This window comes from Azospirillum sp. RU38E (genome assembly GCF_900188385.1).
GTDB lineage: Bacteria > Pseudomonadota > Alphaproteobacteria > Azospirillales > Azospirillaceae > Niveispirillum.
In genome coordinates this window covers 55,604-113,274 of the sequence record NZ_FZOI01000005.1, presented here as the reverse complement: position 1 = coordinate 113,274, position 57,671 = coordinate 55,604, and the positions used below count along the sequence as shown (strand labels likewise).

Below are 57,671 nucleotides of genomic sequence, written 5' to 3'. Positions count from 1 at the left end.
CTGGTGCCCGATGCCGCGCATGAGGTGGAGGCATCAGGCTTTTTCGCCTGGATGCGCCAGCGGGAGATCATGCTGCAAATAATCCTTTATTCCCCGGACGATCTGGCCCGTTACCACGACCTGAAGGCCCGCGGCGTGCTGGGGGAGGGAGTGGATTTCCTGCTGTTCGTGCTGGGCCGCTATAGTGCGGGCCAGCAGAGCCGGGCGGCCGACCTGCTGCCCTTCCTGGAGGGGCTGGACGGGTTGCCGCCCTGGGCCGTCTGTGCCTTCGGCGCGCAGGAGGCCGCCTGCGCCCAGGCGGCCCTGTCGCTGGGCGGGCACGCGCGGGTGGGGTTTGAAAATAACCTGCACCTGCCCGATGGCAGCCTAGCCCCCGGCAATGCCGCCCTGGTCGCCAATGCAGCCCAGGCCGTGGCCTTGACCGGGCGACGGCTGGCCAATGGCGACGATGTGCGGGCGATGCATCGAGGATAGGGCTGTTTCCGGTCAACCGGAAACAGCCCCGGCGGCGACTGCCGCCGCGCGGCACGTGCCGCGTAGCCAAGCTGCGTATGCAGCCCCGGCGGCGATTGAGGAGCACGCTCTAAGGCTCTACCCTCACCCCAAATCGCGGCAGATGGCGGCGGCCACCTGCTGGGCCTGCACCCGGATATCGGGGATGGCCGTCACCTCCCAGAAGGCCCCGCGCGACGCGGGGCCCAGGGCATAAAAACGCCCAGAACAGCCATCGGCGGCGATCAGCCGACCATCGCCATCCAGATCAAGCCCCAGCCCCAGCGCATCGGGCAGCGCCAGCCCTGCCGCCAGCAGCGACCGGATGATCGGCGGCCCATTGCGTGACAGGTCACCCCCTGAACCGGTGCAATTCACCACATGGGCGACATCCAACCGCTCGTCGGCATTTCCCCGCCGGGGTCGCCATTGCACGGCCACCTGCTGGCGGGCGCCGGTTCCTTCCAGGGCGAAGGCGCGCAGCCGCCCGGCCTTCAGGGTGATTTCCCCGCTTTCCAGCATCGCCGTCAGCCGGTCGGCCACCACAGGGGCCAGCCGGTGGCGGTGCACATCCCACCAGGGGCGCAGATGGCGCATAAAGCGCCGCCGCGTCGGCGTATCCAGCGCCTGCCAGAAACCACGCGTGACCGGTCGCAGCGCATCAATCACCGCCCGCCAGTCCGCCGCGTCGCCTTGTGCTTCGTGATAGCGTTTCACATGGCGCCGCACGATGCGCAGGGCTGCGGAGAGAACCGGCGGCAGGGGCGGCAGCGGGTCGGGCGGCACCGCCACCGGGGCGGCATGGCGGCGCGGCAGCAGCCCGCGCCGCGACATGGCGATCTTCGGCCCTTCATGCCCGATGCTTTTCAGGGTCAGGGCCACATCCACCATGGTCAGCCCGGTACCCAGCAGCAGCACCGCGTCTTCCGGGGCGACATGGCGGAAGGCATCGGCGGCCCAGGGGTCGGCAATATAGCGCGGGGAGGCGCCCAGCCCGCCATCAGGCACATAGGGCGGCTCCGGCGCGCCATTGCCGGTGGCCAGCACCAGCGCATCGATCAGCAATTCCCGCCCCACCGCCAGCCGCAGCCGGGGCCGCCCCTCACCGATGATCAGGCTGGTCGCCTCATCATTCACCAGCATCAGCCGCCCGGCGGCCCGGTCGCTCATCGCCGCTGCCCGCAGCAGGCCGGAGAGATAGGCGCCATAGGTGCGGCGGGGCACGAAGCCGGCTGCCAGCAGGTCCGGGTCGCGGTCGCGCAGCCAGTCGGTGAAATGGGCCGGCTGGTCGGGAAAGGCGCTCATATTCCCCGCGCGAACATTCAGCAGATGGTCGGCATTGCCGGTGCTGTAGGCGACACCAACGCCAAAGCCCTGGCGCTTTTCAATCAGGAAAATGCGCGGCCCCTGGGGGTTGGAGAGGATATGCAGGGCCGTCAGCGCCCCACTGGCCCCGGCGCCGATAATGGCAACGGTGGGCCGGCTCAAGCGATCACCCGCAGGCAGAAGGGCGGCAAGGGCAGCATGGGGGCTCCTGTCGTCTCGGGGGCGGGGTAATTTCCTACTGACAGTATAGAATTAAACGGGAGCGGCGGGGGCCTTGTCAATGGGACAAGGAGGGGCTGTCGGGTGAGCGGTTGCGGGGCGGCGCGGTTGGCAGGATCATCGGCGAAGGCAACGCAGATGCAAAGGGGATCAGGTGATGCGGCTGATTGGCATGTTGGATTCACCCTATGTCCGTCGGGTGGCGATTTCGCTGCGGCTGATGGGCCTGCCCTTTGCCCATGAATCCCTGTCGGTGTTCCGCACCTATGACCAGTTTGCGGCCATCAACCCGGTGGTCAAGGCGCCCACCCTGGTGACGGGGGAGGGGATGGTGTTGATGGATTCCAGCCTGATCCTGGACCATGCCGAACGACTGGCCGCCGCAGAACGGCGGCTGATGCCGGTGGATATGGCCACCCATACGCGCTGCCTGCGCCTGATCGGGCTGGCCCTGGCCGGCACGGAAAAGGCGGTGCAGCGGGTTTATGAGGAGATGCTGCGCCCGGCGGAAAAGCGCCACCAGCCCTGGATGGAGCGTACCGGGGCGCAGATGCTGGCCGCCTTCGATCTGCTGGAAGCGGAAATCGGTGATGGGACGGGCTGGCTGCTGGCCGAACGCCCGCTGCAGGCCGATGTGACGGCGGCGGTGGCCTTCTATTTCAGCCGCACCATGCGGGGCGATGATGTGGATTGGAACAGCCGTTTCCCCCGGCTGGCCGCCCTGTCGGCGCGGGCAGAGGCTTTGCCGGTGTTTCGTGAACTGCCGCACGATTGAGCTGTTTTACAAGGAATGTTTCCCGTGAAACTTTATGTCCCGCCCCCCTGGTCCAGCCCGTCCAGGATGGCGCAATCGGGGCTGTCATTACCCTGGCAGTGACGGGCCAGCCCCTCCAGCGTCTGTTTCATTACCTGCAATTCGTCGATCCGTTCCTGCAGATGCGCGATATGGGAAAGCGCCAGCGCCTTCACATCGGCGCTGGCGCGGTCGCGGTCATGCCACAGGCGCAGCAGCCCGCCCAGATCGGCCAGCGGAAAGCCAAGCGCACGGGCCTGACGGATGAAACGCAGGGTGCGGATATTCGCCTCCCCATAGAGCCGATAGCCGGCGGCGGAACGGTCTGCTGCCGGCAACAGGCCCGTCGCCTCATAATGGCGGATCATCTTGGGCGTGACGCCGGCTGCCTTGGCGGCCTGTCCGATATTCATCGCCCTGCCCCCGCGCGGGGCCGCCAGCGGCGCAGCAACAGGGCATTGCCCACCACGCTGACGCTGGAAAAGGCCATGGCGGCCCCGGCAATCATCGGGTTCAACAGGCCCAAGGCGGCCAGCGGAATGCCCACCACATTATAGGCGAAGGCCCAGAACAGGTTCTGGCGGATCTTGGCCCAGGTCTGCCTGGAAATGGCGATGCTGTCGGCCACCAGCAGCGGATCACCGCGCATCAGGGTGATGCCCGCCGTCTCCATGGCCACCTGTGTGCCGGTGGCCATGGCAAAGCCGATATCGGCGGCGGCCAGGGCCGGCGCATCATTGATGCCGTCACCCACCATGGCGACGGTGCCGCTGCTCCCGCGCAGCCGGGCCACCGCTGCCGCCTTCTGGTCGGGCAGCAGGCGGGCCACCACCTCATCCAGACCCAGCCTGTCCCCCACGGCACGGGCCGCCGCCTCATGATCGCCGGTCAGCATCACACAGCGCAGGCCCTGCGCCTTCAGCGCGGCGATGGCGGCGGCGGCGGTGGGTTTGGGTTCATCGGCAAAGCTCAACAGGGCCAACAGTTGCCATTGTGCCCCCTGCCCCGCCTGCACGGCCAGCCAGGATTGGCTGTGCCCCTGCTGGCGGGCCGTGGCGGCGGCATCGGCCAGCGGGGTGATATCCACCCCCAGTGCCGCCATCAGCCCTTCATGGCCCAGGCGCAACGCCTGCCCCTCCACCATGCCCGCCATGCCCTGGCCGGGCAGGGCGCGGCTATTCTGGGCGGTGGGGAGGCGCAGGGATTGGGCACGGGCGGCATCCAGCACGGCACGGGCCAGCGGATGCTCACTGCAGGCCTGCAGGCCGGCGGCCAGCCGCAACGCCTCGGTGGCGTCGATACTGGGGGCCGGCGTCAGGCCGGTCAGCACCGGTTTGCCTTCCGTCAGAGTGCCGGTCTTGTCAAAGACGATGATGGTGGCGGCATGGGCGCGTTCCAGGGCGCCGGCATCCTTGATCAGGATGCCGCTGCGCGCCGCCACGCCGGTGCCTGCCATCAACGCCGTGGGCGTGGCCAGCCCCAGGGCGCAGGGGCAGGCGATCACCAGCACGGAAACCGCATTGATCAGGGCGGTTTCAGCCCCCGACCCCGCCAGAACCCAGCCGGCGAAGGTGATCAGCGCGATGACCAGCACGAAGGGCACGAAAACGGCGCTCACCCGGTCGGCCAGCCGCTGGATGGGGGCCTTGGCGGCCTGCGCCCCTTCCACCATGGCGATGATGCGGGCCAGCATCGTATCCCGCCCCACGGCCCCGGTACGCACCAGCAGGGTGCCGGGGCCATTCAGGGCGCCACCGGTCACGGTACTGCCGGCCTGTTTGGCCACGGGCAGGGACTCCCCCGTGATCAGGGATTCATCCAGGTCGGACGCGCCTTCCACCACCGTGCCATCCACCGGCACGGCAGCACCCGGCAGCACGACAACCAGATCGCCGACGCGCAATTGCGCCACCGGCACTTCCACATCACCCGATGGCAGCCGCAGCCGCGCCAGCCGGGGCCGCAGCGCCATCAGCGCCTGAATGGCTTCCATGGTGCGGCCCATGGCTCGGGCTTCCAGCCAGCGGCCCAGCAGCAGCAGGGTGATGACCACCGCCGCCGCCTCAAAATAAAGATGCGGGGCGTGATCTGCGTGGGCGGTGAGCCAGAGGAAGACGGACAGGCCCCAGGCGGCCAGCGTGCCCAGGGAAACCAGACTGTCCATGCTGCCGTGAAGGGTGCGGGCGGCCCGGAACGCGCCCTTATGGAACTGCCAGCCCAACCAGAAGGTAACCGGCGTGGCGAGGGTGAGTTGCAGCCAGCCCGGCAGGCTGGGCACAAGCCCCAGCATGGGGGCCAGCAGCGGCAGGCTGAGCATGGCCGCCAGCACGACGCGCCAGCCGGCATTCTCCCCCCCTGCCCCATGGGCGGCATGGTCATGACCGGGGGCGCTGTCAGCCCCCTGCCCTGCCCCCGTCCCTTCCGGTGCAATCAGGTCCGCCCCATAGCCGGCACCGGCCACGGCATCGGTGAGTGCTGCGCCATCGGCCCCGATGGCGCGCACATGGGCGCGTTTGCTGGCCAGATTGATATCGGCCGTCACCACGCCCGGCACCTGCCGCAGCGCCTTTTCCACCCGCGAGACGCAGCCAGCGCAGCGCACCCCCGTCAGCGACAGATCAAATTCGGCGATCTGGGCGCCGGTTTCGGCCCCCCTTATCCCGCTTCCATCCATGGCCCGGTCCCCTTGGAAGTAACACCTGCCCCATCATGTGGGGCTTGCCACCATGTCAAGGTCAAGGGGTCTGCGACGAAAAACTCAGGCGGTGCGGATATTGGCCAGGAAGCTCTCAATATCCCGGCGCAGAATCTCCGACTGCTGGGCCAGCTCACCAGCGGCGGCCAGCACTTCGCCAGAGGCTTCGCCCGTCTGGTCGGCGGCTTCGGCCACCCGGCCCAGATTGGCCGACACCTCCTGGGAGCCCCGGGCGGCCTGCTGCACATTGCGGGCGATTTCCGCCGTGGCAGCCCCCTGTTCCTCCACAGCGGCGGCGATGGCGGCGGCAATCTCGCTGACCCGGCGGATGGTCTGGCCGATGCCGCTGATCGCTTCCACCGAACTGCTGGTGGCCGATTGCATACTGGCGATCTGGGCGGAAATCTCCTCCGTGGCGCGGGCGGTCTGGGTGGCGAGGCTTTTCACCTCGCTGGCGACGACGGCAAAGCCCTTGCCCGCCTCCCCGGCCCGCGCCGCCTCGATGGTGGCATTCAGGGCCAGCAGGTTGGTCTGGGCGGCAATGTCTTGGATCATCTGCACGACATTGCCGATCTTCTCCGCCGCTTCGGCCAGTCCGCGCATGATGCGGTCGGTCTCCGTCGCCTGATTGACGGCGGAAAGGGCGATGGTGGCGGATTCCGACACCTGACGACCGATTTCCAGGCTGGAGGAGGCCAGTTCCTCGCTGGCGGCGGCCACCGTCTGCACATTGCTGGATGTCTGTTCGGAGACGGTGGCGCAGTTGGTCACCTGCTGTGTCGTCTCCTGGGCAATGCCGCTCATGGAATGGGCCGTCCCCTCCAGCTCCGTCGCCGACGCGGCGACGGCGTGCAGCACCTCGGCAATCGCCCCTTCGAACTGGTGGATCAGCGCTTCAACCCGCTTCACCCGTTCTTCGCGCGCCTGGCGCTCAGTCGCGGCCAGCTGTTCCAGCCGCTGGCGTTCCTGGGCATTGCGGTTGAAGACCACCAGACCACGGGCAATATCCCCTACCTCGTCCGGGCGCGCCTCACCAGCAATGCTGGTTTGCAGCTCCCCATCCGCCATCCGGCCGATCACCTGGGTCAGCCCGTTCAATGGCGTGATGACGCGGCGATTGAAGACATAGCCCAGGGCGACGATGGCAATGGCAATGCCCAGAGTCAGCAAACCCACTAGGATCAGCCCGATGGTGGCGGTGCGGGCGCGATCATCCAGATAATCCGCCCCGGTGGCCAGGGCAGCATCGCGGATGGACATGATCGGTTTGACGAAATTGGCCTGAACGGTGCGGAATTCCAGCGGGGTTATGCCCGGATCGGCATTGGCCCGCACGGCGGTGACGATGCGGTTGTAGTAATCGCCCCCTTCCTTGAAATAGGTTTTCTCCACACTCGCCAGGGCCTCGGCCACCTTCGGCGGCTCCCCGGCCAGTTTGAACTGTGCCTGAATCTGGGCCCACCGCTCCTCGATCCGGGCCATCATCTCCCCATGCTTCTCGTGATTTGCCGGGGTGCGCGTCTCCGGACTGGAGAGGTAGAGGCCGATATGGGAGGAGCGGGCACCGGCGGCGGAACGGAAATCATTGGTCAGCCGGGCCAGGGCGATATAGTCGGACACACCGGTATTCAGGCGGGAGACCGCCACCTCCATCGTCTGCAATGGCCGTGTCGCCTCATCCATATTGCGGTTGACGGCCGCGGGGTAGCCCTTCAGGAAACTGGCATCGCGGGCGGACAGGGGCTTTGCCGCCTCACCCAGGGCGCGGGTACGCAGCTCCTGAATATGGGTTTTCAGGCTGCTCAGCGCCGTCTTCATGGCCGGGTCGCCAATCTCCCGCTCGGCGGCATTCAGGCTTTGGGCCAGCGCCTCATCCGTCTTGGCCGTCACGGCGGCGACCCGGTCCCGCCCCGCCTGATCCAGCACGCTGTCCGCCTGCAGCACCGTGTTTAAAGCCGACCGTTCCAGCGGCAATTGCTCCACAATCCGGGAAACGGCCTGGAAGGTCCGCAGATAGCGCGCGGTCTGGTTGATGCTCCAGAGTGAACTGACCTGTTGGGCCACCAGCATCATGGCCACACCGACAGCGATGACGCCGGCGCCGGAGATACAAAGGGTGAACAGGGTCTTGACGCGCATCGGGGGAACTCCGCAGGGCAGGCCTGGATAGGGAAAAAGTCATCATTGAATATTTGCACGGATTGCAATGAAAGGTCGCGTGCTTTCAAATGTATTTTCTATGAAAACGCGCCGCGTAGCTATCTAACCCGATGATTATAATTTTCTGTCAGTATGGGCGGCGGCCAGGGTTATGCTGGCCGCCCGTTCATCGCCCCCTTCAGCCCTGACCCACATGGGTTTTCAGATAATCCACCAGCCGCGCCACCTTGGGCGACAGGTGGCGGCGATGGGGATAGACGGCCCAGATCCCCTCAGCCGGCGGGCGGTGGGGTTCCAGCAGGCTGACCAGGGCGCCGCTGGCCAGATCGGGTTCCACATAGAAATCCGGCAATTGGCAGAGCCCCAGCCCCTGGCGGGCCGCATCCAGCACGGCAAAGCCGCTGTTGCAGCGCCAGGAACCGCGCGGCTTGAATTCCACCAGCCGCCCGCCGGTCTGGAACTGCCAGAATTCGGCCGTGCCGATCAGGCAGGCATGGCGGGCCAGATCGTCCAGCCCGGTGGGGGCGCTCTGGGCCGCCAGATAGGCCGGAGCGGCGCAGAGATAGCGCTCCCGCTGTGCCAGCCGCACGGCGATCAGCCGGCTGTCGCCCAGGCTGGCCCCGATGCGCACGGCCAGATCAAACCCCTCCCCCACCAGATCGACCACCCGGTTGGTCAGGTCGATGGAAACGCTCATCTGCGGGTGATCGGCCAGGAAGCGGTTCACCAGCGGCACGATGAACCGTTCGCCATAGGCAATGGAACAGGTCAGCCGCAGATGCCCACGCGCCGCGCCATCCTGTTCACTGACGGCGGCGAACATCTCCTCCCGCTCCTCCACCAGCCGGCGGCAGCGTTCCAGGAACAGCCGCCCGGCATCGGTCAGGCTGACCCGGCGGGTGGTGCGGTAGAGCAGGCGGACGGAGAGCCGATCCTCCAGCCGCGCCACCTCCCGGCTGATATGGGAGGTGGAAACCCCCAGCCGGGTGGCGGCGTGGGAAAAACTCTCCGTCTCCGCCGTGGCGATAAATTCCTCAATCCCATCCCAGGGCTGCATTGGGGGTGGTTTCCTGACCTTTGATGGGGACCGGTGTGCATTCTTGATTATTGCTATACAGCAATAATTTTTTGCCATAAAGCCGGGATTGTTGCCAGGGAAGGCCCCGGCTATAGTCACGCAACGCCCGCTGACCGAACCGGCCAGCGGGATTTTCCCATGTCCACAAGCCGGAAGAAGCCCCCATGAAGACCCGCGCCGCCGTTGCCTTTGAAGCCAAGAAGCCCCTGGAAATCGTTGAAGTCGATCTGGAAGGCCCGAAGCTGGGCGAGGTGCTGATTGAGATCATGGCCACCGGCATCTGCCATACCGATGCCTATACGCTGGACGGGTTTGACAGCGAGGGCATCTTCCCCTCCATCCTGGGCCATGAAGGGGCCGGCATTGTGCGGGAGGTGGGGCCGGGCGTCACCAGCCTGAAGCCGGGCGATCATGTCATCCCGCTCTACACCCCGGAATGCCGCCAGTGCAAAAGCTGCCTGTCGCGCAAGACCAACCTCTGCACCTCCATCCGCGCCACCCAGGGCAAGGGCCTGATGCCCGATGGCACCAGCCGCTTCAGCTATAAGGGCCAGCCGATCTATCACTATATGGGCTGCTCCACCTTCTCCAACTTCACCGTTCTGCCGGAAATCGCGGTGGCGAAAATCCGGGAAGACGCGCCGTTCCAGTCCACCTGCTATATCGGCTGCGGTGTTACCACCGGGGTGGGTGCGGTGATCAATACGGCCAAGGTGGAACCGGGTTCCAATGTGGTGATCTTTGGCCTGGGCGGCATCGGCCTGAATGTCATCCAGGCCGCCCGCATGGTGGGGGCCGACAAGATCATCGGTGTGGATATTAATGACCGCAAGGAAGAATGGGGCCGCCGTTTCGGCATGACCCATTTCGTCAACCCCACCAAGATCGACGGCGATATCGTGCAGCATCTGGTCGGCCTGACGGAAGGCGGGGCCGATTACACCTTCGACTGCACCGGCAACACCAATGTGATGCGGCAGGCGTTGGAAGCCTGCCATCGCGGCTGGGGTGTTTCCGTCGTCATCGGCGTGGCCGAAGCCGGCAAGGAAATCTCCACCCGTCCGTTCCAACTGGTGACCGGTCGCGTGTGGAAGGGTTCCGCTTTCGGTGGTGCGCGCGGTCGTACCGACGTGCCGAAGATCGTCGACTGGTACATGCAGGGCAAGATCGAGATCGACCCGATGATCACCCATGTGCTGAGCCTGGAGGAGATCAACAAGGCCTTCGACCTGATGCACGCCGGTGAGAGCATCCGCAGCGTCGTGGTGTTTTAAGGGGTAGGACAGGGGGCAGGTCACTTGGTCTGCCCCCTTACTGTGTGACGTCACACATCAATGCCGGGATCGATGATGAGCCTTGAAACCGTCTCCACCACCCGCAGCCATGGCGGCATTCAGGGTGTCTATCGCCACCAATCCAGTGCCACCGGCACGCCTATGCAGTTCAGCGTCTTCACCCCGCCGCAGGCCGCTGGCGGGGGCAAGCTGCCGGTGCTGTGGTTCCTGTCCGGCCTGACCTGCACCCATGCCAATGTGACGGAGAAGGGGGAGTTCCGGCGGCTGGCGGCGGAACTGGGTCTGGTCATCGTCTGCCCGGATACCAGCCCGCGCGGCGACGGCGTGGCCGATGATGCCGGCTGGGATCTGGGGCAGGGGGCCGGCTTTTATGTCGACGCCACAGAGGCCCCCTGGGCACCGCATTTCCGCATGTGGACCTATGTGACAGAGGAACTGCCCGCGCTGGTGACCCGGCATTTCCCGGTGGATACAGACCGGCAGGGCATTACCGGCCATTCCATGGGCGGCCATGGGGCGCTGACCGTGGCGCTGCGCCATCCGGGGCGGTTCAAATCCGTTTCCGCCTTCGCCCCCATCGTGGCCCCGACGCAGGTGCCTTGGGGCCAGAAGGCATTTCCCGCCTATCTGGGGTCGGACAAGGCGGCATGGCTGCGCCATGATGCGGTGGCCTTGATCGAACATGGGGCGCTGGTGCCGGAAATCCTGGTGGACCAGGGCACGGCCGATGGCTTTCTGGAAGGCCAGCTCCGCCCGCAGCTGCTGGCGGACGCCTGCCAGAAGGCAGGGATTGCCCTGACCCTGCGGATGCAGGAAGGGTATGATCACTCCTACTATTTCATTTCCAGCTTCATGGATGATCACCTGCGCTGGCATGGGGAGAGGTTGTAAGGGGGGCACCGGTTGCCCCCCCCTCCACCGTCACCCCGGCGAAGGCCGGGGTTCAGTTTCGTAGAGCAATGCGCCTTTGGTCCGCTGTGCGGCCTGAAAGAGCTTTGAGCGAAAATGGGGGGGCGATCTCTGGACAGATCGCCTGCCCGACGATCGTCCATAGGCGTCCAGGCCGGCCGATGTCTGCCCGCCGAGGGTATCGGCATCGCTAGGGGTGCGCAAGCGACCTGGACCCCGGCCTTCGCCGGGGTGACGGAGAGATGAGGCGTGGCCCCTACATCCCCTCCGCCGCCGCCTGCAGCGCCACCCGGTCGCAGATCACCAGATTATGCGCCACCTCCCGAATGGCGCCGCTGCGCTTCAGGTCGCTGACCGTGCGGCTGGCGGTCTCCAGGGTGACGGCCAGGATGGCGCCGAAATCTTCCCGCGTGAACAGGCGTACCGGCTGATCGGGGGCTTCCTCCGATAGGGTCAACAACAGGCGCGCCAGCCGCTGCCGGGCGCTGCCGGTGGAAAGCCCGGTCAGGAAATCATCGGCCACGCTCAACGCCTCGTGCCATTTCTCCATCAGTTTCTGATGCAGACGGGGCGTGTTGGTTTGCAACTGGCGCACCACGCTGACGGGGATGCGGCAGAGTTCCACCGGCAGCAGCGCCACGGCCAGATGTTCATAATGGGGTCTTACCAGCGCTTCCAGCCCCACCACCCCGCCGGGGCGGATCAGCCGGACGATGCGCTGTGACCCGTCCGGCTGGATATGCACCAGCTTCACCAAACCGGCGCGCAGGGTGAAGATGGCCGTCGCCGCCTGATCCAGATGGTAAATCTGCTCCATCGGCTCGACGCCGATTTCCTCAATGGGCAGATGGATCAGATCGAAATCGCTGTCGTGCAGATCGGCAAACAGGGCCAGATGGCGGATGCCGCAATGCTGACAGGCCATCAGCCCCTGACGCGCCGCAATGATCCGTGCCGCCTTCACGCCAATCCTCCATGCTCCCCCGTCCCATCTAATAGGCCGATCCGGCCGGGGGCGGCAAGCGATGCAGCGGTCGGGATTCCGTTGGCTGGGTGAATATTTGTCGCAACCGGCGTAACGGTCTGGCCGGTCGCTGCCTTTTGCGCCAAACTGCTGACTGTGGCTGTTGAGCGGAAATCCGGGCCCCCGTCACCCCAGCGCCTTTGACAATCCGCAAAGCAGCGGCAGGGCAGGGGGCGCATCATCCGGTCCTTGATCCCGGTGGGGCGGGGGCCGGCTCATAAGCAATTGATCGGCAGTTCGTTTGAACGATTGCGGCCCGGCTCCGTTCCCTCACCAGCACAGCAGGCGGCCCCATCCCGGTGGCTGCCGACCATTCCGGGGGGCCGGTTCGCCGGCAGGCAGGTATGGAACTCGACATTGTGGAACTGTCACGGCTGCAATTCGCCCTGACAGCGCTTTACCACTTCCTTTTTGTGCCGCTGACACTCGGCCTGTCCATCATCCTGGCCATCATGGAGACGGTCTATGTGATGACAGGGCGGGACATCTGGCGGCAGATGACCAAGTTCTGGGGCACCCTGTTCGGCATCAATTTCGTGCTGGGGGTGGCCACCGGCCTTACCATGGAATTCCAGTTCGGCATGAACTGGTCCTATTACAGCCACTATGTCGGCGACATTTTCGGGGCCCCGCTGGCCATCGAAGGGCTGATGGCGTTTTTCCTGGAAGCGACCTTTGTCGGCCTGTTCTTCTTCGGCTGGGAGAAGATGACCAGGGTGCAGCATCTGGTGGCCACCTGGGCGGTGGCCATTGGCTCCAACCTCTCGGCCCTGTGGATTCTGATCGCCAATGGCTGGATGCAGAACCCGGTCGGGTCCGTCTTCAACCCCGCCACCATGCGGATGGAGATTGAGGATTTCGGTGCCGTGCTGTTCAACCCGGTGGCCCAGGCCAAGTTCGTGCATACGGTCTCTGCCGGCTATGTCACGGCCTCGGTCTTTGTGCTGGGCGTGTCGGCCTGGTACATGCTGAAGGGGCGGCATCTGCACCTGGCCAAACGCTCCATGGCGGTGGCCTGCTCCTTCGGCCTGCTGTCATCGCTCTCCGTCGTCGTGCTGGGGGATGAGAGCGGCTATCTGGCGACCGAACATCAAAAGATGAAACTGGCCGCGATTGAGGGCATGTGGGAGACGGAGCCGGCACCCGCCAGCTTCACCGCCATCGGCTTCCCCGATCAGGCGGCGCGCAAGACCCATCATGTGCTGACCATCCCCTGGGCCTTGGGCCTGATCTCCACCCGCTCCCTGGACACAGAGGTGCCCGGCATCAATGCGCTGGTGGAACGCGGGCGGCAGCGGATTGAAAGCGGCATCGTCGCCTATGGCGCGCTGGCGGAAATCCGTGCCGCCCGCAGCCTGGAAAAGGCCCCGGCCAAAGCCCGCGAACTGTTCGAAGCCCATGGCGGCAATCTGGGCTATGCCTATCTGCTGAAACGCTATGTCGATAATCCGGCCGATGCCACACCGGATCAGATTCAGGCGGCGGCCTGGGATCTGGTGCCGCACGTCGCCCCGCTTTTCTGGTCCTTCCGGCTCATGGTGGGGTTGGGCTTCTTCTTCATCGCCCTGATGGCGGCCTTCTTCTGGCAGTCGGCGCGGCAGAGGCTGGGTCAGCCGCGCTGGCTGCTCTGGGTGGCGGTCTGGTCCATCCCGCTGCCCTGGATCGCGGCTGAACTGGGCTGGGTGGTGGCCGAATATGGCCGCCAGCCCTGGATCATCGAAGGGGTGTTGCCCACGGCGGTGGCTGTCTCCAGCCTGGGCGTCAGCGACCTGCTGATCACGCTTGCCGGCTTCGTGCTGTTCTACAGCACCTTGTTCGTGGTGGAGGTCTCCCTGATGTTGCGGGCCATCCGCAAGGGGCCGGCCCAAGACCCCGTGCATCACGCCATCGCTGCGGAGTGACGATCATGATCCTGCATGAATTGATCGATTATGAAACGCTGCGCCTGATCTGGTGGGTGCTGCTGGGCGTGCTGCTGATCGGCTTTGCCGTCACCGATGGCTATGACATGGGGGTGGGCATGTTGCTGCCCTTCCTGGGCCGGGATGATGTGGAACGGCGCGTCATGATCAACAGCGTCGGCCCGGTCTGGGAGGGTAACCAGGTCTGGTTCATCCTGGGCGGTGGGGCGATCTTCGCCGCCTGGCCGCCGCTCTATGCCGTCTCCTTCTCCGGTTTCTATCTCGCCATGTTCGTGGTACTGGCGGCCCTGATCCTGCGGCCGGTGGCGTTCAAATATCGCTCCAAGCGGGAAGAGCCGGGTTGGCGGGCGCTGTGGGATTGGGCGCTGTTCATCGGCGGCTTTGTCCCGGCGCTGATTTTCGGGGTGGCCGTGGGCAATGTGCTGCAGGGCGTGCCCTTCCATCTGGATGATGATCTGCGGCCCTTCTATACCGGCAGCTTCTTTGGCTTGCTGAACCCGTTCGCCCTGTTATGCGGCCTGTTGTCGGTGGCGATGCTGGCCATGCATGGGGCCGGCTGGCTGGTGCTGAAGACGCAAGGGGCCGTGGCCGCACGGGCGCGCGCCGTGGGATCGCTGGCGGCGCTGCTGACCATCGCCCTGTTCGTGCTGGGCGGCATGGTACTGTATCTGTGGGTGGATGGTTATCGCGTGCTGGGTGCGCAGGATATGGCCGGCCCTTCCAACCCGCTTTACAAGCAGGTGGCGGTCCAGGCGGGCGCCTGGTTCGATAATTACCGGGCCTATCCGCTGCTGCTGCTGGCCCCGCTGTTGGGCGTGGTGGGGGCGGGGCTGGCCTTTATCGGGTTGCGGGGGCGGTGGGAAGGGCTGGCGCTGCTGGCCTCTGGTGCCTCCATCGTCGGCGTGATCGGCACGGTGGGGGTATCCATGTTCCCCTTCATCCTGCCCAGTTCCATCGACCCGCGTTCCAGCCTGACCGTGTGGGACAGTTCCTCCTCCCACCAGACCCTGTTCATCATGCTGGTGGTGACGCTGATCCTGCTGCCCATCGTGCTGGCCTATACCGCCTGGGTTCACCGCATCCTGTGGGGCAAGGTGGATGAGGCGGCCTTGCGGCGCGAGGATGGACATTTCTACTGATCTGAAAGGGGACACATATCATGTGGTACTTCGCCTGGATGCTGGGCCTGCCCCTGGCGGCGGCCTTTGCGGTGCTGAACGCGATGTGGTTCGAAATGCGTGAAGATGCCAAGGAGCGTGGGGAAGGGTAGGGGGCTTTTTAAGTGTCTGTCCGGAAAATTTTGTTATTTCTCAACATGTTAATGTTCTAATCCCGTCACCCATGCTGCGGCCGGGGTCCAGAATCAAGGGGCGCTTTGCTCTACGAACTGGACCCCGGCCGCAGCATGGGTGACGGTAGCGCTTAAAGATAAGACGTGTAAGACGTTGAGATAACGTGGAACTTTCCGGACGGGCACTAACGCCACACCTTTCCCCGTCATCCCGATGTCGCGGGATGACGGGGAGCAGCCCGCCCAGATCACCAGCAATGATTTGCAATTGCGACCAATTCGCATTATCTATGTTTCCAACGAAATCGGCACCGTTGGAAACATCACCATGAAGCGTGGAACGATCAGAACCGCCGTGGCGGCCCTGGCCCTGTTGGCCGCCCTGCCAGCGGTGGCGCATACGCAATATCTGAAGCCCAATGTCTTCACCACGCCGCAGCGTGACCATGTGACGATCGAAGGTTCCTTCACCGAGGAGCTGTTCACCCCGGATATCGCCATGAAGGCGGATGATTATCACGTCATCAATCCGGCGGGCGTGAAGCAGAAGATCGAGAATATCGTTTATCTGAAGGATTTGGCGGTGTTTGAGGCGGCCTTGCCGGAAAACGGCACCTATCGCTTCTCCACCGGTGAACGGCCCGGGGCCACGCGGAAGATGGCGCTGGTCAATGGCAAGTGGGAGGCGTTGCGCGACCCGAAGGACACGCCCGCCGGTGCCCGCGTGGCCGACGCGCAGAGCTTCACCCGTGCGGATGTGTATGTCAGCAAGGGGCCCGCCAGCGATGCCGCCCTGAAGCCCAATGGCAGCGGCCTGGAAATCCTGCCGCTCGCCCATCCATCCAAACTGGATGAGGGCGGCAGCTTCCCGGTGCAGCTTCTGTTCCAGGGCAAGCCGCTGGCCGGGGTGGATATCACCCTGCAGGGCGGCGAGGCTGCGCATGAGCATGATGAAAAGGGCGAAGACAAGCATGAAGGGGTCGCCAAGGCCGTGACCGACAAGGACGGCAAGGCCAGCTTCGCCCTGAAGGAACATGGGCCCCATCTGCTGCTGGCCCGCTACCGCGTGGAAGCCCCCGACGGGCCGGTGGCGGTGAAAAGCTACAGCGTCACCCTGACATTTGAGGTTCAGGGTTAAAAGAAAACCGCCGCAGCCCCGGAAGCCTGCGGCGGTCCAGTGGTGGCGGTGGCCGGAAATCAGTCCCCGGTCGCCGCCATCATGCTTTCCGGCGTGCCGTGTGCTGCCTCCTGCCGCCGCGCCCCCGCCATGTACCGCAGCAGCACATAGAAGACCGGGGTCAGCAGCAGGCCGAACAGGGTGACGCCCAGCATCCCGGCAAACACGGCAACACCCATGGCCTGGCGCATTTCCGCCCCGGCCCCGCTGCTGGTGATCAGCGGCACCACGCCCATGATGAAGGCGATGGAGGTCATCAGGATGGGGCGCAGCCGCAGCCGGCTGGCCTCAATCGCCGCCTGCACCACGGTGTGACCATGGGCCTCCAGCTCACGGGCGAATTCCACGATCAGGATGGCGTTCTTCGCTGATAGCCCCACCAGCACCATGAAGCCGATCTGGGTGAAGATGTTATTATCCCCGCCGGTCAGCCAGACGCCGGCCAGGGCGGACATCAGGCTCATCGGCACGATCATCAGGATGGCCAGCGGCAGGGTCAGGCTTTCATACTGGGCGGCCAGCACCAGGAAGACCAGCAGCACGGAAATGGGGAAGACCCACAGCGCCGCATTGCCGACCAGGATCTGCTGATAGGTCAGATCCGTCCATTCAAAGCGCATCCCGCGCGGCAGCACCTCTGCCGCGATCCGCTCAGCCGCGGCCTGTGCTTGGCCGGAGGAGAAACCGGGCGCCGGGCCGCCATTGATATCGGCGGCGGTGTAGCCGTTATAGCGCACCACCATTTCCGGGCCGTAGCTCTGCACCACCTGCACCAGGGATGACAGCGGCACCATCAGGCCCTGGTCATTGCGGGTCTTCAGCAGGCCGATATCATCGGCATGGGCACGAAACGGCGCATCGGCCTGCACATGCACCTGATAGACGCGACCGAACAGGTTGAAATCATTGACATAGAGCGAGCCGAGATAGGCCTGCATGGTAGAGAATACTTCCGTCACCGGCACGCCCAGCTGGCGGGCCTTCACCCGGTCCAGCTGCACATCCAGCTGCGGCACATTGATTTCGTAAGAGCTGAAGGTCGGCCCCAGTTCCGGGGTCTGCCGCGCCTTGGCAACGAAATCATTGGCGGCCTTGGCCAGTGCCTCGTACCCCAGCGCGCCGCGATCTTCCACCTGCAGCTTGAAGCCGCCAAGCGTGCCCAGCCCCATTACCGGCGGCGGCGGGAAGACGGCGACGAAGGCTTCCTTCAGCCCGGCATATTTCTGTTGAAGCTGCTGGGTGATGATGGCTGCCGACAGGCCCTGTTTTGCCCGTTCCTCATAGGGTTCCAGGGTGGCAAAGACGATGCCGGCGGAAGATGAATTGGTGAAGCCATTGACCGACAGGCCGGGAAAGGCGATGGCAGACTTCACGCCCGGCTGTTTCAGGGCAATGTCGCTCATCGCGCGGATGACCTCTTCCGTGCGGTCCAGGGAGGCCCCGGTAGGAAGCTGGGCAAAACCGATCAGATATTCCTTATCCTGCGCCGGCACGAAGCCGCCCGGCACCGCATTGCCCAGCAGGAAAGTCAGCCCCAGCAACGCACCATAGACGGCCATCATCGCGCCCTTGCGGCGGATGACGCCGGACACGCCGGCCCCATAGGCCTCCGACCCGCGCTGAAAGGCCCGGTTGAACAGGCGGAAAAAGCCCCCCAGTACCTTGTTCATGCCGCGCGTCAGCCAATCCGGCCTGTCATGATGCCCCTTCAGCAGCAGGGCCGACAGGGCAGGGGAGAGGGTCAGGGAGTTGAAGGCGGAAATCACCGTGGAAATCGCGATGGTCATCGCGAACTGCTTATAGAACTCCCCCGTCAGGCCGGACATGGCGGCCAGCGGCACGAACACGGCCACCAGGGTCAGGGCGATGGCGATGATCGGGCCGCTCACCTCCTGCATCGCCTTGTAGGTTGCCTGTTTGGGTGACAGGCCCTCCGCGATGTTACGCTCCACATTCTCCACCACCACGATGGCGTCATCCACCACGATGCCGATGGCCAGCACCATGCCGAACAGCGACAGGGCATTGATGGAAAAGCCAAAGGCCAGCATCAGGGAGAAGGTACCGACGATGGAGACCGGCACCGCCAGCAGCGGGATGATAGACGCGCGCCAGGTCTGCAGGAAGATGATCACCACCAGCACCACCAGGGCGATGGCTTCCAGCAGCGTGTGGATCACCGCATCGATGCTGGCCTGCACGAAACGGGTGGGATCATATTCGATGGCGTAATCCACGCCCTCGGGCATGTCCTGCTTCAATTCGGCCATTACTGTGCGCACTTGCTCGGAAATGGCCAGGGCATTGGCGCCGGGGGCCTGATTGATGGCCATGGCGATGGCCGGCTTGTTATCCAGCAGGGAGCGCAGGCCATACTGGGCGGCGGCCAGTTCCACCCGCGCCACATCGCGCAGATAGGTCACGGCCCCGCCAGAGGTCTTCAGGACGATATCCTGAAACTCTTCCACCGTTTTCAGCCGGCCCTGGGCATTAACGGAAAGCTGCAGGGGCGCATCCGGCACCGACGGGCTGGCCCCGATGACACCGGCCGCCACCTGCACATTCTGGTCACGGATGGCGGCCACCACATCGCTGGCGGTCAGGCCGCGTTCGGCCACCTTGTTGGGGTCCAGCCAGACGCGCATGGCATAATCGCCGGCCCCCCATAACAACACCTCGCCCACGCCCTGGATGCGGGCCAGCCGGTCGCGGATATTCAGCACCGCGTAATTGCGCAGGTAGGTGATGTCATACCGGTCATTGGGGGAGTGCAGATGCACCACCATGGTCAGCGTGGGGGAGGATTTCACCGTGGTGACGCCCAGCCGCTGCACATCCTGCGGCAGCCGGGGCAGCGCCTGGGACACCCGGTTCTGCACCAGCTGGGTGGCCTGATCCGGGTCAGTGCCCAGCTTGAAGGTGACGGTCAGCGCCATATTGCCGTCGCTGTTCGCCTGCGACTGCATATAGAGCATGTTTTCCACGCCGTTGATCTGTTCCTCCAGCGGGGAGGCAACAGTCTCGGCGATGACCTTGGGGTTGGCACCGGGGTACTGCGCGCGCACCACGACAGAGGGCGGCACCACCTCGGGATATTCGGCGACGGGTAACCGGAACAGGGCAATGAACCCCGCCAGAAAAACCACCACCGACAACACGCCCGCGAAGATCGGGCGGTCGATGAAGAATCGGGAAATATTCATGGGAATTAGCCTCGGCAGGGCGGGCGGGGGTAGATAGTAAGAATGTTGTTGCCCCATGCACTTCAGTGCTTTCCCCGCGAAAGCGGGGATCCAGGGGGGGCGTAGGGGACGGCAGTGTGTTGCTCGTGGCCCCTGGACCCCCGCTTTCGCGGGGGAGGCAATCAGTGGATAAGGCGAGGAAGGTTTGATGTTGGAGGGAGCTTAACGGCCCCCCCCTCACAAATCCCCCCGCTTGCCCGCTTCTCCCCGCCCGGCATCGGCCGCCTGGGTGGCGGGTTTTTCCATCGCCACCATATTGGGCTGCACCATATCCCCCGGCCGGGCGCGCTGGATGCCGTTGACGACGATCCGCTCACCCGGTGCCAAGCCCTTGGTGACGATGCGCAGACCCTCCTGGCGGCTGCCCAGGCTGATCGGGCGGTATTCGACCTTGTTGTCCGTTCCCACCACCAGCACGAATTTCTTGTCCTGATCGGTGCCGATGGCGCGTTCATCCACCATCACCGCCGGTTCCGGCTCTGATCCGCCCACCTGGATGCGGGCGAACAGGCCGGGCACCAGCAGGCCATCCTTGTTATCAAAGGAAGCCCGCACCCGGATGGTGCCGGAAACGGCATCCAGCCGGTTATCGACATGTTCGATTACGCCGTCGCGGGAATACTCGGCCTCGTTGGCCAGACCCAGCCGCACCGGCACGCCCCTGTCATCCTTCACCGAGGCGAGGTGGCGCAGATAGGTCTGCTCATCCACGTCAAAGGCGGCATAGATCGGGGAAACCGACACGATGCTGGTCAGCGCCACCCCACCGGCCCCGGCCGCCACCACATTGCCGGCGGTGATTTCCGCGCGGGAAACACGGCCGGCAATCGGGGCCGTCACCTGGGTATAGGATAGGTTCAGGCGTGCGGTGCGAACATCCGCTTCCGCTGCGCGGACGCTGGCCGCGGCCTCGCGGGCGTTATTTTCCCGCTCATCCAGGCTGCGGCGGGTGATGGTGCTGTCGGCCACCAGCTTGGCGGCGCGGGCCATTTCCGCGTCGGCATAGCGCAGCCTGGCCTGGGCGGCGGCCAGCTGGGCTTCCGCCCGCGCCACCTCCGCTTTGTAGGGCTCCGGATCGATGGTGAACAGCACGTCGCCCTGGGCCACCAGGGCGCCATTCCTGAAATGCACCTGGGTGATGGTACCGGTCACGCGGGGGCGGATATCCACCCGCTCCACCGCTTCCAGCCGGCCGGAATAGCTTTGCCAGTCCACCACCTTGCGGGACACCACGGGGGCGACATCCACCTCCACCGCCGCCGGGGCGGCGGCGCTGGCGGCCTGGGCTTTGGGCATATGGGGTCCACCCTGGAAGACGGCGACTCCACCAAGAACGGTGAAAGTGGCACCCGCTGCCAGAAGATAGGCCAGCTTGTTGCGCTTGCTCGTCATGTCTTGGCTCCTGCGATAGGCCGCACAAGGGCGGTTTCCGCCACGGCACCGCGACGGAATTGAAAGAAGTATCGGTCGTTCGGGCAGCAGGGTCGGTTGACGGACCGGCCTTCATCTGCCGAATCCGCCGCTGATCATGCTGTTTGGGGGTGGTCGGTCCGGGGCTTTGTGGACCGCGCCACCATCACCTTATTCCGCGTTGCCGTTATGGCGCTGTGATGGCCGTCGCAGGGGGAACGATTTTTCAGCAAAACCCTGCGATTTGATGCGAAATCCGGCGATTCTCCCCCGTCAAAGGCTGAAAGCAGCGCTGGGAACCCATTTCCCGGCACTGTGCGCTGCAACATGGGCCGGCAAGGGCGGTGAATAAATGGGGTATTTACGATAAGACAATTCGGATTATACGAATAATAACCACCTTCACGCCCCTGGATATCTGGCACAGCAAGCAGCTGATGACCACCCCAGAAAGCGCCAGACGGCACCTTGATGCATGTCAATGCGGGTTACCCCGGATCAGCGCATGAAGGCGATATTGCGGGCGGTGTCAACGTCCGCGCCCGAGCAATCATTACGTCGATACCGGGGGTCGTCATGGGTGTAGCAAGCGCCATCGGGGCGCAGGGGATGGTGGGCGTGAGGCCCGTGGTCACAGAATCCTATCACGAGGATGTGGTCCGGGCCTTCATGGTCGCCGCCATGTTCTGGGGCATCGCGGCTTTCGCCGCTGGTGTCTATATCGCCTTTCAATTGGCTTTTCCGTCGCTGAATCTGGGCCTGGAATGGACCACCTTCGGCCGTCTGCGACCGCTGCACACATCGGCCGCCATTTTCGCCTTCGGCGGCAGCGCGCTGATCGGCTCGTCGCTGTATGTCGTGCAGCGCACCTGCCGCGCACCGCTGTTCGGCGGCGCCTATCTGGGCTGGTTCGTCTTCTTAGGCTATCAGTTGTTCATCGTGATGGCCGCCACCGGCTATCTGCTGGGCCTTACCCAGGGCAAGGAATATGCCGAGCCGGAATGGTATGTCGATCTGTGGCTGACCATTGTCTGGGTCGCCTATCTGATCGCCTTTGCCGGCACGCTGTTCAAGCGCCGTGAGCCGCATATCTATGTGGCCAACTGGTTCTATCTGGCCTTCATCATCACGATTGCCATGCTGCATATCGTGAACAATGTCTCCATCCCGGTCAGCTTCACTGGCACCAAGTCCTATATCGTCTGGGCCGGCGTGCAGGACGCGATGATCCAGTGGTGGTACGGCCATAATGCGGTGGGCTTCTTCCTGACCGCCGGCTTCCTGGGCATGATGTACTATTTCATCCCCAAGGCGGCGCAGCGTCCAGTTTACAGCTATCGCCTGTCCATCGTGCACTTCTGGGCGCTGATCTTCCTCTATATCTGGGCCGGCCCGCACCATCTGCACTATACGGCCCTGCCGGACTGGACGCAGACGCTGGGCATGGTTTTCTCGGTCGTGCTGTGGATGCCCAGCTGGGGCGGCATGATCAACGGCATCATGACCCTGTCGGGTGCCTGGGATAAGCTGCGTACCGATCCGGGCCTGCGCTTCTCCGTCACCGCCGTTGGCTTCTATGGCATGAGCACCTTTGAAGGCCCGGTCATGTCGGTCAAGGCGGTCAACGGCCTGTCGCACTATACCGACTGGACCATCGGCCATGTGCATTCCGGTGCGCTGGGCTGGGTCGCCTTCATCTGCTTTGGCATGATGTATTATCTGGTTCCGGTGCTGTGGAACAAGAAGGGGCTCTATTCCAAGGCTTTAGTGGAATGGCACTTCTGGACGGCCACCATCGGCATCGTCTTCTACATCACCGCCATGTGGGTCAGCGGCATCATGCAGGGCCTGATGTGGCGCGCCTATGACGAGTATGGCTTCCTGCAATACTCGTTCGTGGAAACGGTTGCGGCCATGCACCCCTACTATGTCATCCGTGGCACGGGTGGGCTGCTGTTCCTGACCGGTGCCCTGTTCATGGCCTACAACATGTTCCGCACCATCCGCAGCGCCGAAAGCAATGAGCCGAAGTCGGCCGTTGCTGCCGTGGCCGCCGAGTAAGGAGGGGGCCCATCATGAAGTTCTCCCACGCGATCATTGAAAAGAACGTCCTGCTGCTGGCGGTGCTGTCCTTGCTCACCGTGTCCATCGGCGGTCTGGTGCAGATCGTGCCGCTGTTCACCATCGAAAGCACGATCGAGCGGGTTGACGGGGTTCGCCCCTACAGCCCGCTGGAACTGGCGGGGCGCAACATCTATATCCGCGAAGGCTGCTATCTCTGCCACAGCCAGCAGATCCGCACCTTCAAGGACGAGGTGGAGCGGTATGGCCATTACAGCCTGGCGGCTGAGAGCATGTATGACCACCCGTTCCAGTGGGGCTCCAAGCGCACCGGTCCGGACCTGGCCCGCGTTGGCGGCAAGTACTCCAACGCCTGGCATGTGGCCCACCTGAACGATCCGCGCGCCCTGGTGCCGGAATCGATCATGCCCACCTATCAGTTCCTGAACCGGCCGCTGAAGTTCGAGGATTATGCCGATCACCTGAAGACCCTGCGCATCGCCGGCGTCCCCTATACGGACGAGATGGTGGCAGAGGCGGTGAAGGATGTGCGTCTCCAGGCCGGCGCCCTGCCGGATGCGGACACGGCCGGTCTGCTGGCCCGCTATCCCAAGGCCCGTCTGGGTGACTTCGACGGCAAGCCGGAGGAAGTGACCGAGATGGACGCCCTGGTGGCGTACCTGCAGATGCTGGGCACCCTGGTCGATTTCACCCGCATCAACCCCGAAGATGTGCAGCAATAAGGGGAGGGCGCCATGCATGAACTCCTCCCCCTGCTGAAACAGCTCTGGCTGGTCTGGTTCCTGGTGCTGTTCCTCGGGATCTGTTTCTGGGCCTTCCGGCCGGGCTCCAAGGCCCGTTTCGATGCCCAGGCCCGCATTCCGCTGGACGATAGTGACCTGGGGGGCCATGCCCCCCACCCGACCCGCCGTTAAAGGTGATCCATCATGCCGACCAAGATCGAAAAGGATGCCACCACCGGCCAGGATACGACCGGCCATGAGTGGGACGGCATCAAGGAACTGAACACGCCGCTGCCGAAATGGTGGCTCTATACCTTCTATTTCTGCATCGTCTGGGGCATCGCCTATACGGTGCTGTACCCGTCCTGGCCGACCCTGAGCCAGCATTTCAGCGGCACGTCGGGCTGGAGCCGCCGGGGTGAGCTGGCGGAAACGCTGGCAGCCCAGAAGGCGGCGCAGGCGGATACCCGCGCCAAGATCGTGGCCACCCCGATTGAGGAAATCCGCAAGGATCCGGCCCTGATGGGCTATGTCCAGGCGGCGGGCCGCGTGGCCTTTGCCGATAATTGCGCCGGTTGCCATGGTGCCGGTGGTGCGGGGGCCGTCGGCTTCCCCACCCTGGCCGATGATGACTGGATCTGGGGTGGCAAGCCGGAAGACATCCTGCAAACCATCACCTATGGCATCCGCAATGCCAACGAGAACAGCCGTATCTCCGACATGCCGCGCTTCGGGGCCGATGGTCTGTTGACCAAGGAACAGATCGGCGATGTGGCGGATTATGTGCTGTCGCTCTCCGGCACGGCGGCCGACCCGGCCGTTCTGGAACGCGGCGCTACGGTCTTCGCCGAAAACTGCGCCGCCTGCCATGGCGAAAAGGGCGAGGGGATGCATGAGATGGGCGCCCCCCGCCTGTCGGATGGCATCTGGCTCTATGGCGGTGATCGCAAGACGGTGGTCGAGACCATCACCTATGCCCGCAAGGGCTCCATGCCGGCCTGGATCGAACGTCTGGACCCGGCCACGGTGAAGGTGCTGGCGACTTATGTGCACGCCCTGGGTGGTGGGCAGTAAGTATTTGCCGGCCTGAACGGTACCCTGAACCCCCGTGCATTCGCTGCGCGGGGGTTTTTCTATGCGTAATCTTGCATTCGCTGCGACAGCCCGCCGCAACCATAAATGAAAAAAGCTGTCGGTACTTGATCTAGCGCAAAGTGTTAACGGCCGGATGCGCCTATTCTTACATCATCAAGACCGGATGATCGGTTCGGGCTTGTCTCTCATCTTCGGGGCTTTGCCCCTGTCCGGATGCCCATGGGGGAGGGCTTAGTGTCCCCCGACCCTCTCTGTCCTGAAAACTAAAGGCCCGCCGGTATCATCCGACGGGCTTTTTCTTTTCAGCATTGTTGGCAACACCGTTTCAGCCCGGCTCACCTGCTGCCAAGGCGGCCTCCACGGCCTCGCGCAGGCTGTCGGGCGTGAAGGGCTTGGGGATGAAGCCATCCATGCCGGCGGCCACCAGATCGGGCCAGACCTGTTCCTTCTGCTGGGCCGTCACGGCGATGACGCGCACACGTGCGGCCGGACCGGCCAGTGCCCTGATCCGGCGTGTGGTTTCCAGCCCGTCCATACCGGGCATCTGCACATCCATCAGCACAGCATCAAACGGCGCGCCCGCCACCGCTTCCAGGGCGGCTTCCCCGGACGCAGCGGTGGTGACGTGGAAGCCCTGGCGGCGCAGCAGGCTGGCGATCAGGGCCAGGTTCAGCTCGCTGTCATCCACCACCAGCAGATGCCGGGGCGCTTCCTTGGCCACGGGGCAGGGGGGGGCTGCGGGGGGTGGCGGTGGCAGGGCCGGCGGATCGGTCCAGCCTTTCAGGGCCTGGTGCAGGGCGGCCAGCCTTTCGCTGATCTCCGCCGCCATGGCCTGCCAGATCGGCTTTTCTTCCCGCAGAGCCTGATTGGCGGCGGCGGCGCGGCGGCCCAGATCGGCTGCCCCGATGGTGGCGGCCGTGCCGGCCAGCATATGCAGCAGGCGGCCAACCGCGGCACCGTCCGGCAGCGCCAGGGCGTCGTGCAGGGCGGGGAGAAGGCCGTCCAGCTGGTGGGTGAAGCTGGTGATCAGGCTGGTCAGCAGGGTGGCGTCGTCACCGGCCCGCGCCAGCGCATCCTCAATATCCAACAGCCCACGCAAGGCATCCAGCCGCTGTATATCCGCCGTCACCGTCGCTGTTGCCGGCCGCTCCCCGAGATGTTCGGCGGCACGCTGTGGCAACCAGCGCCGCAGGGCTGCCGCCAGATCTTCCAGGATCACCGGCTTGGTGACATGGTCATTCATGCCGGCATCGCGGCAGCGCTGCCGGTCGCTGTCCAGCGCATGGGCCGTCATGGCCAGGATGGGCAGCTGGGCATTGGCCGGGTTGGCGCGGATCGCGCGGGTGGCGGCATAGCCATCCATGCCCGGCATCTGCACATCCATCAGCACCAGATCGAAGCGATGGCGTGCCACCATGGCCACGGCCTGAGCCCCATCTTCCGCCAGACTGACCCGCATGTCCCAGCGGGCCAGCAGATCCATCGCCACCTGCTGGTTCAGCGGGTTATCCTCCACCAGCAGGATATCGGCACCGCGCACCCCGTCCAGGCTGTCGCCCGGATCGCTTCCATCGGGTATCTGGATGCTGGTGGCGAAGGCTTGATGCAGGGCATCGCGCATATCGGCTGGGGTGACCGGTTTGGCCAGTACGCGGCAGATGGGCAATCGCGCCAATTGTCCCGACAGTTCATCCACATCATAGGCGGTGACCATCAGGATCGGTTCCGGCTCCCCGCCGGGCAGGTCATGGATGCGCTGGCACAGGGTCAGCCCGTCCATGCCGGGCATCCGCCAGTCGATCAGCACCAGATCGAAGGGCTGCCCATCTTCCCGCGCCCGCGCCAGCAGCGACAGCGCCTCATCCCCCGACCGCACGCCGGTGACCTGGATGCCGTGCTGTTCCAGCATGTCGGCTAGCACCTCCACCGCCACGGCGCTGTCATCCACGATCAGGGCGCGGCGGCCGAACAGATCCACCATGCCGCGGGCCGTGTCGCCCGGCTTGGCCGGGCGCCAGCGCAGCGGCACGCGCAGCCGGAACAGGCTGCCCAGGCCGGGGGTGCTGCGCACCTCCACCTTGCCGCCCATCAACTCCAGCAATTGCCGGCTGATCGCCAGACCCAGCCCGGTACCGCCATATTTGCGGGTGGTAGAGGTGTCCCCCTGGCTGAAACTGACGAACAGGCGCGATATCTGTTCTTCGGTCATGCCGATACCGCTGTCGGAAACCTCAATCACCAGGGTCAGCCGGTCGGTTTCCACCATTTCCGTATGGGTATTGACGCTGACATGCCCGATGGTGGTGAATTTGATGGCATTGGCCACCAGATTATTCACCACCTGAGTCAGGCGCAGTGGATCGCCGATCAGCACGCGCGGCTGTTCCGGCGCGGCGCGCAGCTGGAAGCGCAGGCCCTTGCGCCTTGCATCCTCGGCATGGATGGCGGCGATGCCGTCCAGCATCTCCTCCAGCGGGAACTCCACCTGTTCGATGGTGACCTTGCCGGCCTCGATCTTCGACAGGTCCAGCACGCTGTTGATGATGCCCAGCAGCGCCTTGCCGGAGGATTCGATCTTGCGCAGATAATCGCGCGCCTTGGGCGGCAGGTCGGTGCGCAGGGCCAGATAGCTCATGCCGATCACGGCATTCATCGGCGTGCGGATTTCATGGCTCATATTGGCCAGGAATTCGGATTTGGCGCGGCTGGCCGCTTCTGCTGCCGTCTTGGCGTCGGTCAGGGCCTGGGCCAGCCGCGTCAGTTCCGCCTCCCGCTGGCGGGAGGCGGTAATGTCGGTATAGGTGGTGACGAAGCCGCCGCCCGGCATCGGGTTGCCATGCACCTCCAGCACCCGGCCATTGGGGCGGGTGCGCTCGAACTTGTGCGGTTCGCCCGGCCGGACACGACCGATGCGTTGGGCCACCGCTGCTTCCACATCCTCCAGCGGGCCATATTCACCATTCAGCGCGTTCCAGCGGATCAGCTCCGCCATCGATGTGCCGATATGGCAGAGACCGGGCGGCAGACCCAGAATCCCCTCCAGGCTGCGGTTGAAGGCCAGCACCTTCAGGTCACTGTCCACGGCGATGATGCCCTGATCGACCGTTTCCAGCACGGTGCCCAGCATGGCTTCGCGCGCCTGGGCCATGCCGCGCGCCTCTTCCAGGCTGGTGACATCCTGGAAAGTGGTCATCACCCAGTCACCCCCGCCCTGCGGCCCGGCGAGCAGGGCGGTATCACGGCGGATCCAGGCCAGCGTGCCGTCGGGCCGCTGCACCGGGTGGCTGCTGCTATCCACCCCCTCTGTCCCCACCACCGGGGTGAATGCCCGCAGGGTTGGCAACAGGGCGTCCCGCGTCAGGGCCGTATCGGCCGGCAGCCCGATCAGGGCCGGTAGATTGCTGGAAAATTCATGATGGCCGGTGGCGGGGTCGCTGACCCACCAGCCCAGCTGCGCCACCTTCTGTGCCGTTGCCAACCGTCTTTCATGATGGCGCAGCGCCAGGAAACCCTGCCAGTTGCCGCGCAGGAAAGCCAGCTGCCCCGCCGTCATCAACCCCATCAGCAGCACCACCCCCACCCGGTCGGGATGGGGGACGAGGATGGCCACCATGATGGCGGCCAGATTCATCGGCATGGCATAGGCCAAACAGGCCTGCGGCACCGTGGACAGGGCCGCATTGGCCCCCACCGCCAGGAAGGTGCAGCCGCCCATCAGCAGGAAACGGATATCGGGCGTGGTGCGGGGCAGGTAATAGAACATCAGCCCGCACCAGATCAGCCCCAGGATGGAAGACGCCCGGATGATGCGACCAATCCGCTGGCGTGAGACGGTCAGCGGCGCTGCCCGCCGCCGCGCCCGGATGACGCCTATCATCGCCGGGCTCAACAGCAGAGGCACGCCCAGGGTCAGCGGCAGCAGCTCCCACACCGAGAACTGGTCGGCCAGAAGCAACGCCCCAATCCAGGCGCCGAACAGGTTGCCCGCAATGATCATCGGCAATTGCTGAACAAAGGCGACCGATTGCGCCGCCCGGACGGACCCTTCGTCCTGGATTTGATACCAAGGGTTCAGCAAGACCTGGGTTTCCCGTAAACAATGAGATGAGGGTGTTGCCAAAAGAAACTTTCCGGCCAACACATTCTGACAGGATGATAGGCCATCATGCGGCTCCTGGCTTTCTATGCTGAGGGTTAGGCAACTTCCGCGACAAGAGGCCGGCCAGGGCTGCCCTGGAAATTTCAGGCAAAAAGCTGCGGGACTTTACCCCAAAACCGCCATCGCCCCTGTGTTAATTTCATTGCGACTTATTCGCATCCGTGCTTCATATCTGCGCCGATAATGGGTTGCTGCTTGTGGATGGCGATGGCGGGGGCGGTTGGAAAAGGACGGGTGGCCAGTGATGTGGCGGCGCAGTCGCGTCGGGCCTTCTGGCTGAAACATCTGCATCAATGGCACTGGGTCAGTTCGGCCCTGTGCCTGATCGCCATGCTGGGATTCGCCATTACCGGCATCACCTTGAACCATGCCGGTGCCATTGAGGCCAAGCCGGTGGTAACCGAACAGCGCGCCAGCCTGCCCGAAGCGCTGCGCCCGGCGCTGGCGGCGGTGGATGACGCGGCCAAGCCCGCCCCGCCGGTGCCGGCCGCCGTGGCGGACTGGATTGCCGAGACGCTGGGCGTGCATGTCGCCGGCCGGCCGGTGGAATGGTCAGCGGAGGAGGCTTACATCTCCCTGCCGCGCCCCGGTGGTGATGCCTGGCTGTCGATCGACCGCGAAAGCGGTGACGTGCTGCACGAGGTCACCGATCGCGGCTGGGTCTCTTATTTCAACGATCTGCATAAGGGCCGCAATACCGGGCCGGCCTGGGCTTGGTTCATCGATATCGCTGCCGGTGCCTGTCTGGTCTTCTGCCTGACCGGTCTGTTCCTGTTGCAGATGCACGCCCGCAACCGCCCCACCACCTGGCCGGTGGTGGGGCTGGGGCTGGTGGCGCCACTGCTGCTGATGATCCTGCTGATCCATTGAGTTATTGACGAGGAAACCGATGCGCAAGTTGTTGAGCGTCACCCTGACCGGTCTGGTCGCCACCCCCGCCATGGCGGGGGAAATGGCGGTGACGGTGGAAATCCCCCGGCTGGATGTGGCCGAATATCACCGTCCCTATCTGGCCGTCTGGGTGGAACAGAATGATCAGGCCATCGCCAATCTGACCGTCCGCTATGACGTGCAGAAGCGCGACAATGAAGGCACCAAATGGCTGAAGGATATGCGCCAATGGTGGCGCCGGTCGGGCCGCGACCAGACCTTCCCCATGGATGGCGTTTCCGGCCCCACCTTGCCGGTGGGCGAACATAAGCTGAGCTTTGATACGGCCAAGGGCCCGCTCGCGGCGCTGAAGCCCGGTGCCTATGCCCTGGTGGTGGAAGCGGCGCGCGAAGTGGGCGGCCGCGAATTGCTGCGCATTCCCTTCGAATGGCCCGCCAAGGCGGCGGTTTCGCAATCGGTGAAGGGCAGCAGTGAGCTGGGCACCATCGCACTTGCCATCAAGCCCTGATTTTTCTGCCTCTGGAAAGGGTCACAAACCATGAAATCGCTGCTCGCCCGCACCGGCCTGACCATCGCCCTGATTGCCGGCATGGCCCTGCCCGCCGCCGCCCACCGCACCTGGATGCTGCCATCGGCCACCGTGCTGTCGGGCCAAGACCCGTGGATCACGGTGGATGCCGCCGTTTCCAACGATCTGTTCTATTTCGAACATGTGCCGCTGCGCCTGGACGGGCTGCAGGTCATCGCCCCCGATGGGGGTGAGGGCAAGGCGGAGAATCAGGCCACCGGCAAGTACCGCTCCACCTTCGATGTGCATCTGGACAAGCCCGGCACCTATAAGGTGGCGATGGCCAGCGGCGGCCTGATGGCCTCCTGGGAAGAAGGCGGTCAGCGCAAGCGCTGGCGCGGCACGGCCGAGACTTTCGCCAAGGAAGTGCCGGCCAATGCCGAAAAGCTGCAGGTGACGGAGAATTTCCGCCGCATGGAATTCTTCGCCACCGCCGGCAAGCCGACCGACACGGTGCTGAAGCCGACGGGTAAGGGACTGGAACTGGTGCCGGTGACCCACCCGAACGACCTGTTCGCCGGGGAGAATGCCACGTTCCAGTTTGTGCTGGATGGCAAGCCGGCCCCGGACCTGGAAGTCTCCATCATCCCCGGCGGCATTCGTTACCGCAATGAGCTGGGCGAGATGAAGCTGAAGACCGACAAGGACGGCAAGCTGACGGTGAAATGGCCGGCCCCCGGCATGTACTGGCTGGAAGCTGATCTGGAGGATAACAAAACCTCCGTCAAGCAGGCGGCCAAGCGCCGCGCCAGCTATAACACCACGCTGGAAGTGCTGGCCCAGTAACGGGCCGGGGGCGCCATGCCCTGGCGCCCCCGTTTTTCCTCCCTTGTCCCGCTTGTCCGGTTCCGATGCTGCGCCTGATCCTTCCGCTTGATGCGCCGGAGGCGGCCTTGCCGCCGCCCGGTACGCCCATGGTGACCCTGCAGGGGCAGACCATGGGCACCTATTGGGCGCTGCGCCTGATCCAGCCCGCCGCTCCCGACCCGGTGGCCCTGCGCATACAGGTGATGGCCATCCTGGATGGGGTCATCCAGCAGATGAGCAACTGGGAAAAGGATTCGTTGCTAACCCGGTATAATCAAGCAGAGCCGGGCACTTGGCATGATCTGCCGGCTGATATGGCCCAGGTGATCGGCTGTGCGCTGGATGTGGCGGCGGCCTCTGGCGGGGCCTATGACCCGACCATCGGCCCGCTGGTGGATCTCTGGGGTTTCGGGCCAGCCGGGCCGGCGGTGATTCCCGATGCTGCCAGCATTACCCGCACGCGGGAAAGCTGCGGTTGGCAACGGTTGTTGCTGAACCGGAATGAAAATCGTCTCTACCAGCCGGGCGGGCTGCATCTGGATTTATCGGCCATCGCCAAGGGCTTTGCCGTGGATAAGCTGGCGGCAGCCATGACGGCGCGCGGCATCCGCAGTTTTCTGGTGGATATTGGCGGGGAGTTGCGCGGCTGGGGCATCAAACCCGATGCTACCCCCTGGTGGGTGGGGCTGGAACGGGCCTGCACGCTGGATGGCGTGATGGGGGGCGTGGAAACCAAGGTGGCGTTGCACGGGCTTTCCATCGCCACCAGCGGCGACAGCCGGCGCTTCATCAGCCAGGATGGGCGCCGCCTGTCCCACACGATTGACCCGCGCAGCGGTTACCCGGTGCCGGACCGGCTGGCGGCGGTGACTGTTTTGCATCCGGAATGTATGCTGGCTGATGTCTGGGCCACGGCCCTGGGCGTGCTGGGACCGGAACAGGGGATGGAACTGGCCACCCGGCAGGGGCTGGCCGCCCTGTTCCTGCTGCGTGACGGCGGCGGGATTGTGGAGCGGTTCAGCCCGGCCCTGGCCGCCATGCTGGATGAGGATGATGTCTGAGGCGCTGCTGCTGCTGTCCCCCGCCACAGCGCGCCCGCTGGCGGCCGGCGCGCTGGTGCTGGCCTATGCCGGCTTCTGCGGCTGGACATGGTGGCGCCACCGCCGGCGCCAGCGTGGGACAGCCGGGCCGGCGGGCGGGGTGCTGGTGGCCTATGCCAGCCAGACCGGCTTTGCCGAAATGCTGGCCGAACGCACGGTTACCGCCCTGCAGGGCGCCGGTCGCGCCGCCTGGGCCACCCCGCTGGGCGGGCTGGATGCGGCGGCCCTGGCGGCGGCGGGGCAGGTGCTGTTCATTGTCAGCACCACAGGCGAAGGCGATGCGCCGGACAATGCCGCCCGCTTTGTTGCCCAGGTGATGGCCAAGCCGGCCGCCCTGCAGGGGCTGAGTTATGGGCTGCTGGCGCTGGGTGACCGGTCCTATCGGCATTATTGCGCCTTTGGTCACGCGCTGGATGGCTGGCTGCGCCACGGCGGGGCGGTGCCCCTGTTCGACCGGGTGGAGGTGGATAATGGCGATGGCGCCGCCCTGCGCCACTGGCAGGGGCAGTTGGCGCATCTGGCCGGTGGTGCGGTGGCGGCAGACTGGGCGCCTGTGGCCTATCAGTCCTGGCGGCTGGAAACCCGCCGCCACCTGAATCCCGGCAGCCCCGGCGGTCCGGTCCATCACCTGCGCCTGTCTCCGCCGGCCGATGTTGTGGCGGACTGGCAGGCCGGTGATGTGGCAGAGGTGGGGCCGGGGAACGATCCGGCACAGGTGGCGGCCGTGCTGGCCACCCTGGGCCTGCCGGCGGACATGGCCGATGATCTGGCCTTCGCCCGCCTGCCGGAACGGCCGGAAAGCTGGCGCGGCCTGTCGCCGGCGGATATCCGCGAACGGCTGGAACCGCTGCCGCACCGGGAATATTCCATCGCCTCCCTGCCGGCCGATGGGGCGCTGGAACTGGTGGTGCGGCAGGTGATCGGCCCCGATGGGCGGCTGGGCCTGGGCTCCGGCTGGCTGACGCAGCACGCGGCGATGGGGGCCAGCATCCGCCTGCGCCTGCGCCGCAACAGTGCTTTCCACCCGCCCGCCGATGACAGGCCGCTGATCCTGATCGGCAATGGCACCGGCATTGCCGGGCTGCGGGCGCAGTTGAAGGCGCGGGTGGCGGCCGGGCATGGGCGCAACTGGCTGCTGTTCGGGGAGCGCACCCGCGCCCATGACAGCCTTTTCAGTGATGAACTGGCCGCCTGGCAGGCGGCGGGCCATCTCTCCCGCCTGGATCTGGCCTTTTCCCGCGATGGCGGCGGCTATGTGCAGGACCGGCTGGCCGCAGCGGGGGAAGAATTGCGGGCCTGGGTTGCACAGGGGGCGGCCCTCTATGTCTGCGGCAGCCTGGATGGCATGGCCGGCGGGGTCCATGCCGTGCTGGAACAGGTGCTGGGGGCGGACATGTTGGCCGACATGGCCGCCGACCGCCGTTATTGCCGCGACGTTTATTAGCGGGCTCTCTGTCATTCCGCTTACACGAAACTGTCGCGGAACCGGTGCTATAGGGGCGGCCCCTCTTTCTTGGGTCAACCCGACCGGTAACGGAGACGGCCATGCCCCCTTTGAAAAACCGTCCGCTCCCGCCGCGCCCCGGTACGGAGGCGCTGGACCATGCCGACCACCGCGCCGCCCTGCGCGCCTATTTCGCCCGCCGCGTTGAGGCGGCGGATGAGGTGGATGACCATGTGCAGGATGTCTATTGCCGGGTGCTGGCGGCACGGGTGGATGGGCAGCGGGTGGCCAATTGGCGCGACATGCTGATGCGTGTGGCGTCGAGCGTCTGGATCGACCGGTTCCGGCGTGACAAGGCGCGGGTGCGCGACCGCCATGTCGCCTTTGACGAGGCGATTGAGGTCTGCGATGGCGGCGCCACATCGCCGGAAGCGGCCACCGCCGGGCGCCAGCGGCTGGCCGCCGTGCGCGCGGCCCTGCTGGAACTGGACCCGGTTTGCCGGCAATCCTTCGTGCTTGCCCGTTACGAGGGTATGTCGCATAAGGAAATTGCAGCGCGCCTGGGCATCCCCACCGTGGCGGTGGGACGGCATATTGAGCGCGCGATGATTCATCTGGCCCGGCGGGTGGCCGATCAGGCATGACAGTTGGTTCGGGAAACGCACATCACCATATTGATGAGGGGCTGCTGGCCGATGCCGCCGCCTGGCTCTCCCGCCTGACCGGCGGGGAGGCCAGCGATGCCGATTGGGATGAATTTACCGGCTGGCTTTATGCCGATCCGCGCCATGGCAGTGCCATGCATCTGGTGGAAAGCGGCTGGCGTGCCAGTGGCGATCTGGCCGATGACCCGCTGATCCAGGCAGAGCGCCGCCGCGCCCGTGGCCTGCGGCTGGCCGGCCCCTCCACCCGGCCACCGGCCCGGCCGGCACGGCCCTGGTCCATGGCGCTGGCCGGTGCCGGTGCGCTGGCGGCGGCGGCACTGGCGGTGGTCAGCATTTTCCCGCCCGCCAATTATGCCACGCAACAGACCTACCGTTCTGCCATCGGCCAGATGGTGGAAGTCCCCCTGCCCGATGGCAGCCTGCTGCGGCTGAACACCGATACGGTGCTGACGGTGGATTACGGCTGGCTGGGCCGCGATGTGCGGCTGGAGCGGGGGGAGGCGGAATTCACCGTTGCCCATGGCGATTTCCGCCCCTTCACCGTGCGCGATAACACCTTGTCCGTCCGGGCCACCGGCACCCGGTTCAGCGTGCGCGACACGGCAGCGGGGACACGGGTTTTCCTGGCGGAAGGCGGGGTCGATCTGCGGCGCCTGGCCGATGACCGGTTGCTGACCCGGCTGACCCCCGGCCAGCGGGCCGATCTGGCGGTCGATGGCAAGCTGGCCGTCGCCAGCAGCGACGCCGCCCGTGAATTTGCCTGGCGGCAGGGGCAGGTGGCGTTCGAGGCCACGCCGCTGACAGTGGCCCTGGCCGAATTCGCCCGCTACACGCCGGTGGATGTGCAGGTGCTGCCGGGCGCGGCGGAACTGAAGGTCAGCGGGGTTTACCGCAACAGCGACCTGATCGCCTTTCTGAACGCTGTCAGTCGGCTGTACAAGGTGCGCTGGCACCAGTCAGCCCCCGGCCGGGTGGTGGTGGAACCGGTGGGGTGAGGCAGCGTCGGCAACAAATCAGCAGCACCTTGCCCCCTCAAATGTGAAAGTTTTAAGTAATCCCGGAATCTCTGTGTCCCCTGCGTCTCTGTTTGTCACCGGGCGAGACCGGATAGAGTGATGACGGGGGAATAGATGTTTGCGCGTATGCTGAACCATTGCCTGCTGGCGGGCACCATTCTTTCGGGCAGCCTGTCACTGCCCGCCATGGCGCAGGTGGGGCAGGGGGTGCAGCCCGGCTATAGCGTGCCGGCACAGGATTTGTCGGCCGCCCTGATGGCGCTGGCCCGCCAGTCCGGCCGCAATGTGCTGTTCACGCCGGAGATGGTGCAAGGCCGCCGCTCCGTCGCCATCGACAAGGTGGCGGATTTCACCACGGCCATCGATATCATGCTGGCCGGGTCGGGCTTGCGCGCGGTGGTGGAGGCCGATGGCTCCGTCACGCTGGCCCCGGCCATGGCTCCGGCGGCCCCCAAGGCCAAGCCGCACCCCGCCGCCGCACCCCACGCCGCCGCACCTGCGGCGGCGGAACCGCTGGTGCTGGAGGAGATTCTGGTGACGGCGCAAAAGCGCGCCGAGCCGATTGAATTCGTGCCCGCCGCGCTGGCGGTGATGGATGGGGAAGAGGTGGCCAAGCGCGGCGTCACCGATTTCACCCGGCTGGTGGATGAGGTGCCGGGCCTGTCCATCAATTACGCGTTCGGCGGGGCCAATTACGGGCTGCTCTCCATCCGGGGCATCGGCGGGGCCGATGATTACAAGCCCAATGGCAACCCCTCGGTGGCGCTGCATGTCGATGGCATCTACCAGACCTCCAACGCCTATTTGGGCACGCCCCTGTTCGATCTGGAGCGGATCGAGGTGCTGAAGGGCCCGCAGGGTACGCTTTATGGCCGCAACACCACGGCGGGCGTGATCAATGCCATCACCAAGGGGCCGGGCGACAGGCTGGAAGGCTATGTCGATCTGAAGGCCGGCAGCCATGATTATACCGGGTTTGAGGCGGCCGTGGGCGGCCCCGTTTCCGACAAGGTGGGTATCCGGCTGGCGGTTTTCGGTGAACAGGGCGGCGGCTTCATGGAAGGCATGGGGGCGGGCCGGCTGGCCGGATATCGCCCTTCCGTCGGGGGGAAGGTACAGACCCAGGTGCCGGCCATCAGCGACCCCGGCACCCGCGACGGGTTTGGCGACAAGGATCTGTTCGCCGCGCGCGGCACCATCGCCCTGCAACTGGCCGAGGAAACCAGCCTGACGATCAAGGCCTTCGGCAGCCGCGACCGCGGCGATACAAGGCAATATGACCGGCTGGCCCTGGCCCAGGACAATACGCAGATGAATGCGGGGGAGGATGCCGATCCCTATCGTTTTTATACGGCGCAATATTACCGGCACCATATCGACATGAAGGGCCTGTCCGGCACACTAGAACATCGGCTGGCCGATAATTTGAACCTGACCGTGCTGGCCGGTTGGCAGGACAGCACCCGCAAGGGCGGCGGCAATGGCGATGGCACGCCCTATCCGGGATATCAGTTCGAATTTGACGACCGCTTGAGCCAGGTCTCTTTCGAGGCGCGGATCAGCGATGACCGGGGCGGGACGTTCGACTGGCTGCTGGGTGCCTTCTATGTCAGCGATGATGTGGATTTCGACAGTCTGTGGACCAGCTTCACCGTGCTGTCGGTCTATCAGTCCCCCTATTCGCAGACGCGTGACAGCATGGCCCTGTTCGGCCAGGGTGACTGGAACATCTCCGACAGCCTGCGCCTGTCGCTGGGGCTGCGCTATACGCGCGACAATGCCGATTTCCAGGGCAGCAATATCGACCTGAACCCTTGGGGCATCTCCACCTTCGCCAAAAGCTTCGGCACCACCAGCCCGTTTCGCTGGGACCGCGCCTTTGATGATGACAATCTGTCGGGCCGCGTCACCCTGCAATGGTTCGCCAATGAGGAGCTGAACCTGTTCGCCTCCTATGGCACCGGCTATCGCGGCGGCGGGTTCGACGGCACCTCCATCTTCACCTATGAAGAGACGCTGCCGTTCAAGTCGGAAACCGTGCAGTCGGTGGAAGGCGGGGTGCGCTGGACGCGCGATCGCATCCGGGTGTCGCTGGACGGGTTCGGCTATTGGTTCAAGGATTTGCAGGCCACCACGCGGCTTTCCAACGATACCAACGGCCGTACCAATGTCGGCCGTGCCTGGTCGCGCGGGGTGGAGGCATCGGTACAGGCGGGGCTGCTGCGGCTGGACGGGCAGAGTTTGGACCTGAAGGCGTCGGCCGCCTATCTGGATACCAAGATCACCCAGTTCACCTCCAAGCGCATCGCCGATGTGCTGGCCACGGTGGGCGACCCGCTGCCCGGCGCCCCGGATATCACCGCCAATGTGGCGCTGATCCACAATATCGACCTGTTTGACGGCTGGGTGCTGGGCAGCCGGATCGACCTGTCCCACCATGGCAAGGAAAGCAACCGGCTGAACGCCCTGCCCAACAATACAGCCAAGGCCTATACGTTGCTGAATGCGCGCCTGGAACTGACGGCGCCCGGGGACTGGACCGTCTATCTCTATGGCCGCAACATCACCGACAAGGTCTATTTCCCCGAACTGAACGGGGCGGCCCGGCTGGTGGGGGAACCGGCGACATATGGTGCCGGCCTGCGCTATCGCTTCTGATCGCACAGACCGGCGGCGGTCCCGCTTAAAACCGGCCTTAATCCCCCCATGGTTCAATCGCCATCGCTGTTTGTCCCAGGGGGAGGCCGGCTGATGCCGCCGCTGAACGCCATACCGGTTCCTGCTGTTTCCCTGGAAGGGGGCGCCATCGCCCCCGGCCGCACCCTCCCTGGCGCGGCCGGGCCGGCATCCGGGGTGGGTTTTGATGCGCTGATCGCATCGCTGCTGGGGGGCGCGGCACCGGCGCCGGATGGCGTCTCCTCCACCGGTACCGCGCCCGACAAGAACAGCGCCCCGCAGCCGGCCCGGCCGGATCAGACGGCGGAGGGTGCCTCCCTGGCTGCCGCCTTGATGCAACTGGCCGGATGGCAATCCGCGCCGCAGCCAGCCATGGCGCAACAGGCCCCGGCGGGAACCGACGCGTCCCTGGATATCAGCCCGGTCACGCTGCCGGCCGCCAGCACCCCGCCCGGTGACGCTGTGCCGGCGGTACCGATCCCGTCCGTGCCGGCTGCACCGGCTATTCCCGTTTCCGATGCGATGTCCCCGCCGCAATGGCCGGCGGGTTCTGCCATCCCCCCCCAGGCGGAGGGGCTGGAGCCCGCGTCATTGTTGCCCGGATCGCTGCCCGTCAGTGCCACGCCACCGTTTGCCGCCTTGGTGCAGCCGGAAACCCCGGCGCCCGTGCCTGACACGCAACCGGTCACCGACAATTCCCCCTCCCTTATCACCGCGCCTTCCGAACGGCTGGCGGCGGTGGCGTCCAGCGCCGTTGCCCCGTCGGACCGGCATATACCGCCACGCCTGACGGGGACGGCAGAGGCATCGATCGCTGTCGATCCCGCTGCCGAAGCCGTTGCCGTGGCGACACCTGTTGCTGCGATCCCCCCGGCAGCAGCGGCGCCCGCCGATACACCGCGTCTCCGGCCCGCGCGGGCTGCCGCACCGATCACCGCCGATGGCGATCCGCGGGCGACGGACCTGCCGGGGCTGGGGGACGCTTCCGCCGTTCCCGCACCCGTCAAATCTGGCAAGGCGGCCGACGGTGATGATCCGGCCGGCGCCCTGCGCCCCGCCCCGCAGGGGGCGGGGGAACAGCCCGCACCCGTGCCGGCCCCGGCCCCTGTCGCCGCTGCCCGTCCCGATCCGCTGCCCGAACCGGCGGCGGCTTTCCCGGCTGACCAGCCTGCCACCAGCGCCGTGACGGCGGCGCGGGAGGTGGCGGCCAGCACCGGCCCGCAGGCAGCGCGCCGCGCGTCTGCCAGTCACCTGTCCCCGGCAGCCCAGCTGACCGGCCGCATCGAGCAGGCCGTTTCCGAAGGCCGCACCACCCTGACCGTGCGGCTGGACCCGGAGACGCTGGGCCGGGTGGAGGTGAAGCTGGAATTGCAGGATGGCCGGGTGACGGCCCACATCGCCGCGGAACGCCCTGCCACCCTGGACCTGCTGCAACGCGATGCCCGCCTGCTGGAACGCGCGGTGGAACAGGGCGGGCTGCAGCTCTCCGGTGGCGGCCTGCAATTCTCCCTGCGCGAAGGGGCGGGCCAGTGGGCCGAAGCCCAGGCCGGCAACCGGCGCGGCGGGCTGGCCTATGGCATGGCAGCATCCGAACCGGTCGCCGATCCCCTGTCGCCGACCCTTTATACCTCCGACAGCCTTGTCGATATCCAGATCTGAAAAGGAAGATGGCCATGAGTGTTTCTGGCATCACCGGCAATGATGGTGGTCAAAGCCCGGCCAAGACCCAACTGACCGCCGATATCAATGCGTTCCTGAAGCTGATGGTGGCCCAGGTGCGCAATCAGGATCCGACCAAGCCGATGGACAGCACCCAATGGGTGGCCCAGCTGGCCCAGTTCTCCACGGTGGAACAGCAGGTTCAATCCAATGGCAAGCTGGGCGATGTGCTGACGGAGCTGAAATCCACCTCCGAACGGATCGATCTCAGTTATATCGGCCGCAAGGTGGAGGTGGAGGGCGACGAGGTCGGCCTGAAGGACGGCGTGCTGGCCGCCCGCTATACCGTGCCCAAGGGGGCGGCCAGCGTCGGCGTGCATATTGTGGATGCCGATGGGGCCGTGGTGCGCAGCTTCAGCAGTTCCAGCACCGCCGGCACCTATGACCTGTCCTGGGACGGCAAGAATTCGGATGGGGTGAAGCTGGCCGACGGCACCTATACCGTCGTCGTGGATGCCAAGGACGAGGCCGGCAAGGCCGTGGCGGGCACCAGCGTCACCTATGATGCCACGGTCACCCGCGTGCGCCGTGCGGACGGGGAGACGAAGTTCGACCTTTCCACCGGCGTCAGCGTCGCGCGCGACGCCATCCTCTCGGCGGCCTGACGAAAAAAGCGGCATCGGCGGGTAAGCCGATGCCGCAGCAAGTTGGCCGGGCAGAAGCGGGGGGCTTCTTGATCAGTATTTATATTTCAACGTCGCGTACCACTGGGCCGGGGCGTTGTAGCTGCCGAAGGTGGCGCCGGCGGCATCATTCTGGTTGCCGGTGGTCAGGTACCGTTCATCGGTGATGTTGGTGCCGCCCACCGTGGCCGACCAGCGCCCGTCGGGTGCTGTATAGGTGACGGAGAGATTGACCATGTCGATTGACGGGCGGCGCAGCAGTTCCGTGTTGGCGCTGTCATTATACATGGCCCCAGTATGGGTATAGTCCACACCGAAGCGCAGGGTGGCGTCGTTGGGCAGGTCGGCCGTGTAAGACGGGCTGAGGCTGAATTTCAGCGTCGGCGTCTTGGGCAGGCGGCTGTCCAGCGTCACACCCAGGGCGCCGGGATCCACCTCCTGATAGCGGGCGTGCAGGTAACCCAGCGTGCCATCCAGGGTGAAGCCATTGCCCAGCAGGGCCTGGAACTCGGCTTCCCCACCCCAGATGCGCGCCTCACCGGCATTGCGCAGGGTGGGCGAAACACCTTCCTGGAAGTTCAGCTGGATGCCGCTATAATCGGTGCGGAAACCCGCCACGTTCAGGCGCAGGCGGCGGTCCAGCAGTTCCGATTTCACGCCCAGTTCAAAGGTTTCGGCTTTTTCCGGGCCGAAACCGGGGGCGGTGGACAGCGGGTTGGACAGGCGCGTCGTCCAGCCGCCGGACTTGAAGCCCTTGGACCAGGAACCATAGCCCATCACATCATCGGTGATGTGGTATTCCGCCCCCAAACGGGGGGTGAAGATGTAATAGGTCTTCTCATTCTCCCCGGCCGGATAGTAACGCAGCGGCTCGCCCGGTACGGGGAAGCCCAGGGCCACGCGGCAGGCCTCCGACACCGGATAGCAGCCGGACAGCTTGTAATTCAGCGCGTTCAGGTCGGACTGCGCGCCCTCGAACGTCTTATGCTCCCAGGTATAGCGGGCACCCACGGTCAGGCCCAGCTTGTCGGTCAGCTTGTAATTCAGGTGGGTATAGGCGGCGGCCGAACTGGTTTCCAGCACATTGGGCCCGTCCAGCTGCAGCAGACCTTCGTTGAAGGTCACGAAATCATGCAGGCTGCCGCCTTCGTTGAAGTAATAGAGGCCATAGACATAATGCAGCTTGTCGCTGAACGCTGTACCGGTGAGCTGTAATTCCTGGCTGAGCTGATATTGCTTCATGGTGAAGGACAGGTCGGCCATGTTCAGCGGCGAACCATCAGCATCCAGTCCCGCCGACCAGAGCAGGCGGCGGTAGGAGGTGATGGATTTCAGCCCCATATCATCGTCAATGTCCCAATCCAGCGTGTTGGTGAACCCGAAGGTCTGCAGGCGGGAGAAGCTGAGATTGCTGCCATAGGTCTTGTCGATATCCTTGGTCAGGAACCGGTTATCATAGGGCAGCCGCGTGCCGGCACCGGTCAGCGGTGTGCCCACCACCGCACGCGGCACCACGCAGGCATTGGTGAAATTGGGGTTGCCGGGGGCGGCACTGATGGCGGCAATCACCGGGGCCGGGTTGCTGACGCACAGGTTATAGATGGCCAGCAAACCGCCGGCGGGGTTGGTGGCCAGCAGGTTGTTGGTGGTGGTGGAACGGTCACGGGTATAATCAAAGCTCAGCGTGTTGGTGACGCTGCCATTGCCCTTCCAGAACAGCTTGCCGCGGGCGGTATGGCTGTCAATATTGCCCTGGCGGTCGGACGTGCCGGACCCGGCGCGGTTCAGCGGCGTCAGGTCGGTGACGGTGCCGGCGGTGCCGGGGAACTTCTCCACCTTCAGATAGCCGTCACGCTTCTTCGATGAAAAGGCCCAGGAACTGAACAGCGTGTCGGTCAGCGGCACATCAGCGGCCACGCCCACATCGAACCGGTTCAGGCTGCCGCCGGTGACGGATGCCGTGGCACCGAACTGTTCGGCCGGCTGGCGGGTGACGATGCTGATGGCGCCACCAATGGTATTACGCCCGAACAAGGTGCCCTGTGGGCCCTTCAACACTTCGATATGGCCGACATCCATCAGGTCGGCATTGGCGCCGGTGGTGCGCGCCAGATAGACACCATCAACATAGACGCCGACACCAGGGTCCAGGTTGAAGGCGAAATCATCCTGGCCGATACCGCGGATGGAGGCGGACAGCACCGAGGGCGAGCCGGAAAACGGCGAACCGGCATCCAGATTGATATTGGGGGCGATGGCGGCGATGTTCTGCACATCGGTGATGCCCTTGGTCTCCAGCGCTTCGGCGGAAAAGGCGCTGACGGCGATCGGCACATCCTGCACATTTTCCGACCGCTTCTGCGCGGTGACGATGATTTCTTCAATCTGGTCCTGTGCGGCGGCCGGCAGGGCCAGCAGCGCCAGCAGGCTGCCGGCCGTGGCCAGGGCAAGGCGATGGGTCCGGGTGTTGCGCCCTCGTGTCATTCCTGATCCTCCCTTGGGGTCCGGGCTTTGTGGCGGGCCCGGTTATTGATGATCGGAATGTCGGGGAAAAAACGTCTGCCGTCTTATCCCGTTTTGGCACGAAGCTATAACCAAACCCGATAGAACGGGCGGCAGGGCGATGCCTATCAACAAAGGTTATAGCTTCGTGCGGAAACGCGATAAGACGGGCGGGGGCTTTCGGGGGAAAGTCGGATCAACGGTCAGTTCATGGACCGGATCGCAAACGTCAAGGTGTACGACGTGGCTGCCCCCCGCTCCGTCATTTATCTGCTGCCCGGTCTGCTGTGTGACGGGATCGTCTGGAAACATCAGGCCGAGGCGCTGACTGCCGACGGGCATGAGGTCCGTATCCCCGATTTCCGCTTCTTCGACAGCCTGAACGCCATGGCGCAGGCGGTGCTGGCCGAGGCCCCCGCCCGCTTTGCCCTGGCCGGCCATTCCATGGGTGGGCGGGTGGCGCTGGAAATCATCCGCCAGCGGCCCGACCGGGTGGACCGGCTGGGCCTGCTGGATACCGGCACCCATGGCCCGCAGCCGGGCGAGCCGGAAAAGCGCCAGGTGCTGATCGATCTGGCCAAGGCAGAGGGGATGACGGCATTGGCCGCCCGCTGGCTGCCGCCGATGGTGCATCCCGACCGGCTGCAAGATCCGGAATTCATGGGCGTGCTGACCGACATGGTGGAACGCATGTCGCCGGAAATTTATGAAGGGCAGGTGCGGGCGCTGCTGAACCGGCCCGATGCCGGGCCCGGCCTGTCGCGCATCGGCTGCCCGGTGATGCTGGGCGTGGGCCGCCAGGATGGCTGGAGCCCGCCGGCCCAGCATCAGGCCATGGCCGACGCCATTCCCCAGGCAAAGCTGGAGATTTTTGAGGAAAGCGGCCACATGGCACCGATGGAGGCCCCCGTCGCCGTCACCCAGGCCCTGCGCCGCTGGCTGGCGGTGGATTAAGGGGGGCAGGGGATGGAACGCGCGCTGCTGGAAGAACTGCTGGCGGAACGGGCCATCACCCGGCTGATCCATCAGTTTATCCGCCTGAATGATTCTGGGGATTACGAGGCGTTGGCCAGCCTGTTTACCGCTGACGGGCGTTTTGCCCGGCCGACAACGCCGGACCAGCCGATCATCGGGCGGGCGGCCATTCTGGCTTCGTTCAAGGCGCGGCCGCCGCGCCTGACCCGGCATCTGGCCGCCAATATCGAGATTGATCTGCTGGCAGACGGGCAGTCCGCCCAGGCCCGCAGCCAGATCATCCTGTTCACCAGCCCCGTGGCCGGCGGGCCGGTCAGCCTGCTGGTCGGCGGGTTTGACGATGAACTGGTGCGCCGGGGCGAGGACTGGCTTTTCCGGTCCCGACAGGGATCGTTGCTGATGAAGGGCGGCTTGCAGGACGCACCCTGAGCAAGCCGCCCCACCCAAAAAGATAAGGACGGAGGAAACGGTGACGGACAAGGCGACTGAGACTTTCCTGGCCCCCCGGCGCTGGACGGGCAAACTGTTCCTGGGCGGCTGGAACGCCGGCACGGCGGGCACGCTGACAGTGACCGAGCCGGCGACCGGTGAGACGCTGGGCCAGCTGGGTGCCGCCACGCCCGCCGATGTGGCGGTGGCCGCACAGCGGGCGCATGAGGCGCAGAAGCGCTGGCAGGCCACGCCGGAGCGTACCAAGATCGCCATCCTGCTGCGGGTGGCCACGCTGCTGGGGGAACAGGCCGAGGAGATTATCGGCTGGATCATCCGGGAAACCGGTTCCATCCGGCCCAAGGCGGAACTGGAAATCAACGAGACGATTGCCATCTTCCATCAGGCGGCGGGGATGCTGGGGGAAAATCGCGGCCTGCTGCTGCCCTCCATCACCGGTCGGCAAAGCTATGCCAAGCGGGTGCCGCATGGGGTGGTGGGCGTGATCTCCCCCTTCAATGTGCCGCTGATCCTGGCCGCCCGCGCCGTGGCCCCGGCGCTGGCCACCGGCAATGCCGTGATCCTGAAGCCCGATCCGCGCACTGCTGTTTCCGGCGGCGTGGTGCTGGCCCGGCTGTTTGAGGAGGCGGGCCTGCCTGCCGATGTTTTCCACCTGCTGCCCGGTGGGGTGGATGTGGGCGAGGCCTTGGTGGAACATCCGCTGGTGCGGATGATCAGCTTCACCGGTTCCACCCGCGCCGGGCGCGCCATCGGGGAGGCCTGTGGCCGGCTGCTGAAGCGCGCCTCGCTGGAGCTGGGCGGCAAGAGCCCGCTGATCGTGCTGGAAGATGCGGATGTCGATCAAGCCGCCTCCAACGCCGCCATGGGGGCCTTCCTGCATCAGGGGCAGATCTGCATGGCATCCGGCCGCATCCTAGTGCAGGAACGGATTGCCGATGCTTTCGCCGCCCGGCTGGCGGAAAAGGCCAGCCATCTGCCGGTGGGCAATCCTGCCACCGATAATGTCGCCCTGGGCCCGCTGATCAGCGCCAGCCAGCGCGACCGGGTGCATGACATTGTACAGGATGCCGTGGCCAAGGGGGCCAAGCTGGCCGCCGGCGGCAGTTTTGAGGGCCTGTTCTATCGCCCCACCGTGCTGTACGGCGTGAAGCCGGGGATGCGCGCCTATGGGGAGGAAGTGTTCGGTCCGGTGGCCAACATCATTCCGTTTGGCAGCGATGAAGAGGCGGTGAGCATCGCCAACGATACCGAATATGGCCTGTCGTCTGCCGTCTTCTCCCCCAATCTGGCCCGCGCCCTGGCCATTGGCGACAAGATCAATTCCGGCATCCTGCATATCAATGACCAGACGGTCAGTGACGAGATTTTCAATCCGTTCGGCGGGCGCGGTGCCTCTGGCAATGGTGGCAATACGGGTGGCCCGGCCAATTGGGATCTGTTCACCCAATGGCGCTGGGTGACGGTGGAGGACAAGCCCTCGCCCAAGCCGTTTTAAGGGCGCTGCCCCCCTCGCATCGAAACAATAAAGCCCGCCCCCACAGAAAAACAAAAGGGGCGGGCATCTGAGGAGAGTGAACGGAAATGGCAAGCTACGAGAATCGCTGGCAGACGGTGCGGGTGGATCTGGACGATCAGGGGATCGGCTGGCTCTATTTCAACCGCCCGGAAAAGCGCAACGCCATGAGCCCGACCCTGAACCGGGAAATGCTGGAAGCGCTGAACGATCTGGAACTGGATGAACAGGTCAAGGTGGTGGTGCTGACGGGCGAGGGTACGGCCTGGTCCGCCGGCATGGATTTGAAGGAATATTTCCGCGAAACCGACGGCAAGTCGGATGTGGTGCAGGAACGGGTGCGGCGCGATGCCTCCAACTGGCAATGGCGGGTGCTGCGCTTCTATGGCAAGCCCACCATCGCCATGGTCAATGGCTGGTGCTTCGGCGGTGCCTTCTCCCCCCTGGTGGCGTGTGATCTGGCGGTGGCGGCGGAAGATGCCGTGTTCGGCCTGTCAGAGATCAACTGGGGCATTCCGCCCGGCAATCTGGTCAGCAAGGCGCTGGCCGACACGGTGGGCCATCGCAAGGCTTTGGAATATGTGATGACCGGCGACACCTTCACCGGCCGGCAGGCGGCCGAGATGGGGCTGGTGAATTACGCCGTGCCGGCAGCGGACCTGAAGGCACGCACGGTGGAACTGGCGGCCAAGCTGCTGGACAAGAACCCGGTGATCCTGCGCGCCGCCAAGCATGGTTTCAAGCGCTGCCGCGAACTGACCTGGGAACAGAACGAGGATTACCTGTACGCCAAGGTGGACCAATCCATCGGGCGCGACAAGGAAAAGGGCCGGGAAAAAGGCATGAGCCAGTTCCTGGATGAGAAATCGATCAAGCCGGGGCTGCAGTCCTATCGGCGGTGAACGCCCCCTTTAAGGGCTAAACACTTGAAGCTGTTTGCTGCCTCCCCCGCGAAAGCGGGGGTCCAGGGGCCAAGAGCACCAAGCGTTGTGATAATCCCCCCTGGACCCCCGCTTCCGCGGGGGAAGCACAAAAGGGCGAGAGGCTCCTTTGCTCTCTGCTGACGCACTGCAAAACCAAAAACCGGGCGAACGCCCCATTGTTCTTTGGAGGAACCCAGGCATGAACCCGTCACCTGCCTTTTCCGTGCAGCGGTTGCTGCGCCCCCGCTCCGTCGCCATTGTCGGGGTCTCGCCCAATCCGGGGGCGCTGGGCTCTGCGGTGCTGCGCAATCTGGAGCGCGCCGGCTTTGACGGCGCCATCCATCTGGTCAATCCCAAGCACGCGCAGATCAGCGGGCGTGCCTGTGTCGCCAGCGTGGATGATCTGCCCCAGGGCGTGGATTGCGTGGTGCTGGCCATTCCGCGCGCTGCCGTGCTGGAGGTGCTGGAAGCCTGCGGCAAGCGCGGTGTCGGCGGCGTCATCATCTTTTCCGCCGGCTTTGCCGAGGCGGGTGAACAGGGCCGCGCCGATCAGGCGCGCATCCGCGATATTGCCCGCACCTATGGCATGGTGGTGGAAGGGCCAAACTGCCTGGGGTTGGTGAATTATCTGGATGGGGCCTTCCTCACCTTCACCGACGTGCCGGCCATCCGGCTGGGCGACCGCAAGGGGGTGGCCATCGTCTCCCAGAGCGGGGCGATGGCGGCGGTGCTGTCGGTGGGGCTGCTGGCCCGCGATGTCGGGCTTTCCTATTACGTTTCCACCGGGAACGAGGCGGCCAGCGGGGTGGAAGATTATATCGAGTATCTGCTGGATGACCCGCACGCCGACACCATCGCCCTGATCGTGGAACAGTTCCGCCAGCCCCGGCGCTTCCTGGATTTGGCCCGGCAGGCCCGCGCCAAGGGCAAGCGGCTGGTGCTGCTGCATCCCGGCCGCTCTGCCGCCGCGCGCGCCTCTGCCGAAACCCATACCGGGGCCATGGCCGGCGATTATGCCGTGATGTGCACCAAGGTGGCCCATGAAGGGGTGGTGATCGCCGACCGGCTGGAAAGTCTGCTGGATATCACCGAACTGCTGTACCGCTGCCCGCAACCGCCGGCGGGCGGGGTGATGGTGATGACCGAATCCGGGGCCTTCAAGGCCCTGACCCTGGATCTGTGCGAGGCGGAGGGGCTGGCCCTGCCCGCCCTGTCGGAAAAGACGGATAGCGGGCTGCGGCAGGTGCTGCCGGATTTCATCCCGCCCAGCAACCCGCTGGATTTGACAGCCCAGGCCCTGGTCGATCCCGGTCTTTATGACCGCACCCTGACCGTGCTGCTGGAGGATGAGCGGTACGATGCCATCGTCTTCGGCATCATCCTGACCGACCCCGGCACCTGCCACCTGAAATTCCCGCCCATCCTGGCCGCCTTGGAACGGCTGAAACCATCCAAGCCGGTGATCTTTGCCGGGCTGGATGAAGGGGCGGATGTGCCGGTGGAGTATATCGCGGCGCTGCGCCGGCTGGGCGTGCCCTTCTTCCCCACCGCCGAACGCGCCCTGGTGGCGCTGGCCCGGCTGACGGCATCGGTGGCGCAGGATCGGCGGGGCCGGGTGGTGCCGGACAAGGCCAGCGACAGTTTCGTCTTTGATACCGGCACCTTGCCGGAATACCGCTCCAAGGCGGTGCTGTCGGCGCTGGGCGTGCCGGTGCCCGATGGCATCATGGCGACATCGCTGGCCGAGGCGCAGCAGGCAGCGGAACGCATCGGCTATCCGGTGGTGCTGAAGGCCCAGGCGGCGGCCCTGTCGCACAAAAGCGATGTCGGCGGCGTGGTGCTGAACCTGGACGGGCCGCAGGCGCTGGCCGCCGGCTGGGCCCGGCTGACCGGGGCGCTGGCCCAGGCCCGGCCGGGCCTGGTGCTGGATGGGGTGCTGGTGGAAAAGATGGGGCCGCGCGGCACCGAGCTGATCGTCGGCGCCCATAATGATCCGGAATGGGGTCCGGTGCTGCTGGTCGGGCTGGGCGGCGTGATGGCGGAGGCGCTGCATGATGTCCGCCTGCTGCCACCCGACCTGTCACGCGAGGCCATTGAGGCGGAATTGCTGCGGCTGAAAGGTGCAGCATTGCTGCGCGGGTTCCGGGGGGCGCCGCCGGTCGATCTGCCGGCGGTGGCGGATATCGTCACCAAGCTGGGGGCGCTGATGCTGGCCCATCCGGATGTGGCCGCGGTGGATATCAACCCCGTCGTCGCCTATCCGCAGGGCCAGGGGGCGCTGGCCCTGGACGCGCTGATCGTGGTGCGGTGAGGGGGCGTTTGCGTCCCCTTATTTCCGGTTAGATTGATGCTCAACACGTACTGCTAGTTGCCTCCCCCGCGAAAGCGGGGGTCCAGGGGCCAGGGGAACAAAGCGTCGTAATGATCCCCCTGGACCCCCGCTTTCGCGGGGGAGGCAATGAAGGGTGTCAGCGGTTGATGATGGGATGAGCGAAAGCCGGGAGGCGGGAGCGCTCCCCCCCTCACGCCTCCACAATCGCCAGTTCGCGCAGTTCGGCCAACTGGTTACGCAGGATGGGCAGGATCAGGCGGGCGGGGCCGGATTGCGGGGGATCGCGGGAAATGATGCCGCCGGAACGCCGTGTCCCCTGCGCTGGAAGGGCCAGCGGGCAGAACAGGCCCCGGCGGATTTCATCGGCCACCAGCATGGCCGGCACCGCCACCACGAAATCGGTGGTGCTGGCCAGTTCCCGCGCCAGGCTCATCGAACTGATGCGCAACTGGCGGGCGGGGTTCAGCCGGGCGGCCTGGATGGCGGATTGCACATCCTGTTCAATCCGTTGCGTCAGCGTTGGCAGTACCAGCCCGTAACGGGAAATGCTGTCCGGCGACAGGTCGCTTTCCGTCAGCAACGGATGCCCCTCGCGCACGATGAAGGAGACGGCTTCGTGATACAGCACCGTGCGGATCAGCCCATCGGGCATGTCGGGCGGGTAAAGCCGGCCGATGATCAGGTCAATATCGCCGGCCCACAGCCGGGGCAGCAGCTCCTCCGTCCGGCCCTGCAGCACATTGACGTTCAGGTCCGGCGCCCGGTCGCACAATTCGCGCAGCACGGCGGGCAGCAGGCCGGCCGCCGCCACCGGCAGGGCACCAACGGTGATCGACGCGCTGCGCGTATCGGCCAGCCGGCTCATATCATTCTGCAACCGCCGAATCTGGCCCAGCACGCCGCGCGCGGTTTCGCACAGCATGGATCCCATCGCCGTCGCCTGCACCCCGCGCGCATGGCGGGTGAACAGCTCCCCGCCCATCAGGCTTTCCACCTCATGCAGGGTGCGGGTCAGCGACGGCTGGCTGACATGCAGCGACCGGGCGGCACCCAGCAGGCTGCCATGCCGGTCGATGGCGTCGATGGCACGCAAGTGCCTGATTTTCAAGCGTTGTTCCAGATAGTTCGGCGTGGGGCCGCCGCTGCCGCTTACCGGGGCCAGCATCATGATGCACCCCCGGGGCAGGCATGGCCGAAACCCCTGGCAAAACCCGTCACCAGCACAGGCGAGATACCGATGCCATTGAGACCTGACGTCACCATCGCCTCCCGTAAGCGCATATTGTTATTTCTCAGAACTATATGGCTTTGGATCCAAACAGGTCAATACGTCCTGTTCATATCGCTGAAAAATGCTGCTCTGGATCCAGTATGGATCCCGGATTCCGGTTTGCCGGGTTTTGTGAAGGGCGATATGATGCCACCGTTCAGCATCCGCCGGCCTGTCAGTGCCGGCGGTTTCCGTTTTTCCGGGGTTGTCGCATGACCAGCCTGACCGTTCCGCCCGTGCCGGCCGGCCCCGCCGCCTCGGCCAAGCAGTTGGCCACTGTGGTGTTGCGCATCCGGGAAATGATCCTGCGCGGGGAACTGGCGCCGGGAGAGCGGGTGCGGGAGACGGAGATTGCCGACCGTCTCAACCTGTCGCGCACGCCGGTGCGTCAGGCGCTGCCGGCCCTGGCCCAGGAAGGGCTGCTGGTGGCATCGGGCCGGCGCGGCTATGCCGTGCGCACCTTCACCGCACAGGAAACGGTGGAGGCGATAGAGCTGCGTGCGGTGATGGAGGGGCTGGCCGCCCGCACCCTGGCCGAACGGGGCGCGCCGGAACTGTTGCTTTCAGCCCTGCGCGCCTGTCTGGCCCAGGGCGACGCCATCTTCGCCAAGCGCATGATCGAGGAAGAAGACGAGGCGCGCTATGGCGTGATGAATGACCGGTTCCACCGGCTGATTCTGGAAGGGGCGGGGCGGCCGCTGCTGGTCAGCTTTGCTCAGCGCTGCAATATCGTGCCCTTCGTTTCCCCGCTCAGCCTGGCATTCCAGCAGCGCGGCGGGGAGGGCATGTATAATATCCTGTTTTATGCCCACCAGCAGCATCATGCCATTGTCGACGCCATCGCCAGCCGCGATGGCGCCCGCGCGGAATTCCTGTTCCGCGAACATGCGCTGACCCAGAAGAACAGCATCGATCTGGACCTGACCTGGGCGGATTGGCGGCCAGCCTGAACGGGGTTGGTGGATAACCCAAGGTCAGGCCCGGCGGTTTTCCTGATGCACCAGCCGCACCAGTTCCACGCCGGTGACCTTGGGCCCCGCCACCTCCTGCGCCAGCCGCAGCAGATCGGCCTTGAAACGGGCTGGTTGGATGCCGCTGGGGGCCAGCTGGCCCTTGGCCCCCTGTTCATAAAGGCTGCTCAACAGCCGGTCGCGCACGGGGGGCAGGATGGTGTCCGGGCTGTTGCCGGGGGCCAGTTCCAGGCGTAGCTCCGTGGCCAGGAAGGCCACCACCTTGCCATGCTGCCAGATCGGCACGATCAGCGTGCCCAGATCGCCCATGGCCGGTTTGGCATCGCCGTCGGCGACCGTCACGGCGATCTTCTCCGACGGGGCGGTGAGATAGCCGCCGGCAGCCCCGGCAACAAACAGGGACAGCCCGGCCAGGGCGGGCAGGGCAAGCTTTGGCAGGGGCATGGTTTGGCCTGTGGATGGGGGGGTGTTGACGATAAGCCTTTAACCGTCATTCCCGCGAAGGCGGGAATGACGGTGGTAAATTGCAGGGAATGTCGGTGCGGAAGGGGCCAGGCTTCGGAAGCCGCAACAACCGTTAAACGACCCTAAAACGGCAGCACCGCGTCCAGCACCTGCTGGCCGATGCGCGGCTGCTGCAGGTCGGTCAGTTGGCCGCGACCGCCATAGGCGATGCGGGCCTCAGCGATCTTTTCGTAACTGACGGTGTTGGTGGTGGTGATGTCCTGCGGGCGGATGACGCCGGCGATGCGCAGCTCACGCAATTCGTAATTCACCCGCATTTCCTGCCGCCCGGCAATCACCAGATTGCCATTGGGCAGCACGTTGGTGACGACGGCCGCCACCTGCAACGAGATATTTTCCTGCCGGTTCACCGCACCGGAGCCGCTGGAACTGCCGCTGGAATTCAAGTTCACCAGATTTTGCGGGTCCACCGCGTCGGGCAGCACGGATTTCAGCTTGCTTTCCAGGCCCAGGAAATTGGGCACGCCGGTCTTCTCGCTACCGGCGCGCGACCGGGTGGTCTGGTTGCTGATTTTGGCCTGCTCGGCCATGTTCACCACCACGGTGACGATATCGCCCACCTTGGTGGCGCGCAGGTCACGCAGGAAGCCGCGCGCATCCGCCTCCCACAAGGAGGCCGCCTGCCGTAATTGGGTGGAGCGCTGCGGCATCGGCATACTGACGCCGGTGGCTTCGGCCTGCTGGCCGGGATTTTCGATCGGCGTCATGCTAGGTGCTTTGCCCAGATGGTCCAGCCGATCGGCACAGCCGGCCAGCAGCAGCGGACCCAGCAGCAGGATGGCCGCCTTTGTCTTCATGTGGGGCATCGGATTTGCTCCTTAATCGGCGGCGCTGACAGTGCCGGGGCCGGTAACGGTGGCGGTGACGGTGCGGTTGCTGTCCAGATTCTGCACCCGCACCAGATCGCCCAGGCCGGCATCGGCCAGGGCGCGGCCACGGGCGGTTACCAAAAGCGGACCCTGGCGGAATTCCACCGTCACCGGCTTGTTGCGCTGGATGATCACCGGCTGACTGATCGAACTGGCCTGCACCGGCCGTCCGGGGGAGAGCAGGCGCTTGGCCTCCATCCCCACCATGGATTGGGCGTTGGTGAGCGTGCGGCCGCTGACCTGATCGCTGCGCATGGGGATCAGGGTCAGGTCACCTGCCGCGATGACCTCACCGGCGCTGATGCGGCGGGTGGGGACGGGTACCTGGATTTCCGTCCAGACCTCCCCATCCACGCGGAACCGCACCTCCTGTTCGCCCATTTTGCTGCGCAGCATGGCTGCAAAACGGCGGGTGGCGGGATCGAAATTCATCTGCTCCACCCCGGTGACCGGGCGGGTCACCGGGTCTTTCAGACGCAGGCGCAATTCCCCCTCCCCCAGCGCATCGCCATAGCGGGCCTGGATTTCCGCCAGCAGCAGGCGGGTGGCGCTGTCGGCCTGTTCGGTGCCGATGGCGGGCTGGGCCAGCACCGGGGCGACGGGGGCCGACAGCAGCAGAAGGGCCAGCAGGGTGGGGGCGATGCGCTTCATCCGGCCCATCCTCAGCGCATCTGGGTCAGGGTGGTCAGCATCTGGTCGCCGGCTTCCACCGTGCGGCTGTTCATCTCATAGGCGCGCTGAGCCGAAATCAGGTTGGTGATTTCCGAGACGATGTTGACGTTGGAGGATTCGATATAGCCCTGGCGGATATTGGCGAAACCCTGCTGACCCGGAATGCCCAGAATCGGCACGCCCGAGGCCGGGGTTTCCAGGTAGAGATTGTTGCCGATCGATTCCAGCCCGGCTTCGTTGACGAACATGGCGACCTCAAACTGGCCGACATTCTCCGGATCCCTCTGTCCGTCAATATAGGCCAGCACTTCGCCATTCTTGTTGATGGTCACGCTTTTGGTGTTTTCCGGCACGGTGATGCCGGGGTTCACCTGATTGCCATCCATGGTGACGATGCTGCCCTCGGCGGAAAGCTGGAAATTGCCGGCGCGGGTATAGGCCGTCTCCCCCGATGGCAGGGTGACCAGGAAGAAACCGCGCCCGTCCAGCGCCACGTCATAGGTGTTTTCCGTCTGGCTCAACGTGCCTTGGGCGTGCAGGCGTGACACGGCGGCCGGCTTCACGCCCAGCCCCAACTGGATGCCGGCCGGCACGATCTGCCCCTGGTCCGAGGCGCTGGAACCGGCGCGCAATTGGGACTGGTACATCAGATCCTGGAATTCGGCGCGGGAGCGTTTGAAGCCGACGGTATTGATATTGGCGATGTTGTTGGAGATCACCTCCACATTCATCTGCTGGGCCATCATGCCGCTGGCGGCGATATCGAGCGTGCGCATGGGTCGCTATCCTTTATGGGAAGGGGCGGGGGCGGCCGGTCAGGCGGAGGCCGTCCCGCCCAGCTTGTCGATGGCGTTGCTCTGCCGCCGGTTTTCGGAATCGGTCATGTTGCTGGCCAGGGCATAGGCGCGGTTGATATCGATCAGCCGGACCATTTCCATGATCGGCTGCACATTCGATCCTTCCAGCGCACCCTGCACGATGCTGGCCCCGACGGCGGGCAACGCCTCGCCTTCGGCCTTCACCAGACCATTGCCGTCGCGCTGCAGGCCGGCCGGGTTGGGCAGGGTGAACAGGCCGATGCGGCCCAGTTCCACCGACTGGATCTGTTCGCCCTGGCCACCGACCATATAGGAGAGGGTGCCGTCGGCCCCGATGCTGATCGGGCCGACATCTTCCGGCACTTCCACCGTATTGCCATCGGCATCCAGCACATTATGGCCATCCACTGTCACCAGCATCCCATCCTGGGAGCGCTGCAGGCGGCCGTCGCGGGTGTAGCGGACGCCGCCCGGCGTTTCCACCTGCAGCCAGGCATCGCCCCTTATAGCGATATCCAGCGGGTTGCCGGTCACCGACACCGTGCCTTCGCGCAGGTCGGTATAGGTGGCGCGATCCACCACAAAGGCGGTGGGATCGCCCTGGCTGACCCGGGTGACGTAATCGTCAAAGACCGGGCGTTCGGCGCGGTAGGCCGTGGTGTTCATGTTGGCGATATTGTTCGCCGTCACATCCAGCATCCGGCGCAGCGCCATCTGTTGCGACAGCGCGACATAGAGCGCGTTTTCCACGGGCGGACCAGCCTCCGGCAAGGGCCCGCCGGGCCGGTTTCTCCGGCAGGCGGGATGGGCGGTGCGGGACAGGCTGCTTCGGCGCATCCCGGTTTTGAACGGGCTTTAATGTGCAGCGGCTAGGTTAAAGCCACGTTCAAGATGGCTTTGGGGCCTGTCCGATGAAAAAACGCACCGCCTGCCTGCTGGCCTGTCTGCCTGCGGTCGCTCTGCTGGCCCCCGTCGCATGGGCGGCAGTGCCGGTGGCATTGCGGGAGACGGCGGCCGGCACCGAACTGCTGATTGCCAGCGGCGACCGCCGCCCCGTCCGCTTCCAGCGCGGCCAGTGCCATGTGGTGCTGGGCTTCGCGCTGGAGGAGGAGATGGAGCTGGGCGCGGTGGCGCGCGGGGCGGGCCATATCAAGGGGGTGGGCCTGCTGGACCCGCACACATTGACCGTCGCCACCGAATGCGGCAGCCGCATCGGTTACCGCCGCGAGGGCGATCACAGCATCCTGACCATCGCCGCCCCCCTGCTGCCGGGCCAGAAGCCGACCCCGCCGGAAAAGCCCGAAAAACAGCCGGCCAAGGCGGAGAAGGCGGATAAGGCAGAGAAAAAAGCGGCGAATGCTGCGCCGGCACCCGCACCGGAAAGCGCGTCCCCCCCAGCCGCGCCCCAGCCTTTGGCCCCCCATCACGCTGCCCGGGATGCGGAATTCGCCCGCAGCGCCATTGCCGAAGGTTTGAAGGAAGCCGCCAAACCGCCGGTGTCCGATCCGGCGGAAAAGGCGGCGGCGCTGATGGCCCCGCGTCCCAGCCAGACCGAATGGGGCACGGAAGGCCCCCTGCTGGACCTGGCCGCCTGGCGCCGCCAGCCCTTCCGCGCCGAACGGGACCGGCTGCGCCAGGCTGAGGCGGCGGGGGAGGCCGTTGCCCCCACGGCGCGGCGGGACATGCTGCGCTTCCTGCTGGCCTGGGGGCTGGCATCAGAGGTGCGGGCCGCCATCAATCCGCAAGGGATGACGGACGACGAACAGCCCCTGCTGGCCGTGGCCGCCGTGCTGGCCGATCCGCGCGATCCGGTGGCTGACTTTCTGTTGACGCCGGCGGCCTTGCGCGCCGCCGATGGCCCGCTCTGGGCGGCCACGCTGCTGCGCCGGCGGGGGGAGATGGCCGATGCGCTGCATTATCTGCCGCTGGCCAACCGTGCCCTGCCGGCCCTGCCGGCCGATCTGGCCCGCCCGGTGGGGCTGGACCTGCTGTCGCTGGCGACGGGCCGGGGGCTGGATGGCATGGCGCGGGAAATCGCCCGCACGGTGGAGGCGACCAAACCGCAAGGGGCCGATCTGGCCCGGCTTTATTATGAGATCGGGCGGCTGCACGCCGCCAACAAACGTGCCGCCCTGGCGCTGACCCAGTGGGACAAGGCGGCCGACCTGCCCGGCCCCCATGCCGCCCTGGCGGCCATGGCTGCTACGGAACTGCGCCTGGGCAATGGGGCCAGCGATGCGGCCAGCCTGGAACAGGTGCTGAAACGCGCTGTCCGCGACTGGCCGGGGGCAGAAGTGGAAATGCAGGCGCTGAACCGGCTGGCCACGCTGGCGGGTGAGGCCGGCCGGGTGCCTGAGGGGCTGGAATGGCTGCGCCTGCTGCGGCTGCGCTTCCCCGACCGCACGCCGGCTGAACGTGTGGCCGATGATGATCTGGCGGGCCGGCTGCTGCTGGCGCTGACCGGGCCGGATTTCGCCAGCCAGCCGCTGCCAGAGCGGGTGGCGCTTTATGAACGCAACCGCGACCTGATCCCCGATGGCCCCGCCGGCTGGGCGGTACGCCGTCACCATGCCGGCAATCTGGCCGATGCCGGCATGACCACCGGGGCGGAACAGGAATTGTCGGCCTTGCTGGCCCTGGTGCCGGCAGAAGAGAAACTGCCGATCCGGCTGGATATGGCCCGGCTGCAGCTGGCCGGCGGCGATGCCGGTGCCACCCTGGCCACCTTGGATGAGTTGGGCGACAAGCTGGGCAAGCAGGCCCCGCAGGCCGCCTTGCTGCGCGCCCAAGCCCTGTTGCTGACCGGCGATCTGAATGGCGCGCTGGAACAGGTGGCCGATCAGGGCGATGCGGCCAGCCTGCGGGCGCGGGCCAGTGCGCTCTGGCGTCAACAGCGCTGGGCCGATGTCGCCCGCACCCTGCAGGCCCTGGAAAAGCGCGACAGTCTGAGCGGGGAGGAGGCCACCAAGCTGGCCCTGTCCGGCATCCTGTCCGGTGACCGCGATCTGGCCAGCCGCACCCTGGAGCGCCATGGCGCGCAGCTGGGCAACCGCCCCTGGCTGGCCGGCCTGGGCACGCTGGCCAAACCGGTACCGGGGGAAGATGCCGGCGATGCCGACCTGCGCGCCCTGGTGGAGGATGCCAGGGTGCTGGGCGGCATTGTCCGGCGGTAGGTGATGTTTCGTTTTCCTCAATCGCCGTCGCTGTTTCCGGTGATCCGGAAACAGCGGCACCCCCCGTAATCGAAAAGC

45 protein-coding genes (1 of these 45 cut by a window edge) are annotated in these 57,671 nt (G+C 65.5%); 29 read left to right on the top strand and 16 right to left on the bottom strand.

The genetic code is table 11. The features are described from left to right. A protein-coding gene (locus CHB97_RS12015) for a 3-keto-5-aminohexanoate cleavage protein (RefSeq protein WP_200819906.1) crosses the window boundary here: on the top strand, positions 1–474 show its 3' portion. It extends 351 nt beyond the left edge of the window; the window shows 474 of its 825 coding nt (coding positions 352–825); its start codon lies off the left edge, out of view; it ends in the stop codon at positions 472–474. Between the two features lie 123 nt (positions 475–597). Here CHB97_RS12015 and CHB97_RS12010 read toward each other — a convergent pair whose 3' ends face one another. Beyond that, positions 598–1,980: an FAD/NAD(P)-binding protein gene (locus CHB97_RS12010; RefSeq protein WP_160105786.1), complete on the bottom strand. Its 1,383-nt coding sequence runs from the start codon at positions 1,978–1,980 to the stop codon at positions 598–600. Positions 1,981–2,194: 214 nt separating this feature from the next. On the opposite strand from CHB97_RS12010, the gene CHB97_RS12005 reads away from it, so the two are divergent. Continuing rightward, on the top strand, positions 2,195–2,812 hold the full coding sequence (locus CHB97_RS12005; protein ID WP_089288219.1) for a glutathione S-transferase: 618 nt from the start codon (positions 2,195–2,197) through the stop codon (positions 2,810–2,812). A gap of 32 nt (positions 2,813–2,844) precedes the next feature. Here CHB97_RS12005 and cueR read toward each other — a convergent pair whose 3' ends face one another. The 4 genes from cueR to CHB97_RS11985 form a co-directional block, all read right to left on the bottom strand. Beyond that, complete coding sequence (gene cueR / locus CHB97_RS12000) at positions 2,845–3,243, bottom strand: Cu(I)-responsive transcriptional regulator (protein WP_089288218.1); 399 nt, start codon at positions 3,241–3,243, stop codon at positions 2,845–2,847. Then, positions 3,240–5,504, bottom strand: coding sequence for a cation-translocating P-type ATPase (locus CHB97_RS11995; RefSeq protein WP_089288217.1), 2,265 nt, complete (start codon positions 5,502–5,504; stop codon positions 3,240–3,242). The genes cueR and CHB97_RS11995 overlap by 4 nt, the downstream gene beginning before the upstream one ends. 84 nt (positions 5,505–5,588) lie before the next feature. Further along, positions 5,589–7,664 carry a methyl-accepting chemotaxis protein gene (locus CHB97_RS11990; RefSeq protein WP_089288216.1) on the bottom strand — a complete coding sequence of 692 codons (2,076 nt, stop codon included), beginning with the start codon at positions 7,662–7,664 and terminating at the stop codon, positions 5,589–5,591. Between the two features lie 199 nt (positions 7,665–7,863). Then, positions 7,864–8,742, bottom strand: coding sequence for a LysR family transcriptional regulator (locus tag CHB97_RS11985; protein WP_089288215.1), 879 nt, complete (start codon positions 8,740–8,742; stop codon positions 7,864–7,866). A 185-nt stretch (positions 8,743–8,927) separates the two neighbouring features. Here CHB97_RS11985 and CHB97_RS11980 point away from each other — a divergent pair, with 185 nt between their 5' ends. Together CHB97_RS11980 and fghA are read left to right on the top strand one after the other, a co-directional pair. Further along, on the top strand, positions 8,928–10,037 hold the full coding sequence (locus CHB97_RS11980; RefSeq protein ID WP_089288214.1) for an S-(hydroxymethyl)glutathione dehydrogenase/class III alcohol dehydrogenase: 1,110 nt from the start codon (positions 8,928–8,930) through the stop codon (positions 10,035–10,037). A gap of 75 nt (positions 10,038–10,112) precedes the next feature. Beyond that, positions 10,113–10,949, top strand: a complete 837-nt coding sequence (fghA, locus tag CHB97_RS11975; protein WP_089288213.1) for an S-formylglutathione hydrolase — start codon at positions 10,113–10,115, stop codon at positions 10,947–10,949. 274 nt (positions 10,950–11,223) lie between these two features. On the opposite strand, the gene CHB97_RS11970 is transcribed toward fghA, so the two are convergent. Beyond that, positions 11,224–11,931, bottom strand: a complete 708-nt coding sequence (locus CHB97_RS11970) for a Crp/Fnr family transcriptional regulator (RefSeq protein ID WP_089288212.1) — start codon at positions 11,929–11,931, stop codon at positions 11,224–11,226. Between the two features lie 404 nt (positions 11,932–12,335). Between CHB97_RS11970 and CHB97_RS11965 the strand changes: the two genes are divergently transcribed. The 4 genes from CHB97_RS11965 (at position 12,336) to CHB97_RS11950 (ending at position 16,342) form a co-directional block, all read left to right on the top strand. Continuing rightward, positions 12,336–13,892: a cytochrome ubiquinol oxidase subunit I gene (locus tag CHB97_RS11965; RefSeq protein ID WP_089288211.1), complete on the top strand. Its 1,557-nt coding sequence runs from the start codon at positions 12,336–12,338 to the stop codon at positions 13,890–13,892. Between the two features lie 5 nt (positions 13,893–13,897). Beyond that, the gene (gene cydB / locus CHB97_RS11960; RefSeq protein WP_089288210.1) at positions 13,898–15,052 is read left to right on the top strand and encodes a cytochrome d ubiquinol oxidase subunit II; all 1,155 of its coding nucleotides are present in this window, start codon (positions 13,898–13,900) and stop codon (positions 15,050–15,052) included. 20 nt (positions 15,053–15,072) lie between these two features. Beyond that, positions 15,073–15,183 (top strand): cytochrome bd-I oxidase subunit CydX, encoded by a 111-nt coding sequence (gene cydX / locus CHB97_RS11955; RefSeq protein WP_089288209.1) that lies wholly within the window; start codon positions 15,073–15,075, stop codon positions 15,181–15,183. A gap of 349 nt (positions 15,184–15,532) precedes the next feature. After that, positions 15,533–16,342 (top strand): DUF4198 domain-containing protein, encoded by an 810-nt coding sequence (locus CHB97_RS11950; protein WP_160105784.1) that lies wholly within the window; start codon positions 15,533–15,535, stop codon positions 16,340–16,342. A 59-nt stretch (positions 16,343–16,401) separates the two neighbouring features. Here the strand turns inward: CHB97_RS11950 and CHB97_RS11945 are convergent, their stop codons facing one another. Both CHB97_RS11945 and CHB97_RS11940 read right to left on the bottom strand, forming a co-directional pair. Beyond that, a complete protein-coding gene (locus CHB97_RS11945) occupies positions 16,402–19,584 on the bottom strand; it encodes an efflux RND transporter permease subunit (RefSeq protein WP_089288207.1) in 3,183 nt (1,060 codons plus the stop codon). A 216-nt stretch (positions 19,585–19,800) separates the two neighbouring features. Beyond that, positions 19,801–21,015 (bottom strand): efflux RND transporter periplasmic adaptor subunit, encoded by a 1,215-nt coding sequence (locus tag CHB97_RS11940; RefSeq protein ID WP_089288206.1) that lies wholly within the window; start codon positions 21,013–21,015, stop codon positions 19,801–19,803. A gap of 627 nt (positions 21,016–21,642) precedes the next feature. On the opposite strand from CHB97_RS11940, the gene ccoN reads away from it, so the two are divergent. From ccoN to ccoP, 4 genes are read left to right on the top strand one after another with little or no spacing between them, the layout of a single operon-like run. After that, the gene (ccoN, locus tag CHB97_RS11935; protein ID WP_089288313.1) at positions 21,643–23,094 is read left to right on the top strand and encodes a cytochrome-c oxidase, cbb3-type subunit I; all 1,452 of its coding nucleotides are present in this window, start codon (positions 21,643–21,645) and stop codon (positions 23,092–23,094) included. Between the two features lie 14 nt (positions 23,095–23,108). Next, complete coding sequence (ccoO, locus tag CHB97_RS11930; RefSeq protein ID WP_089288205.1) at positions 23,109–23,837, top strand: cytochrome-c oxidase, cbb3-type subunit II; 729 nt, start codon at positions 23,109–23,111, stop codon at positions 23,835–23,837. Between the two features lie 12 nt (positions 23,838–23,849). Next, the gene (locus CHB97_RS11925; RefSeq protein ID WP_089288204.1) at positions 23,850–24,029 is read left to right on the top strand and encodes a cbb3-type cytochrome c oxidase subunit 3; all 180 of its coding nucleotides are present in this window, start codon (positions 23,850–23,852) and stop codon (positions 24,027–24,029) included. A gap of 12 nt (positions 24,030–24,041) precedes the next feature. Further along, complete coding sequence (gene ccoP, locus CHB97_RS11920; protein WP_089288203.1) at positions 24,042–24,911, top strand: cytochrome-c oxidase, cbb3-type subunit III; 870 nt, start codon at positions 24,042–24,044, stop codon at positions 24,909–24,911. Between the two features lie 346 nt (positions 24,912–25,257). Here the strand turns inward: ccoP and CHB97_RS11915 are convergent, their stop codons facing one another. Continuing rightward, positions 25,258–29,010 (bottom strand): response regulator, encoded by a 3,753-nt coding sequence (locus CHB97_RS11915; RefSeq protein ID WP_089288202.1) that lies wholly within the window; start codon positions 29,008–29,010, stop codon positions 25,258–25,260. A gap of 315 nt (positions 29,011–29,325) precedes the next feature. On the opposite strand from CHB97_RS11915, the gene CHB97_RS11910 reads away from it, so the two are divergent. The 10 genes from CHB97_RS11910 to CHB97_RS11865 all read left to right on the top strand — a co-directional run bounded on the left by CHB97_RS11910 (position 29,326) and on the right by CHB97_RS11865 (position 40,582). After that, the gene (locus tag CHB97_RS11910) at positions 29,326–29,961 is read left to right on the top strand and encodes a PepSY-associated TM helix domain-containing protein (protein WP_200819905.1); all 636 of its coding nucleotides are present in this window, start codon (positions 29,326–29,328) and stop codon (positions 29,959–29,961) included. Positions 29,962–29,980: 19 nt separating this feature from the next. Then, the gene (locus tag CHB97_RS11905) at positions 29,981–30,490 is read left to right on the top strand and encodes a DUF2271 domain-containing protein (protein WP_089288200.1); all 510 of its coding nucleotides are present in this window, start codon (positions 29,981–29,983) and stop codon (positions 30,488–30,490) included. A gap of 30 nt (positions 30,491–30,520) precedes the next feature. Next, on the top strand, positions 30,521–31,336 hold the full coding sequence (locus CHB97_RS11900) for a DUF4198 domain-containing protein (RefSeq protein ID WP_089288199.1): 816 nt from the start codon (positions 30,521–30,523) through the stop codon (positions 31,334–31,336). Between the two features lie 65 nt (positions 31,337–31,401). Further along, a complete protein-coding gene (locus tag CHB97_RS11895; protein ID WP_089288198.1) occupies positions 31,402–32,418 on the top strand; it encodes an FAD:protein FMN transferase in 1,017 nt (338 codons plus the stop codon). Beyond that, positions 32,411–33,901: a sulfite reductase subunit alpha gene (locus CHB97_RS11890; RefSeq protein WP_089288197.1), complete on the top strand. Its 1,491-nt coding sequence runs from the start codon at positions 32,411–32,413 to the stop codon at positions 33,899–33,901. The genes CHB97_RS11895 and CHB97_RS11890 overlap by 8 nt, the downstream gene beginning before the upstream one ends. Positions 33,902–34,002: 101 nt before the next feature. Beyond that, positions 34,003–34,545: an RNA polymerase sigma factor gene (locus CHB97_RS11885; protein ID WP_089288196.1), complete on the top strand. Its 543-nt coding sequence runs from the start codon at positions 34,003–34,005 to the stop codon at positions 34,543–34,545. Then, complete coding sequence (locus CHB97_RS11880) at positions 34,542–35,561, top strand: FecR domain-containing protein (protein ID WP_089288195.1); 1,020 nt, start codon at positions 34,542–34,544, stop codon at positions 35,559–35,561. Before CHB97_RS11885 ends, CHB97_RS11880 begins: the two co-directional genes overlap by 4 nt. Positions 35,562–35,696: 135 nt before the next feature. After that, positions 35,697–38,240: a TonB-dependent receptor gene (locus tag CHB97_RS11875; protein ID WP_089288194.1), complete on the top strand. Its 2,544-nt coding sequence runs from the start codon at positions 35,697–35,699 to the stop codon at positions 38,238–38,240. A 93-nt stretch (positions 38,241–38,333) separates the two neighbouring features. Next, positions 38,334–39,917 carry a flagellar hook-length control protein FliK gene (locus tag CHB97_RS11870; RefSeq protein WP_160105782.1) on the top strand — a complete coding sequence of 528 codons (1,584 nt, stop codon included), beginning with the start codon at positions 38,334–38,336 and terminating at the stop codon, positions 39,915–39,917. 14 nt (positions 39,918–39,931) lie between these two features. Next, positions 39,932–40,582: a flagellar hook assembly protein FlgD gene (locus CHB97_RS11865; RefSeq protein ID WP_160105780.1), complete on the top strand. Its 651-nt coding sequence runs from the start codon at positions 39,932–39,934 to the stop codon at positions 40,580–40,582. Positions 40,583–40,654: 72 nt separating this feature from the next. On the opposite strand, the gene CHB97_RS11860 is transcribed toward CHB97_RS11865, so the two are convergent. After that, positions 40,655–43,084 (bottom strand): TonB-dependent receptor, encoded by a 2,430-nt coding sequence (locus CHB97_RS11860; RefSeq protein WP_089288191.1) that lies wholly within the window; start codon positions 43,082–43,084, stop codon positions 40,655–40,657. Positions 43,085–43,312: 228 nt separating this feature from the next. Here CHB97_RS11860 and CHB97_RS11855 point away from each other — a divergent pair, with 228 nt between their 5' ends. The 5 genes from CHB97_RS11855 to CHB97_RS11835 all read left to right on the top strand — a co-directional run bounded on the left by CHB97_RS11855 (position 43,313) and on the right by CHB97_RS11835 (position 49,274). Then, positions 43,313–44,056 (top strand): alpha/beta fold hydrolase, encoded by a 744-nt coding sequence (locus CHB97_RS11855; RefSeq protein WP_089288190.1) that lies wholly within the window; start codon positions 43,313–43,315, stop codon positions 44,054–44,056. Positions 44,057–44,068: 12 nt separating this feature from the next. Then, positions 44,069–44,506: a nuclear transport factor 2 family protein gene (locus CHB97_RS11850; RefSeq protein ID WP_089288189.1), complete on the top strand. Its 438-nt coding sequence runs from the start codon at positions 44,069–44,071 to the stop codon at positions 44,504–44,506. A gap of 40 nt (positions 44,507–44,546) precedes the next feature. Then, entirely contained in the window at positions 44,547–46,022 is a 1,476-nt protein-coding gene (locus tag CHB97_RS11845) for a benzaldehyde dehydrogenase (protein WP_089288188.1), read from the top strand. An 86-nt stretch (positions 46,023–46,108) separates the two neighbouring features. Further along, positions 46,109–46,942 carry a p-hydroxycinnamoyl CoA hydratase/lyase gene (locus CHB97_RS11840; RefSeq protein WP_089288187.1) on the top strand — a complete coding sequence of 278 codons (834 nt, stop codon included), beginning with the start codon at positions 46,109–46,111 and terminating at the stop codon, positions 46,940–46,942. Between the two features lie 220 nt (positions 46,943–47,162). Next, positions 47,163–49,274: an acetate--CoA ligase family protein gene (locus CHB97_RS11835; RefSeq protein WP_089288186.1), complete on the top strand. Its 2,112-nt coding sequence runs from the start codon at positions 47,163–47,165 to the stop codon at positions 49,272–49,274. A gap of 211 nt (positions 49,275–49,485) precedes the next feature. On the opposite strand, the gene CHB97_RS11830 is transcribed toward CHB97_RS11835, so the two are convergent. Further along, entirely contained in the window at positions 49,486–50,463 is a 978-nt protein-coding gene (locus tag CHB97_RS11830; protein WP_089288185.1) for a LysR substrate-binding domain-containing protein, read from the bottom strand. A gap of 314 nt (positions 50,464–50,777) precedes the next feature. Here CHB97_RS11830 and CHB97_RS11825 point away from each other — a divergent pair, with 314 nt between their 5' ends. Next, positions 50,778–51,515 carry a GntR family transcriptional regulator gene (locus CHB97_RS11825; protein ID WP_089288312.1) on the top strand — a complete coding sequence of 246 codons (738 nt, stop codon included), beginning with the start codon at positions 50,778–50,780 and terminating at the stop codon, positions 51,513–51,515. A 24-nt stretch (positions 51,516–51,539) separates the two neighbouring features. Here CHB97_RS11825 and CHB97_RS11820 read toward each other — a convergent pair whose 3' ends face one another. The 5 genes from CHB97_RS11820 to flgF all read right to left on the bottom strand — a co-directional run bounded on the left by CHB97_RS11820 (position 51,540) and on the right by flgF (position 55,257). Further along, positions 51,540–51,980, bottom strand: coding sequence for a hypothetical protein (locus tag CHB97_RS11820; RefSeq protein WP_089288184.1), 441 nt, complete (start codon positions 51,978–51,980; stop codon positions 51,540–51,542). A gap of 143 nt (positions 51,981–52,123) precedes the next feature. Then, positions 52,124–52,867, bottom strand: coding sequence for a flagellar basal body L-ring protein FlgH (flgH, locus tag CHB97_RS11815; protein ID WP_089288183.1), 744 nt, complete (start codon positions 52,865–52,867; stop codon positions 52,124–52,126). Positions 52,868–52,879: 12 nt separating this feature from the next. Then, the gene (gene flgA, locus CHB97_RS11810) at positions 52,880–53,581 is read right to left on the bottom strand and encodes a flagellar basal body P-ring formation chaperone FlgA (RefSeq protein WP_160105778.1); all 702 of its coding nucleotides are present in this window, start codon (positions 53,579–53,581) and stop codon (positions 52,880–52,882) included. A gap of 11 nt (positions 53,582–53,592) precedes the next feature. Next, positions 53,593–54,378: a flagellar basal-body rod protein FlgG gene (flgG, locus tag CHB97_RS11805; RefSeq protein ID WP_089288181.1), complete on the bottom strand. Its 786-nt coding sequence runs from the start codon at positions 54,376–54,378 to the stop codon at positions 53,593–53,595. Positions 54,379–54,417: 39 nt separating this feature from the next. Continuing rightward, complete coding sequence (flgF, locus tag CHB97_RS11800) at positions 54,418–55,257, bottom strand: flagellar basal-body rod protein FlgF (protein WP_089288180.1); 840 nt, start codon at positions 55,255–55,257, stop codon at positions 54,418–54,420. Positions 55,258–55,331: 74 nt separating this feature from the next. Between flgF and CHB97_RS11795 the strand changes: the two genes are divergently transcribed. Beyond that, the gene (locus tag CHB97_RS11795) at positions 55,332–57,593 is read left to right on the top strand and encodes a hypothetical protein (RefSeq protein ID WP_089288179.1); all 2,262 of its coding nucleotides are present in this window, start codon (positions 55,332–55,334) and stop codon (positions 57,591–57,593) included. Positions 57,594–57,671 lie beyond the last annotated feature (78 nt).

Coding starts and splice junctions, on each gene's coding strand:
- CHB97_RS11825 (WP_089288312.1), top strand. CDS start 50,778: ATGACCAGCCTGACCGTTCCGCCCGTGCCGGCCGGCCCCGCCGCCTCG.
- CHB97_RS11950 (WP_160105784.1), top strand. CDS start 15,533: ATGAAGCGTGGAACGATCAGAACCGCCGTGGCGGCCCTGGCCCTGTTG.
- cueR (WP_089288218.1), bottom strand. CDS start 3,243: ATGAATATCGGACAGGCCGCCAAGGCAGCCGGCGTCACGCCCAAGATG.
- CHB97_RS11940 (WP_089288206.1), bottom strand. CDS start 21,015: ATGACGAGCAAGCGCAACAAGCTGGCCTATCTTCTGGCAGCGGGTGCC.
- CHB97_RS11830 (WP_089288185.1), bottom strand. CDS start 50,463: ATGATGCTGGCCCCGGTAAGCGGCAGCGGCGGCCCCACGCCGAACTAT.
- ccoN (WP_089288313.1), top strand. CDS start 21,643: ATGGTGGGCGTGAGGCCCGTGGTCACAGAATCCTATCACGAGGATGTG.
- CHB97_RS11990 (WP_089288216.1), bottom strand. CDS start 7,664: ATGCGCGTCAAGACCCTGTTCACCCTTTGTATCTCCGGCGCCGGCGTC.
- cydB (WP_089288210.1), top strand. CDS start 13,898: ATGATCCTGCATGAATTGATCGATTATGAAACGCTGCGCCTGATCTGG.
- CHB97_RS11835 (WP_089288186.1), top strand. CDS start 47,163: ATGAACCCGTCACCTGCCTTTTCCGTGCAGCGGTTGCTGCGCCCCCGC.
- CHB97_RS11840 (WP_089288187.1), top strand. CDS start 46,109: ATGGCAAGCTACGAGAATCGCTGGCAGACGGTGCGGGTGGATCTGGAC.
- CHB97_RS11890 (WP_089288197.1), top strand. CDS start 32,411: ATGTCTGAGGCGCTGCTGCTGCTGTCCCCCGCCACAGCGCGCCCGCTG.
- cydX (WP_089288209.1), top strand. CDS start 15,073: ATGTGGTACTTCGCCTGGATGCTGGGCCTGCCCCTGGCGGCGGCCTTT.
- CHB97_RS11860 (WP_089288191.1), bottom strand. CDS start 43,084: ATGACACGAGGGCGCAACACCCGGACCCATCGCCTTGCCCTGGCCACG.
- CHB97_RS11980 (WP_089288214.1), top strand. CDS start 8,928: ATGAAGACCCGCGCCGCCGTTGCCTTTGAAGCCAAGAAGCCCCTGGAA.
- CHB97_RS11885 (WP_089288196.1), top strand. CDS start 34,003: ATGCCCCCTTTGAAAAACCGTCCGCTCCCGCCGCGCCCCGGTACGGAG.
- CHB97_RS11880 (WP_089288195.1), top strand. CDS start 34,542: ATGACAGTTGGTTCGGGAAACGCACATCACCATATTGATGAGGGGCTG.
- CHB97_RS11865 (WP_160105780.1), top strand. CDS start 39,932: ATGAGTGTTTCTGGCATCACCGGCAATGATGGTGGTCAAAGCCCGGCC.
- flgF (WP_089288180.1), bottom strand. CDS start 55,257: ATGCGCCGAAGCAGCCTGTCCCGCACCGCCCATCCCGCCTGCCGGAGA.
- flgA (WP_160105778.1), bottom strand. CDS start 53,581: ATGAAGCGCATCGCCCCCACCCTGCTGGCCCTTCTGCTGCTGTCGGCC.
- flgG (WP_089288181.1), bottom strand. CDS start 54,378: ATGCGCACGCTCGATATCGCCGCCAGCGGCATGATGGCCCAGCAGATG.
- CHB97_RS11795 (WP_089288179.1), top strand. CDS start 55,332: ATGAAAAAACGCACCGCCTGCCTGCTGGCCTGTCTGCCTGCGGTCGCT.
- fghA (WP_089288213.1), top strand. CDS start 10,113: ATGAGCCTTGAAACCGTCTCCACCACCCGCAGCCATGGCGGCATTCAG.
- CHB97_RS11870 (WP_160105782.1), top strand. CDS start 38,334: ATGCCGCCGCTGAACGCCATACCGGTTCCTGCTGTTTCCCTGGAAGGG.
- flgH (WP_089288183.1), bottom strand. CDS start 52,867: ATGCCCCACATGAAGACAAAGGCGGCCATCCTGCTGCTGGGTCCGCTG.
- ccoP (WP_089288203.1), top strand. CDS start 24,042: ATGCCGACCAAGATCGAAAAGGATGCCACCACCGGCCAGGATACGACC.
- CHB97_RS11855 (WP_089288190.1), top strand. CDS start 43,313: ATGGACCGGATCGCAAACGTCAAGGTGTACGACGTGGCTGCCCCCCGC.
- CHB97_RS11875 (WP_089288194.1), top strand. CDS start 35,697: ATGTTTGCGCGTATGCTGAACCATTGCCTGCTGGCGGGCACCATTCTT.
- CHB97_RS11985 (WP_089288215.1), bottom strand. CDS start 8,742: ATGCAGCCCTGGGATGGGATTGAGGAATTTATCGCCACGGCGGAGACG.
- CHB97_RS11895 (WP_089288198.1), top strand. CDS start 31,402: ATGCTGCGCCTGATCCTTCCGCTTGATGCGCCGGAGGCGGCCTTGCCG.
- CHB97_RS11900 (WP_089288199.1), top strand. CDS start 30,521: ATGAAATCGCTGCTCGCCCGCACCGGCCTGACCATCGCCCTGATTGCC.
- CHB97_RS12005 (WP_089288219.1), top strand. CDS start 2,195: ATGCGGCTGATTGGCATGTTGGATTCACCCTATGTCCGTCGGGTGGCG.
- CHB97_RS11905 (WP_089288200.1), top strand. CDS start 29,981: ATGCGCAAGTTGTTGAGCGTCACCCTGACCGGTCTGGTCGCCACCCCC.
- CHB97_RS11850 (WP_089288189.1), top strand. CDS start 44,069: ATGGAACGCGCGCTGCTGGAAGAACTGCTGGCGGAACGGGCCATCACC.
- CHB97_RS11995 (WP_089288217.1), bottom strand. CDS start 5,504: ATGGATGGAAGCGGGATAAGGGGGGCCGAAACCGGCGCCCAGATCGCC.
- ccoO (WP_089288205.1), top strand. CDS start 23,109: ATGAAGTTCTCCCACGCGATCATTGAAAAGAACGTCCTGCTGCTGGCG.
- CHB97_RS11945 (WP_089288207.1), bottom strand. CDS start 19,584: ATGAATATTTCCCGATTCTTCATCGACCGCCCGATCTTCGCGGGCGTG.
- CHB97_RS11925 (WP_089288204.1), top strand. CDS start 23,850: ATGCATGAACTCCTCCCCCTGCTGAAACAGCTCTGGCTGGTCTGGTTC.
- CHB97_RS11965 (WP_089288211.1), top strand. CDS start 12,336: ATGGAACTCGACATTGTGGAACTGTCACGGCTGCAATTCGCCCTGACA.
- CHB97_RS11820 (WP_089288184.1), bottom strand. CDS start 51,980: ATGCCCCTGCCAAAGCTTGCCCTGCCCGCCCTGGCCGGGCTGTCCCTG.